This window comes from Micromonospora sp. NPDC003776 (assembly GCF_053605645.1).
In genome coordinates, this window is the sequence record NZ_JBSGJR010000009.1 from 1 (window position 1) to 41182 (window position 41182).

Annotated in this window: 28 protein-coding genes and 1 pseudogene; 14 read left to right on the plus strand and 15 right to left on the minus strand. The window is 66.9% G+C overall.

All coding sequences use genetic code 11. The annotated features are described in order from the left end of the window. The first annotated feature begins 236 nt into the window (after positions 1-236). From ACWEVO_RS01645 to ACWEVO_RS01685, 9 genes are all read left to right on the plus strand, one after another. Complete coding sequence (locus tag ACWEVO_RS01645; RefSeq protein ID WP_452305633.1) at positions 237-401, plus strand: hypothetical protein; 165 nt, start codon at positions 237-239, stop codon at positions 399-401. Between the two features lie 171 nt (positions 402-572). Further along, on the plus strand, positions 573-1754 hold the full coding sequence (locus tag ACWEVO_RS01650; RefSeq protein WP_452305634.1) for an L-histidine N(alpha)-methyltransferase: 1182 nt from the start codon (positions 573-575) through the stop codon (positions 1752-1754). A gap of 38 nt (positions 1755-1792) precedes the next feature. Next, complete coding sequence (locus ACWEVO_RS01655) at positions 1793-2413, plus strand: hypothetical protein (RefSeq protein ID WP_452305635.1); 621 nt, start codon at positions 1793-1795, stop codon at positions 2411-2413. 158 nt (positions 2414-2571) lie between these two features. After that, entirely contained in the window at positions 2572-4725 is a 2154-nt protein-coding gene (locus ACWEVO_RS01660; protein WP_452305636.1) for an MMPL family transporter, read from the plus strand. Positions 4726-4902: 177 nt separating this feature from the next. Next, positions 4903-5802, plus strand: a complete 900-nt coding sequence (locus ACWEVO_RS01665; RefSeq protein ID WP_452305637.1) for a hypothetical protein — start codon at positions 4903-4905, stop codon at positions 5800-5802. 251 nt (positions 5803-6053) lie between these two features. After that, complete coding sequence (locus ACWEVO_RS01670; RefSeq protein WP_452305638.1) at positions 6054-8495, plus strand: M14 family zinc carboxypeptidase; 2442 nt, start codon at positions 6054-6056, stop codon at positions 8493-8495. Between the two features lie 370 nt (positions 8496-8865). After that, positions 8866-14502, plus strand: coding sequence for an AAA domain-containing protein (locus ACWEVO_RS01675; protein ID WP_452305639.1), 5637 nt, complete (start codon positions 8866-8868; stop codon positions 14500-14502). Between the two features lie 365 nt (positions 14503-14867). After that, positions 14868-16973, plus strand: coding sequence for an ATP-dependent nuclease (locus ACWEVO_RS01680; protein ID WP_452305640.1), 2106 nt, complete (start codon positions 14868-14870; stop codon positions 16971-16973). A 49-nt stretch (positions 16974-17022) separates the two neighbouring features. Next, positions 17023-18942: an ATP-dependent helicase gene (locus ACWEVO_RS01685; protein ID WP_452305641.1), complete on the plus strand. Its 1920-nt coding sequence runs from the start codon at positions 17023-17025 to the stop codon at positions 18940-18942. Positions 18943-19072: 130 nt separating this feature from the next. Here ACWEVO_RS01685 and ACWEVO_RS01690 read toward each other — a convergent pair whose 3' ends face one another. From ACWEVO_RS01690 to ACWEVO_RS01705, 4 genes are read right to left on the minus strand one after another with little or no spacing between them, the layout of a single operon-like run. Beyond that, a complete protein-coding gene (locus tag ACWEVO_RS01690; protein ID WP_452305642.1) occupies positions 19073-20008 on the minus strand; it encodes a restriction endonuclease in 936 nt (311 codons plus the stop codon). A 35-nt stretch (positions 20009-20043) separates the two neighbouring features. After that, positions 20044-21789 (minus strand): hypothetical protein, encoded by a 1746-nt coding sequence (locus ACWEVO_RS01695; protein WP_452305643.1) that lies wholly within the window; start codon positions 21787-21789, stop codon positions 20044-20046. Positions 21790-21804: 15 nt separating this feature from the next. Next, a complete protein-coding gene (locus ACWEVO_RS01700) occupies positions 21805-24840 on the minus strand; it encodes a helicase-related protein (protein ID WP_452305644.1) in 3036 nt (1011 codons plus the stop codon). Between the two features lie 26 nt (positions 24841-24866). Next, positions 24867-25994: a sigma-70 family RNA polymerase sigma factor gene (locus tag ACWEVO_RS01705; protein ID WP_452305645.1), complete on the minus strand. Its 1128-nt coding sequence runs from the start codon at positions 25992-25994 to the stop codon at positions 24867-24869. A 549-nt stretch (positions 25995-26543) separates the two neighbouring features. Between ACWEVO_RS01705 and ACWEVO_RS01710 the strand changes: the two genes are divergently transcribed. Both ACWEVO_RS01710 and ACWEVO_RS01715 read left to right on the plus strand, forming a co-directional pair. Continuing rightward, on the plus strand, positions 26544-27608 hold the full coding sequence (locus ACWEVO_RS01710; RefSeq protein ID WP_452305646.1) for a GIY-YIG nuclease family protein: 1065 nt from the start codon (positions 26544-26546) through the stop codon (positions 27606-27608). A 25-nt stretch (positions 27609-27633) separates the two neighbouring features. After that, on the plus strand, positions 27634-28761 hold the full coding sequence (locus ACWEVO_RS01715; RefSeq protein WP_452305647.1) for an HNH endonuclease: 1128 nt from the start codon (positions 27634-27636) through the stop codon (positions 28759-28761). On the opposite strand, the gene ACWEVO_RS01720 is transcribed toward ACWEVO_RS01715, so the two are convergent. After that, positions 28731-29147: a very short patch repair endonuclease gene (locus ACWEVO_RS01720; protein WP_452305648.1), complete on the minus strand. Its 417-nt coding sequence runs from the start codon at positions 29145-29147 to the stop codon at positions 28731-28733. The genes ACWEVO_RS01715 and ACWEVO_RS01720 overlap by 31 nt on opposite strands. A 395-nt stretch (positions 29148-29542) precedes the next feature. Continuing rightward, the gene (locus ACWEVO_RS01725) at positions 29543-30847 is read right to left on the minus strand and encodes a DNA cytosine methyltransferase (RefSeq protein ID WP_452305649.1); all 1305 of its coding nucleotides are present in this window, start codon (positions 30845-30847) and stop codon (positions 29543-29545) included. A gap of 150 nt (positions 30848-30997) precedes the next feature. On the opposite strand from ACWEVO_RS01725, the gene ACWEVO_RS01730 reads away from it, so the two are divergent. Further along, on the plus strand, positions 30998-31420 hold the full coding sequence (locus ACWEVO_RS01730; protein ID WP_452305650.1) for a DUF4259 domain-containing protein: 423 nt from the start codon (positions 30998-31000) through the stop codon (positions 31418-31420). 388 nt (positions 31421-31808) lie between these two features. Here ACWEVO_RS01730 and ACWEVO_RS01735 read toward each other — a convergent pair whose 3' ends face one another. From ACWEVO_RS01735 to ACWEVO_RS01745, 3 genes are all read right to left on the minus strand, one after another. Then, entirely contained in the window at positions 31809-32363 is a 555-nt protein-coding gene (locus ACWEVO_RS01735; protein WP_452305651.1) for a hypothetical protein, read from the minus strand. A 405-nt stretch (positions 32364-32768) separates the two neighbouring features. Continuing rightward, the gene (locus ACWEVO_RS01740) at positions 32769-33314 is read right to left on the minus strand and encodes a hypothetical protein (RefSeq protein ID WP_452305652.1); all 546 of its coding nucleotides are present in this window, start codon (positions 33312-33314) and stop codon (positions 32769-32771) included. Continuing rightward, positions 33311-34450 carry a helix-turn-helix domain-containing protein gene (locus ACWEVO_RS01745; RefSeq protein ID WP_452305653.1) on the minus strand — a complete coding sequence of 380 codons (1140 nt, stop codon included), beginning with the start codon at positions 34448-34450 and terminating at the stop codon, positions 33311-33313. Before ACWEVO_RS01745 ends, ACWEVO_RS01740 begins: the two co-directional genes overlap by 4 nt. 756 nt (positions 34451-35206) lie before the next feature. On the opposite strand from ACWEVO_RS01745, the gene ACWEVO_RS01750 reads away from it, so the two are divergent. Continuing rightward, the gene (locus ACWEVO_RS01750) at positions 35207-35881 is read left to right on the plus strand and encodes a hypothetical protein (protein ID WP_452305654.1); all 675 of its coding nucleotides are present in this window, start codon (positions 35207-35209) and stop codon (positions 35879-35881) included. Here the strand turns inward: ACWEVO_RS01750 and ACWEVO_RS01755 are convergent. From ACWEVO_RS01755 to ACWEVO_RS01775, 5 genes are all read right to left on the minus strand, one after another. Next, a complete protein-coding gene (locus ACWEVO_RS01755) occupies positions 35847-37046 on the minus strand; it encodes a restriction endonuclease subunit S (RefSeq protein WP_452305655.1) in 1200 nt (399 codons plus the stop codon). The genes ACWEVO_RS01750 and ACWEVO_RS01755 overlap by 35 nt on opposite strands. Beyond that, complete coding sequence (locus ACWEVO_RS01760) at positions 37039-38268, minus strand: N-6 DNA methylase (protein ID WP_452305656.1); 1230 nt, start codon at positions 38266-38268, stop codon at positions 37039-37041. Before ACWEVO_RS01760 ends, ACWEVO_RS01755 begins: the two co-directional genes overlap by 8 nt. Before the next feature lie 216 nt (positions 38269-38484). Continuing rightward, on the minus strand, positions 38485-39159 hold the full coding sequence (locus tag ACWEVO_RS01765; protein ID WP_452305657.1) for a nucleotidyl transferase AbiEii/AbiGii toxin family protein: 675 nt from the start codon (positions 39157-39159) through the stop codon (positions 38485-38487). 2 nt (positions 39160-39161) lie between these two features. Next, positions 39162-39728 (minus strand): hypothetical protein, encoded by a 567-nt coding sequence (locus ACWEVO_RS01770; RefSeq protein WP_452305658.1) that lies wholly within the window; start codon positions 39726-39728, stop codon positions 39162-39164. A 94-nt stretch (positions 39729-39822) separates the two neighbouring features. Continuing rightward, positions 39823-40590, minus strand: a complete 768-nt coding sequence (locus ACWEVO_RS01775) for a DEAD/DEAH box helicase (protein WP_452305659.1) — start codon at positions 40588-40590, stop codon at positions 39823-39825. On the opposite strand from ACWEVO_RS01775, the pseudogene ACWEVO_RS01780 reads away from it, so the two are divergent. Then, a pseudogene (locus tag ACWEVO_RS01780) lies at positions 40576-40771 on the plus strand (IS5 family transposase); the annotation flags it as partial. The gene ACWEVO_RS01775 and the pseudogene ACWEVO_RS01780 overlap by 15 nt on opposite strands. A 72-nt stretch (positions 40772-40843) precedes the next feature. Here ACWEVO_RS01780 and ACWEVO_RS01785 read toward each other — a convergent pair. Then, positions 40844-41182, minus strand: a 339-nt coding sequence (locus tag ACWEVO_RS01785; RefSeq protein ID WP_452305660.1) for a hypothetical protein, incomplete at its 5' end; no start/stop codon positions are given.

Here is a 41182-nt window from a genome sequence, read left to right on the forward strand (position 1 = left end):
GCGGCCGGCGAGCAGGTAGTGCGCCCGCTGGAAGGCCGGTGAGCGCTTGTACCGGCCGAAGCCCGAGGCCAGCCAGAGCGCGAAGAGGGCGAGCACCGAAACCCACCTCGCCCGCGCCGAAGCCGACCGGCTCGCCCGTCCCGCCGCCGGCCGGCGCGCCGCGGTGCGGGGCACCGGAGAACCCGTACGGCTACACCTACTGCGGCGGCGCGCTGATCCACGAGCCGGCTCCCGACGTGTGCCGCTGGTTCGTCTGCGTACCCGGGTTCTGGGCGGGCCGCGGCTACCTCATCGTCTGCGCCGACGGCCGGATCGGCATGGTCGGCGGCCCCGCCGGCCGGTGCCCCGAACAGGCCGGCAGGAAGAACCCCGTGTACGCCGGCCAGCCGGCCGCCGGCTGACCGCTCGGGCGGCCCGAGGCGGCGGCCCGGGGATAGCCGCAATTGCCGTCAAAAAGGTCCGCCGCATCGCACGTCAATGGCCGGCAAAGCGGCTACCTGCAAAGACTTTGACGCTGTTAAGGTTGGCGAGCGGAACATCGGGGACGGTCGACCTCGCCTGGGGGATGGCACATGGATCAGCAGGCCAGGGAGCAGATAAAGCTGCTGCGCAGACTCGAGAAAGTCATCTCCGAAACCGAGTTCTCCTGGTCGCTGTGCCTGGTCGGCGAAGACCAGTCCCGAAAGCTCAACGAGCTGGCCGCCGAACTGCAGCGGCCCTTTTCCGCCACCGGCGACGAGAAGCGGATCGTGTCCGGCTACTCGTACTGGGGCATCGAACCGGCGGTGAACTGGCAGCGGGCCTGCACCGACCCCAACTACCCGGTGATGCGCGACGGCATCGAGACGTTCAGCCGGCGCTGGCGCAGTCTGCATTCCCGGCACAACGGCCGCCCCTATCACTACATCAGCCTCGGTCCCGGCACCGGGGAAAAAGACGCGGTGGTCCTCGCGGGCCTGCAGCCGCTGAATCCCGAGATGTACTACGTGCCCGTCGACATGAGCGCCGAGATGCTGCGGCTCGGGCTCAAGCCGATAAAGGCGCTGCCCTTCTTCCGGCAGTTCCGCAACCAGCTGCTCCCGGTGCAGCTCGATTTCTCCGTCGAGGAGAACGTCGCCGAGCTGAACGAATTGCGCGACCGGCTCATCGGCGACGAACCGGTGCTGTTCTCGCTGCTGGGCAACACGATGGCCAACTTCGACGAGGACGTCGACCTGGTCGAGCGGCTCAGCAAGCAACTGCTGCGCCCGCAGGACCGGCTTTTGGTAGAGGTCGCCACCGCCTCCCACCTGGATGACCGGATGGCCCAGCAGGCGGCCCGCGAGTACGAGACCAGCTGGGTGTTCCGCGAATTCGTCATCAGCGCCCTTCGCCAGAACACCGACCTGTCGGTGAACATGAACCACGTCCGCTTCGAAGGGGTGGTCGAAGAGGGCCGGTCGCTGGTCATCAAGGTCATCTACTGCAACGACTCGGCCGAGGACCTGAAGATCGTGCTACCGAACCGCAGCGAGGTCCACTTCCCGCGCGGGGACACCATCCGCCTGCTCATCACCCGCAAATACCAGCTCAAGGCCCTCGCCGCCGCGCTGGCCAAGGCCGGGCTGGTCGTGGAGAGCGAAGCGTTCACCCAGTTCCAGGCGTACGAGCGGGTCCGCCGGTTCGGCATGGACCTCATGCTCCTGTCTAGCAGCGACACCGGCAACGGCCCCGACACCGCCGCCCGGGACGTGTTCCGCCGACCTGGCAAATGACCGGCAGAGCGGGGCGGCCGGCGTCGCTGCCGTCGTGGGTGACCGCGCCGCGTACCTGGATCATGGTGGTCACCGCCGGCAGCCTGGCGGTCGCCTTCGTGGTCAGCGCCGTCTGGTGGAGCCGGTCGGCCGGCATGTCGAGCTTCGAGCCGGCGGTGCAGATCCTCGGCCTGCTCGGCGGCATCACCGGCATCGTCGCCGAACGCTGGGCGGCCAGCCGGGAGCGGCGCGCGGAGGCCCTGCAGGCCATCGGCGAGGAATTGCAGGACAACCGGAAGATTCTCACCTCGCCACCGTTCTCGGTGGGAGCCGCGCAGCCGGCCCGCCGACAGGTGTATCCGCGGATGAGCCTGTCCGCGGTGAATGCCGCGCTGTCGTCGGCGGTGCTGTCGCCGCGGCGGGACGAGGCCCTCGCTGGCATGCTGCACGACTGGCGCAACGAGGCGGAAATTTTCAACCATCAGCTCTCCCTCGCCGAGATCCTCGCCTTCACCAACGGCTCCGACGACGTGCTGCGCGACCTGCACCAGGGGCTGCACAGCGCCGACGGGCCACTGGAACGCATGCAGGAACACCTCGACGCCCTTATGGCTCTCACGGCGCTGCCATCGCCGGGCCCCGCACCGCGCCTCGACAGGAATGTGAGCGGCAATCGTTAGTCGCCAGGTTGCTGTTGTTAACCGCAGGGCGTCCGAAAAGGATTGCCATCAATGTACGCTATACAGCCGGTAGTGAAGGCTGCCGTCACGGTGACGGCCGCGTGCCGGCGAGGTTGTCGGCCCCGGGCGTCAGAAGAGCCGAATACACGGAGGAAAGCATGTTCGAGCGGTTGGGCAGATTCGTCGTCGGCAAAGCGTGGTGGGTGATCGCCGGCTGGCTGCTCGCCGCCGTCGCGATCATCGTCACCACACCGTCGCTGGGCGACATCACCTCCGCCGACCAGGAAAGCTTCCTACCCCACTCCTACGAGTCAGTGCAGGCCACCGAACTCGGCAAGAAGGCATTCCCGCAACAGGCCACCTCGACCGCGACCATCGTGGTCAAACGCGCCGACGGGCAGAAACTCACCCCGGCCGACGAGGCGAAGGTGGGCCAACTCGCCCAGTCCCTCAAGGACAAAAGCATCGCCCACACCTCCGGCTACCTGACCGGCCCGCCGGCCGTGGCGCCGGACAAGTCGGTGCAGGTGGTCAGCGTCGGCCTCGACGCGCCGACCCCGGACGACCCGGCGCTGCTGGATGCCGTACGTGACCTGCGCGCGGCGCTGGGACCGCAACTGGCCGGCAGCGGACTGACCGCCGGGGTGGCCGGCGACGTGGCCACCTTCGTCGACAACGAGGACACCTTCAACAAGGCGTTCTCCGTGGTCGGTGTCGCCACCATGATCCTGATCATCGGACTGATCCTGGTCATCTTCCGCAGCCCGATCGCCGCGCTGCTGCCGGTGGTGACCATCAGCATGGTCATGACCGTCACGACCGGACTGGTCGCCGCCGCCGGCAAGGCGTTCAACCTCAACGTCAGCCAGGACCTGCAGACGATCCTGCTGATCGTGCTGTTCGGCATCGGCACCGACTACATCCTGTTCCTGCTGTTCCGCTACCGGGAACGGCTGCGCGCCGGCGACGACAAGCGCACCGCGATGATCGTGTCCGTGCAGCGGGTCGGTGAGGTCATCACCTCCGCCGCCGGCGCCGTCATCGTCGCGTTCCTCGTCCTGCTGCTGGCGTCCCTGGGCTTCTTCGGCTCATTGGGCCCGGCGCTCGCCATCGCCGTCGGGGTCATGCTCATCACCTCGCTCACCCTGATCCCGGCCGTCGTCTCACTGCTGGGCCGGTACGTCTTCTGGCCGTCGAAGGCGTGGCAGCGTGCCCCCAAGGCCACCATGTCCCACCGGCTCGGCACCGCCATCGGCCGCCGCCCCGCGCTCGTCGCCGCCGCGTCCGGCGCCCTGCTCGTCGCGCTCGCCGCCGGCGTGCTCGGCTACAAGGCCGACTACGACTTCAGCGCCGGCTTCCCGCAGGACACCGAGTCGGCCAAGGCCGCCAAGGACCTGCAGCGCGGCTTCGCCGCCGGCGCGCTCGCCCCCACCGAGGTCTACCTGACCACCGGAAACGGGACCCCGCTGACCGAGCAGCAGATCAACGACTTCGCCGCCGCCGCAACCAAGGCGCCGGGAGTGGGGCGGGCGCAGCCGCCGGAACGCAGCAGCGACCCCAGCGTGGCCCGGGTGAACCTGCTGCTGAATGAGAACCCGGTCTCCAACGAGGCCATCACGCTCGTCCGCGAGGACCTGCGCACCGCCCTGCATCAGGCGGCCCCGTCCGGTACCCGGGCGCTGGTCGGCGGACCGACGGCGATCTTCGCCGACATCAACTCGGCCAACAACCGGGACCTGTCGGTCATCCTGCCCGTGGCGGCCGCGCTGATCGCCCTGATCCTCGCGTTGCTGCTGCGCAGCCTCGTCGCGCCGATCTACCTGGTGATCGCGGTGCTGCTCAACTTCGCCGCCACGCTGGGCGCCACCGTCTACCTGTTTCAAGGACTGCAGGGCAAGCCCGGGGTCACCTTCCAGCTGCCGATCATCCTCTACCTGTTCGTGGTGGCGATCGGCACCGACTACAACATCCTGATGATCGCCCGACTACGCGAGGAGGCACGGGAGGGCAACGAACCGCACCAGGCCGCCGCCATCGGCGTGGAACACGCCGGGCCGACCGTGGCAGCGGCCGGGCTGATCCTGGCCGGGACGTTCGGGGTGCTGATGCTCGCGCCGATCTCGTTCCTGCAGCAGATGGGCTTCGCGGTGGCGATCGGGATCGTGCTGTCCGCGTTCGTCATGTCGATGTTCTTCGTCCCGGCGCTGACCGCGCTGATCGGGCACAAGGCGTGGTGGCCGGGGCACGGCGACCAGCGGCGGGTCAGCGAGCGGGACGTCCCGCCGGAGCCGGTCAGCGTGGCGGGGGCGTAACGGGCGGCGCAGCCACCCGGGAATGACGGCTGGCCGCGAACGAGCGGTCCCTGCCGCCGGTGTAGGCGGCGGCTGCAGGACCGTTATCAGCCCTGGGCTGGCCCTGAACGGCCGTTTTTTTGGGGGGAGATGCGGTCGGAACCGCGACCGGCGTGGAGGCGTCTCAAGGATGTGGAGATGGCGAAGCTGCGTGGGCGGCGTGTGCTGCCCTTGATCACGGTCGCGGCCCTGCTCGGCGGTTGCGGGTCCGCCGCGAGCAGCCGAGCCGGCGACAGCCTCGACGGATTGCGCGAGCAGGCGGGCGGCGCCTTGGCCCGGTATGACGAGGCGTTTCGCGCTGCGGGCGGCGCGCCCTTCGTTCCGGTGGGGGAGCTGACCCGCCAGCTCGGCGGCTGGGAGCCGGCCAACGGGGTTTACAAGGAGACGCTGTCGGCCGGCCTCGTCGAGGCTGCTTCGACCCTGCCCCGGGTGCCGGAATCGGTTGGGAACATCGCCTGGGCCAACGGCACCAGACAGGACGTGCGGCTAATCCCGGCGGACGCGTCGTTGGTGCAGTTGCGCGCGGCGGGCACCGGCCACTGTTCCGGCTGCGCGCCGCTGAAGGTCACCGGCGCTCGCCTGACCACGATGACGCTCCAAACCACCCGGGGCCTGGCGACCGTTCCGGCGTGGGAATTCACGCTCGACGCAACCGCGGTGCGGCTGGCGCGGGCGGCGGTGGATCCCTCGGCCATCGTCCGGGTGACCCCGCCGCCCTGGGACGCCGACCATCCGCACGAAGGGTTGGCGATCGAGTCGGCGACCACGACGACCACGAGCCAGGAATTGACCGTCGCCTTCACTGGCGCGCCCGGCCCGAGCAGCAAGCCGTGCGGGGCCGACTACGGCACCGAAGCGGTCGAGTCGGACCTGGCGGTCGTCGTGATCGTCATCGAGTACCGGCACGCCGAGGACGAGGCATGCTCGGCCGGCGGAGTGCAGCGCAGCGCCACCGTCGAGCTGTCGCGACCGTTGGGTGACCGGGCAGTCCTGGAGGTCAAGCAGGGCCTGCCGGTGGGGTTGACGATCAGCGGCTGACCCTTCCCGCCGGTGACGACGACTCCCGGCAGGAAAGACCCGGTGTACTCGGATGGGCCGGCCCTTGATCGACCGTTCGTTCGACCGGTCCAAGAAGGACGTGCGACTGGAACCGACGTCCGTCCAGCGCCCATCGATCTTGACTGATGGTGAGGCGGCGATCACACTCTTGGAAAGCTGCGGCGGCCGAGGTCGTCTGCCGGACGCCTCGACTGCGCGGCCTTCTGGATCGCCTTGCCGGAAGGACTCTCATGAGGAGTACACCAAGATCCGACCGACCGCGCCGATTCCTCGCCCTGCTCGCCCTACCCCTGGCGCTCGCCGTCAGCACCCCCGGCCTCGCCAGCCCGACCACCGACAACGCAGCCGCCCCCGACCGCACGTCAACCGGCGAACAGAACGGCGTCGGCCTGATGCGCATCGTCGTCGCCGACAAGTCCGGCATCGACCGCCTCAACCAGCTCGGCGTCGACCTCGCCGAATACGTCAAGCCCGTCGACAACGGCATCGAGGTCCACGCAATCCTCAGCCCGCAGGAGAGCCAGGCGCTCCGCGACCAGGGCTTCGACGTGCAGGACGCCATCTCCGACCAGAGCGACTACGCGCAGAACATGGCCGAACGGTCCGCCGCCATCAAAGCCGCGTCCGCCGCCACGGCCAGCACCGACACCCTGACCGTGCTGCGCTCGGAATGGTTCACCAGCCTCAACAACCAGCTCTTCCTCAACATCGAGGTGAAATCCAGCGCCGGCACCGACTCCACGACCGTGCTCACGGCCAGCTGGGACAGCGGACCCGGCACCGCGATCGGCTCCGGCGGCACCGCCACCATGTCCCGGTTCACCGACGCCGGCCAGTACATGTACCACCGCTTCAGCAACCCGGTCCCCATCACCGCCGCCCCGGCCAAGGCCACCATCACCAGCAACAAGGGCGGCTCCGTCACCGTCGACGTCGCCAAGTGGCTGGGCAGCCCGCGCAAGGCCACCGGCACACACCCGTACGTGTCCGACTTCGTCGACCACTACATGGACCCCACCGAGGTCACCGCCCGGTTCACCGGCCTGGCCGCCGAGTTCCCGAAGCTCACCCAGCTGATCGACCTGCCGTACAAGACCAACGGCTACCGACGCAAGGCGCAGGCCCAGTTCGGCACCGCCGCCGCCAGCACCCTCTACGTCACCTCCACGGCCTACGGCTCCGACGGCGGCAACGACCTCACCATGTCCCTGGTCAACCCGGGCACGGCCAACGCCCCGCTGACGGTCAGCGTCTCCGGCAAGGCCATCACGGTCAGCCTGGCCACCAACGGCTCCGGCGCCATCACCAGCACCGCCGCGCAGGTCGTAGCCGCCGTCAACAGCAACGCCGCCGCGGCCGCACTGCTCACCGCCAGCACGTACCGGGGCAACGCCGGCACCGGCGTGGTGGCCGCGGCCCCAGTCACCCAGCTGACCGACGGCCTGAAGGCACCGGCAAGCGTCTCCCGCGAACCGTTCCAGATGAAGGTGCTGCGGATCGGTAAACACCGCGACGGCTCGAAGGTCGGCGTCTTCCTCTACTGCCAGGAACACGCCCGGGAATGGGTCACCCCGCTCGTCTGCGTCGAGTCCGCCGAGCGGCTGCTGCGCAACTACGCGCAGGACCCCAACACCCGCAAAATCGTCGACGACCTGGACATCTTCATCCTGCCCGTCGTCAACCCCGACGGCGCGCACTACAGCATGTACGACTTCAACATGCAGCGGCGGAACATGACCAACCACTGCCCGGAGAACAACGCCGACCCGGGCCGCCGCAACTCCTGGGGCGTCGACATCAACCGGAACTTCACCGTCGGCTCCGCCTTCGACGGCTACGTCGGTGCCTCGACCACCAACTGCGTCAGCGACACGTACGCCGGCCCGGCGGAGCTGTCCGAGCCGGAGGCGCGCAACGAGGTCTGGCTGGTCGACAACTTCCCGAACATCAAGCTGTCCATGAACACCCACTCCTACGGCGGGTACTTCATGTGGCCGCCGGGGGCGTACAAGGCCGACGGGCGGGAGGTGCTGCCGCGGGTGGACCAGGGCACCGAGGCGTACTTCTGGACCTCGTCGGACTACATCCTTTCGCGGGTGCAGGAATACCGGGGCACGGCGATCTGGCCGGGCCGCACCGGACCGGTGACCGACGTGCTGTATTCGGCGGCCGGCAACAGCGCCGACGAGCACTGGTACAACCGGGGCATCATCGGCTGGGACTTCGAAGTCGGCGCCGACATCTACGACCCGGCCACCAAGCGGTTCACCGCGGTCGGCTTCCAGCCGCCGTTCGCCGAAGGGCACGAGGAGGCGATGGAGTTCGCCAACGGCAACATCGGCATCCTCGAGGTCGCCCGGGCGTACGCGACCGACAAGATCCAGCCGAAGACGTCGCTGAAGATCGTCAAGCAGGAGGCGGGGGCGACGGCGTTCACGTTCAGCACCAGTGAGCCGGCGAACGTGTACTACACGCTGGATGGCAGCCGGCCGACCTACAGCTCACCGAAGCTGGCGCTGGCTGGGATGCGTGAGGGGGTGCAGAGCATCACGGTGAACAGCGACACCACCGTCAACTGGTTCTCGATCGACATCGCCGGCAACGTGGAGAGCAACTACAAGCCGGACGGTCAAGGCAGCAACTACAACAAACAGGTGGTAGGCGTCCACTAGCGAACTGGCCTCTTGAATACTGGTGGCCGCCGACCACGGTCGGCGGCCACCATCCCGTGGAAGGCTCGCACCGTACGGATCGGCTCGGGCGTACCGGACCGGGGCCCCAGTCGCTGTCGGATGCCGGGTGGCGTGGTCCCGATGACAATTGTTGCTGCGGGCACTAATGCCTGTGCAGGTTCTTGACAGGGTTAAGAGGGCCGACGGCGCCGTCCGATCGGGGGAACGCTGGGGTCCCCCTGGCCGGCGTGCCGCAGGTAGTGTTTTGGACACCGCCGGTGGGGAGGTGGGAGCGCCGCATCACATGTGCTGACATCGGACCAGCCTCGTCACCGGGGCCTGTCCCACCCGCCAGAACCAAAGGTGCCGCATGTTCTCCCGCTCCCCGTCCACCACGGAATCGCCGGCCCTGATCCTGGACCGTGCCACCTCCCTGGTCGACTATCTGATGGCCGTGCGCGCCCAGATGGAGAAGCCGGCTCGGACGGTCCCGCAGGCCGACGCGTTCTGGCAGCACCAACTACCCAGCCACGCGGGCTGCCAGGTAGGCGTGTCTGCTGACGACGGCAGCTGGCTGCGGATCGGCCTTCCGCCCGCGCCAAAGCAGCTGCGGGCACCCGCCGAGTTCAGCCCCTACCTCGCCGGGCCGGTGTCGTACGAGAGCGAACCGCGGTTGGCCGGCGATGAGGAGACGGTCGAGCACCTCCGTACCCGGTTCGAGCAGTGGCGGGAGCGAGACTGGCGCCCGTGGGCCGAGCAGGCCCGAGGTACCGAAGCGGTCCGGAAACTGCACCGCAGCCTGTTCGACCTTATGCACCGCGTCGACATGAACGCCGCCAGCCAGGAGCTGGTGTGGGGGCACGGCGTCCTACGCACGGACGTCGGCGCGAATCGGGTGCAGTACCCGCTCGTGGTGACCCCGGTCGGCATCGAGTTCGACGCCGACCGGTCGATGATCCGGGTAGTGCCGCAGGGCGCCGGCCGCCTCCAAACCGACCCGCTGACCGGTCTCGACGAGCGATACCTCAGCCAACTGCTCGCCCTCGCCGGCTCCGGCGGGCAGCTCGACCTCGATGTCTGGGACGACTTCACCCGCCTGGAGTTCCTCGAACGGGCCCTGCGCCGCCTCGGACTCGATCCGACCGTCCGGGCCGCCGACGCGCCCGCCCCGGCCGGCCCGTACGTACACGACACCGGCGTGCTCTTCGTCCGGCCCAGGCAGCGGATGCTGCGCCGGTTCCTGGAGGAACTGCGGGCCCGTTTGCTCGGCGGCGACACCGCGAGCATCGGGGCGCTGGCCGCCATCCTCGCTCACGAGCCGAGCCGCTTGAAGATGCCGCAGGACCAGCCGGCACGGTGGGCGCCGCTGGGGGAGCGGCTGCTCATGCCGCTGCCCACCAACGAGGCGCAGGAGTCCATCGCCCGGCGGCTCGCCCAGCACCGCAACGTGGCCGTCCAAGGCCCGCCCGGCACCGGCAAGACCCACACCATCCGCAACCTGATCTGCCACCTAATGGCGCACGGGAAGCGGGTCCTCGTGGTCGCGCAGAAGGAGGACCCTCTGCGCGTCCTGCGGGACGGCCTGCCGCAGGAGATCCAGTCGCTGTGCCTGGCGGTGCTCGGCCGCTCCACCGACCAGCTCGTCCAGCTCCAGCTCGCCGCCCGGGAACTCTCCGACCGCGGCGCCACCCTCGACAAGCGAAGCGAGCAGCAGCGGGTGGACCGGCTGCGTCACCAGCTTGAGGAGGCTGAGCGGGACCTCGGCCGGTCCCTCGGGGCGCTGCGTACCCTGGCGGAGAACGAGTCCGCGCAGTACGAGATCGACGGCATCCGGCTGTCGCCGAGCGACGTCGGCGGCTGGCTGCGGGATCGCGCCGAACGGTACGGCGACATCCCCGACGAGATTCCCCCGGACCTCGACGCCCCGCTCACGGTCGAGGAGTTCACCGACCTGCTCGACATTGCCCGCCGTACCGTGCGCCAGGACCGGACGCAGGCGCTGCGGCACCTGCCGACAGCGGCCGCGCTGCCGGCCGCCTCGGCCGTGCTCGCCGCGCGGCGGGAACTTGCCGCGACCCGCGCCGAGCTGGACCGGCTCGTCGCCGACGGGGTGACGGTCGCGGAGGTACGGGCGTTCGGCCGGCCCGCCCTCGAGGAGCTCGCCGGACACCTGCGGGAGGCGCTCACCCTGCTCACCGCCAGGGAGGGTGCTTGGACGGACGCGCTCGCCAAGCTGCTGCAGGCCGACCCAAACTGGCAGGCGATCTGGGAGGACCATGTCGCCGCCTGCCAGCGGGCGCTCGCCGAACTCGCCACGGCGACTCGGGCCGTCGCCGGCCACCGGGTGACCGTTCCCGACGGGTACCTGGCCGAGCCGCGTCGGCTGCTGGCGCAGCTCGGCGAACTTCGCCAGCGCTTCGCCACAGGCAAGGGCGTCAGCAAGCTCTTCCAGGGCACTCTCGCCAAGCTCGCCGCGGATTGCCGCATCGACGGCGAGATCCTGCGCACCACCGAGGACGTTGACATCGTCGTCGCGTACGTTAACCGCCTCCGCCTGCGGCAGGAACTCGCCACCCGGTGGACCGAGTGGCGGAACCTGCTCAACCTGCCGCAGGAACTCGGCGACCAGCCCGAACTCTGGACCGGCCGACTGCTCAGCGACGCGGCGACCGCGCTGGACTGGGACCGCCGGCGCTGGCCTACCCTGCACGCGACCGTCCGCCGGCTGGTGCCCCGGGCCGAGCACGCGGTCGACGTACGCCGGCTGACCGCGCTCACCGACCTGGTCGCCCGGTGCGCGGCCGTCTTCACCCACGACCGGCTCGCCGCCGAGGAGCGCGAGCTGGGTGTCGTGCTCCAGGTCGGCATGTCTACCAGCGACGCCAGCGAGCTGTGGCGGCTGCTCGACCAGAGCCGGCAGCAGGCCGACCTGCCCGGCTGGGACGGCATCCTCGACGAGGTACGCCGGCTGGCCAGCCTGCGCCCCGACGCGCAACGGTTCACCCAGCTCGTCGAACGGCTCCGCCCGGCCGCTCCCGCCTGGACCGCCCAGATCGACGAGGGCACCGCCGCCGCCATCGGCGGCACCGGCGGGGACTGCCTGCACCGGTGGCAGTGGCGCCGCACCCAGACATGGTTCGACACCGTCGTGGGCAGCGTCGACCCGCTCGCGCTCGGGCGGCGGGTCGAGCAAACCCGGGACCGCATCCGGCGGCTCACCCAGGAACTCGTCGTCGCCTCCTCCTGGCTGGAGGTCTCCAAGGCGCTCGACGACCGTCGGCGGGCCGCGCTCGCCGACTGGACCACCGCGCTACGCAAGATCGGAAAGGGTACGGGTAAGAACGCTGCCCAGTGGCAGGCGCACGCCCAGCGGGCCATGAGCGCCGCCGTCGACGCCGTACCGGTCTGGGTCATGTCGGTCGACCGGGCAATCGAGCAGTTCGCCGGCGGGGCGCACTTCGACGTTGTGATCGTCGACGAGGCATCCCAGGCCGACATGTTCTCGCTGCCCGTCCTCAGCCTGGCTGAACGAGCCGTCGTCGTCGGCGACGACCAGCAGATCGGTCCACAGCTGGTGGGCGTGGGCAGCATCAGCGGCCTGATCAACTCGCATCTGGTCGACGTGCCCTCCGCCGAGCACTTCGATCAGGAGAGCAGCCTCTACGACCACGCCGTTCGGCGCTCCCCGGAACGCATCCTGCTCACTGAGCACTTCCGCTCGGTGCCGGCGATCATCCGCTTCTCCAGCGAGACGTACTACGGCGGAGAGATCGAGCCGCTGCGCACGGACCGGCCCGCCGGCATCGGCGACCCCGTCAACGCCGTGCACGTGCCGGAGGGCATCCGCCAAGACCTGCCCGGCTACGGCAACGTCAACGTTGCCGAAGCCGAAGCCCTCGTCGCGCGGGTCGCGGCGATCGTCACCGACCCCGCATACCAGGGACGCAGCATCGGGGTCGTCAGCCTGCTCAGCACCAGCGGACAGGCCCTCTACCTACTCACCCGTCTCCGCGAGGAAATCGGCGAGGAGGAGATGGAACGGCGCCGGCTGCGCGTCGGCGACTCGTACACCTTCCAGGGCGACGAGCGGGACATCGTCCTGGTGTCGATGGTCGTCGAGCCGCATCACGGCCCAGTGTCCGCCTTCACCGGGCGGGACCACCATCGGCGCGTAAACGTCGCCGCCTCGCGTGCCCGCGACCAGCTGTGGGTGTTCCACTCGGTGCAGCCCGCCGACCTGCGCGAGGACGACGCCCGCCGGCTGCTGCTCACCTACTGCCAGAACGTCACCGCCGCCGACGAGGCGTACGACAACCTGGAGAAGCGCTGCGACAGCGACTTCGAACGCGAGGTGCTGCGTCGCATCCTGCGCCGCGGATACCGGCCGCTGCCGCAGTTCCGCATCGGCGGGTACCGGATCGACTTCGTCCTGCCCGCGCCCGACGGCCGGCGGCTGGCCATCGAGTGCGACGGCGACGCGTACCACGGGCCGGACCAGTGGGAGAGCGACATGCGCCGGCAGGCGGTGCTCGAGCGGGTCGGCAACTGCGTCTTCGTGCGCATCCGGGGAAGTGTGTTCAGCCGGGATCCGGAGGCGGCGCTGGAGCCCCTGTGGCAGCGGATCGACGAGTTGGGCATCAGCGTCCCGCCGCCGGTCGTCGAGGTGCCGACGTCTGCGCCGATCGTCGCGCCGGAGGTGCCCTCGGCGCGGCCTGCCGAGCCCGCGCCGACCGAGGCCGTGACACCGCCATGGGAACAGCCGCTGTCGCCTCCGATCACTGCGCCTGTCGCGGCCGAGCCCGTGGACGAGGTGCCCGTTGCGCCGACGGCGCCAGAAAGTCTGCCGCCGCAGCCCGTCGCCCGTGAGGACGCCCGACCATCGCCGGTCCGGTTCGACTCGGATTCGCCATCCGCTGTCGAGTCCGCCGCCGCCGAGCCGGCACCACCGCCGGCCGCCGTGTCGGCGAGTCAGGACCCTGGTACGACACCTGCGATCAGGCCCGCCGTCGAGGAGCTCACGCCAACGCCGGTCGTCGTGCCGCCTCGACAGGCCGTCCGGAAGCCGGCGGCCGTCGTACCCCCGCGCCAGCCTCGGCCGGAGGTGGCCTCGCAGTCGACCGACGGACCCGCGACGGACGACGGCATGGTGCCCGTGCCGGTCGGCTACCGCAACGTCGCATGGCTACGGCCCTACGAGGCGGTGGCCGCGGTCGACTGCTACAAGCACTGCCGGGACGTGCCGATCCGGCACGAAGGCAAGGTGCTGGGCTGGGCCAGGTACTACGACAGCGCCTCACCCGAGGCTCGCAAGTACCGGGCCAACGTCCGGGTCGAGCGAGCCCATCCGACCGGCGCGCGATTGATCTGCTGGGTACGCCCCCACGAGGCAAAGGCCATCATCAGCGCCGCCTCGATGAAGCGGGACATGCCGGTCGAAGACAGTCGGGGCCGCCACGCCGGGCTGGTGCAGTACTTCCCGCCGGCCAGCCCAGCCGCGGTGCGGTTCCGCAGCGCCACCCGGCTGCTGCGGCTCTCCGGCAGTAATGAGGGACGTGAAGTCCCGCCCACCTCGCCGCCTTCAGCCGACCCTCAGACGACCGATCACACGACTCTCGAGGACACCCTCAACCAGGCGATGCGGCGGGCTTACGGGCGCGCCGAGAACGTGCCGGACGAGCCGGACGGTGAGACGGCAGACCGGCGAGTGCTGGAAGCGGCCTTCCATGAAGCCATGGTCCGCAGCTACGAGCGGGCGCGCGACGAGGCGAACTACCATGCCGCGCTGTTCCTCCGCATGCTCACCGAGAAGGGTGGGCTGGCGGCCGCCCGGCAACTGCTTCGCAACCCCGGCGTCTCCGACGGGTTTACGGCCCTGTGGGAGCGGGGCCGGGTGGACCTGACTGTTGAGGCGGTCGTCATCCGGCCGAAGTTCCGGGCGCTGTTCACCCACGAGGAGTTGGCGACCGCCAGCAGCCGAGTAATGGAGGCGTCCGAACACCTGGCCTGAGGTGTCGGAAGGCCGCAATGCAGTCCGCAACGATGAGCAGGGGAAGACGTGCATGAAGGCGGATACCGTCCAGCTTGTCCACTTCGGCACAGATGGTCGACGTGTAGTTCCTGTTTTTCAACGGCCATACGTCTGGGACGAGGAGCGCAACTGGGCGCCGCTGTGGACGGACGTGCGGGTGGCGGCCGAGGAGGTCCAAGCGGGGCCCCGTCACCCCTGAGCTGGGCGGCAACGCAAGTATCGTCATGCCGACAGAGATGCGCCTGCTCATGGCCCTGCTTCGATAACCTGCCACCTCGGGGCCAGGCGAAGCCGGCCCTCGTGGCGGGCACTCGGCGCATAGCCGCTGGCGGGACGGAGGGCGCGTGCAGCTGCGCAAGGTCCAAATCCGGAATTTTCGCAACTTCGCGGACATGACTATCGAGCCGTTTCCCACCCCGGCGGTCGTCGTGGGCGAGAACGGCGTCGGCAAGAGCAACTTGCTGCACGCGCTACGGCTGGTGCTCGATCCTGACCTGTCAGATCGCCGCAGGCAGCTTCAGCCGGACGACATATATGACGGGTCTACGCCGCTTACTGAGGGCACAGAGGTGTCGGTGGAGGTGGAGCTAAGCGACTTCGACACGGATCCGGATGCCCAAAGTGAGCTCGACGGGGCCATCGTCGCCACCGGCCCCCTGGTAGCACGGCTGACGTATCTGTTCCGGCCAAAGAAGTCGCTGGGCGTCGTGCTCGGCACCGCACCCCCCCGCAAGCTGACGCCGGACGACTACGACTGGACGATTTTTGGTGCCAATGACCCGTCCAACGCCATGCTGTCCGCCAAGCGGTACGCGGCACTGTCGGTGCTTCCCGCGCTCCGGAACGCCGAGGATGATCTCGGCAGGGCCGATCGAAGCCCGCTGACGCGGCTGCTTCGGGAACTGCCCCCCGCCGAGGCCAACGTAGACCGGGCCCTGGCACAAATGCAGGCCGCACGCGACGAGCTCAGCCGCGACCCTAACGTACGGGCTGTACGCCGCATGCTGCGTGAACGGGTTAACACAATGGCCGGACCGCAGCTGGACCTCGTCATGTCTTTGGCGTTCGCGGGCCGCTCCGAGGACCTGCTACGCACCGTTCGGCTGTTCGTGGACCCATCCGGCACCCGCGGCGTGGAACGCACGTCGACCGGCGCCGCGAACGTGATCTACCTAGCGCTGCTGTTGGAGCGGCTACGGCTGCGCCGCCAGGCCGGTGACGGCGAGGACACCCTCCTGGCGGTGGAGGAGCCCGAAGCCCATCTGCATCCCAGCCTGCAGCGGCACGTGTTCGCCCACCTGCTCGGCGAGCCTAACCGGTTGGTGCTGACCACGCACAGCCCGCACATCGCTGCGGTTACCCCGATCTCTAGCATGGTGCTGCTAGCCGAAAGCGCCGGCAACACCCGGGCGCGGATTGTGCCGCCGGGCCTCCTGACCTCCGAGCAGACGGCCGACCTGCAGCGCTACCTCAACGTCACCCGCGCGGAAATCTTGTTCGCCCGGCACGTCATCCTGGTCGAGGGCGCCGCCGAGAGCTACCTGGTGCCAGCGTTGGCCGCCGCCGCCGGGTTCGATCTGGACGGACACGGCGTTGTGGTGGCCGGCGTGGATGGGACGGATTTCGCCCCTTACGCCCAGCTACTCGGCCCGAAGGCGCTCGACCGGCCGTTCGTCGTCCTTACCGACGGCGATATAGCCACGAGCGACACAGCGACCAAAGGCGTCACCGTTTTCGCCGTCGAGCCGGGGCTGTGGCGAGCCCAGGGACTGCTACAGATCCAAGACGCGGAAGCCTACGAGAACTTCGCAGACCGCCTGAAAGGTATGGCCGAGCTAGAACTGCCCGATAGCGGCACTCGCCTCGGCCGAGACGACCTGGTCGTCGAGGCCAGCAATGCGGGGGTTTACGTCGGCCGGCACACTCTGGAGGTAGACGTAGCGCCGCTGCTCGCCGACGAGATGGTCACCGCGTTCAACGAACTCGCCTCCGGTCCTGTCCGGCAGAGGAACTTCGCGAGCGCGGTCAAGGACTGCGCCGGCGGGAAGCCCAAGGCCGATGACCGCTACGCCCTGGTGTCGCGCATCGATCGAATCGGCAAAGGTCGGTACGCGCAGCGGCTAGCGGACCACGTGGCCACACTCGACCTGCGCGGCCGCGTCCTCGAGGTGCTTGGTGCCACCGAGGACGAGGAACTCGCCCGAGACCACTTGCTGACGCTGCCCGGCTGTGGTCCGCTGCTCGCGCTACTAGACGACCTGCGCCGGACCGTGCAGGGGCTGCCGCTGCTGCCGACCGAGGCACAGTATCGCGAATGGCTCCATGCCCGGCAGGGGCCAGACGAAGACGACGTGGCCGGAGAACCCGAGCAGGCCACAACCGACCCCGGTGATGGCTCCGCGCGGCTACCACGGGGCATCGTGTCAGCGAACGGGCACCAGCTTGCGTGAATTCATCCATAGGGCGCAAGCTCGGGTGGGCCGACGAGTCGGTCTCGTCATGCCCGGCAGCGTCCAGAAGTTGGTAGCCGCGCCGGAACCAGCGGAAGTCATGCTTCCACCGTCGCTGGCCGCCGAGCTCGCCGGCCTGCACCCCCGCCAACGCGCCGCCGCGACACACGACGGCAACCTGGTGGTCCTCGCCGGCCCCGGGGCGGGCAAGACCCGCACGCTAGTGGCGAGAGTTGGCTACCTGCTGGCAACCACCAGCGAGCACCGAGGTGTCGCGGCGATCACCTATACCGATGCCGCCGCGCGCGAGGTCACCGCGAGGCTCCGGCGCCTCGGGATGTCCGTCGGGCGGCGGCTGGCCAGCCGCACCGTGCACGCTTTCTGCCTTCAACACGTCCTGATGCCCTATGGAGGAATCGCCGGGCGTCCCCTCTCTCCGAGCTGCCAGGTGCTCGACGCTGACGACAGCGACCGGTTGTGGGAGCAGGCACTTACTCGGGCAGGGATCCCTCTCGGTCGTCGGGGGGCACGCGGGGAACTTCCCACCGTGACCCAAATCCGGCGCCGCCACGCCGCAGACGAGGACATCAGCGACTTCACCGTTCAACACCGGCGGGCGGTGGCCGACTATGAACGGCGGCTCCACGAGCAGGACCTGCTCGACTTCGACGCGATGACGTTTGACGCCCTGCGCATCCTTCGGGACAGCAGCCCAGCCCGTGAGCTGCTCGTCGCCCGATTTCCGCACCTTGTGGTCGACGAATACCAGGACCTCGGCCCGGCGCTGCACGCCCTGGTCACAGTTCTCCTCGATGCGGGCGTGACGGTCACCGCAGTCGGAGACCCTGATCAGACCATGTTCGAGTTCCAGGGCGCAGACCCGCGCTACCTTCGCGAGTTGGGCCGGCGCAGAGACGTCACCCAGATCCAGTTGACGCTGAACTACCGTAGTGGCAGCGCGTTGATAGCCGCAGGGCGGGCCGCTTTGGGAGCCGACCCGGGCTATCGCCATGACCCCGAGCGAACCGACCCCGGCGTTATCGACGTCATGCCAGTGGACGGTGACCTTGACGCCCATGCGAGCCGCACGGTCCGGGCGGTCCGCGACCTACTCGACCGAGGGGTGCCGGCCGAAGACATTGCCGTGCTGTACCCCGGCCAGACCGACCTACAACAGCAGATCGAGGCCACGCTCGTCGCGGCCGAGATTCCGTTCGACAGCGAACGCGCCCGTCGGGTACCCGACGGGCCACTTGCAGGACTGGTCGCCGCCTGCGCCGCCCGGCGCCTGTCCGGCCCGCTGCCCGGCCACGACGCTGCTTCCTCCACCAAGCAACCGGCCGAGACCAACCGACGCCCCAGCGGGGGCGGCCGCACGCCGGCCACCGTGCGTGAGCTGGCCCAGACCTGGCACAAGCTGCGCGCCGAGGCCGACATTGCCGACACCGAGGGCGAGGTTCGCGGGCTTGCCCGATCATTGCTCGGCGCACTGGACGGCCCCAGCCGCGAGGAGGCCGCCGACGACGCCAGCGGCTTCTTGCTCACCCTCAGCGATGTGCTTGACATACCGAGACTCGCCGCTGCCCGCAATGACCGGCGTGACCAACGAGCCCCAACGGCGCTGGAAGCCGCCCGCCGTAGCGGGCTAACCATGGCGGAGCTTGCCGGCGGACGCGCCCCCGGCCGGCTCGTCCTGACCACCTATCACAGCGCAAAAGGACGAGAATTCTCGGCCGTGATCCTGCCCGGCCTAGTAGAAGGACTAGTGCCGTTCTACTTCGATAATCAGGTCCTCAGCAAGCGGGAGCTGGAACGTGCCCGACGACAGTTCTACGTCGCCGTCACCCGCGCCATTGACGCGGTCATCCTTATCCCGGGCACCCATTTCACCGCATGGGGACGCACCCGCCGCAGCCGATGGTCCCGGTTCGTCGCTGACATCCAGCAAGAGACCAACATATCGGCATGACTCGGCGACAAAAGCCGCCAAGGCAATTCGCCACGTCCGGCGTGAACGGCGCTGGACTGGGCCTGGTAAAGCAGGGAGGCGCCCCGAACCTGTCGAGACGCCCGGAACGACACATACCAAGTTGTGTGAGTCAGACGAGCCCTCGTGCCGGGCACCAGCAGCTGCCGGTGTCGTTGAGGTGACGGCGTTTGGTGCGAAGTAGTTCTGGCAGAGCGATGCGGCCGTCGAGGATGTGAAAGAGATCGTCGCCGTCGACGGTTATGAAGGGCGTTCCTCCTGGGTGGGTTGCTTGGAGGAAGCCTTCGGTGAAGCCGTTCACGGCGATGAATATGCCTAGAGTGTTGCGGCCTTTTCGGCAGATCTTCGCGGCGAACACGTCCGCCTCGGCCCGGTCGACGGGTTGTTTCCACCACTTGGCTTCGACGAGGTAGTCGTCGGTGTCGAAGTGAAGTGATCCGTCGATCTGTTCGTTGGCTACCGCGTAGCCGAGCCGCGGCTCCATGTCATGGAGTTCAAATAGGCGATTTAGGACGTATTCGAACCGCCGACCCCGCCTGTGAGGGTCAGTCGCTTGATGAAGGCCGAGGAACTCAACCTTAATGGAAGACATCGCGCGGGTATGGAGTCTCTTGGACTCGGCGGCTTGGGCCTCCGCTTCGCGCGTCACTCGGAGGCGCTCTCTCTGGTGGAGGTCGCGTCGGTACTGACTCGTCAAGTCCGCGAGGACGCTTACCGCGCTGCGGGCGACCGCCATTCGCTCAGCCGCGTCGGTCTGCCGGGCGAGGTTTGGGAAGGCCGTCATCTCGGCGATCTCGGTCATGATCGTGAGGGTCGTCTCGTCGTAGGCGGTTGCGCTCTGAAGTAGGTCGACCAACGTTGCGGCGACGACGCGCTTCGTCTGGGTGAAGTCGAGGCGCGCGAGCAGCTCGGGGTGATCGTGAAGGTGGCGGCGGAGATATGTCTCGTACGGCTGCTTATTCCAATGGATCACCGCGAGCGCCTCGGCGAGCGCCTCGTACGCCTGCGGAGCGATGCGCTTGCTCTTGGTGGTTGTTGTGGTGGTCATCTCCGGCTTGCGTCCTCTCTGTCGCGGCCGAAAGGCTAGATGTGGGTGGCGAGGTAGCCGTCGTGGCCGAACAGGGCGGCTCGGTCGAGGTAGTGGTTGAATCGGTCGCAGACCGGCTCGCCGAGGTGAAGGCAGGCGTGGCAGGCGCCGCCGTGGCGGCGACACGCCGGATCGAGGGCGCATCGGGTTTCGGCGGCCATGAAGGCGTTGAGGAAGTGGTGGAGGTTGTTTTCGTAGACGGCTTGGACGCCGCCGAGGACGAAGTCTCCACGCGTTGCGGCGTAGATGAAGAAGGTGCCGTGGCTGGGTACGAGGTATTCGCCGAGGCTTTCGCGGTCGACGCCGGCGAAGACGGAGAGCTGACGGATGACGCGGTGGGCGTAGGAGTGTATGAGCTCGAGTAGGTCGCGGCCGGCGGGGGTCGCGTCGGGTTCGTCGGTGAAGCGGTCGGGCGTGACGACGTGGCCGGCGACAATGGCTCGGGCGTCACTCGCGTTGATAGCGTGGGGTAGGGCGTGGCCCCGGCGATTGAGCCAGGTGAGGACGCGCTGCGGGTCCAGGCGGAACATCAGGGCTTCGGATTCTTGGGGGTCGGCGTAAACGCGGGTGCCGCGGCGGCCTGGGAACAGGTTGAGGCGTCCCTTGCCAGGTTCGAGGCCGCCTCGTGTGAAGCCGTAGACGGCCCGAAGGACTGGAAATTTGTCGACGAGGTCGATGGCTTCGAGGCCGGCCCTGTTGATGGCGGTCGGGTAGTCATGTTGGTACATGGTGCGGGCGTTGGCTGGCGTTTCGGGTCGACTCAAGTCAGTGATTCGGACGCGTGACTCAATCGTGGCCAGGGCGATTTCCACCGCCTCGCGTTCAGTGGCCTCGATCCGGCTGGCTGGCGCGCTCGCGAGCCGACCGATCTCCTCCTCAGGAGCGAGTTCGCCGGCGTCGCTGGCGATGGCGGCCATGGCCTCCGCGCTGGAGCGTGAATAGCCTTGGCTCATGAAGTTGTCGATGGCTGATGACCTGGTTGGCTTGTCCGATCCTGGTTTGAGTGAGACGAACCCGCCGATGGCCCAGGCGAGGGCGCGACGGGGGCCGCCGGCTTCGGTGATCTCGGCCATTCTTCGTCGGTTACGTGGGTTGATCAGGGTGAACGTCTGAGGGGTGTATACGGTGGAGGCTCGGTGGATGTTGTAAACGAGCATGGTTGGGTTGCTTCGAGTGTTGTTCCACGACCGCCCGCACGGGCATTTGCGGAAACCCATCCCTTGGCGGGTCTGCCTATCACAGATGGGGCAGACGAACCGAATGCGGGCGGCTTCCATGCTTTTTTGGTAGGGCATGCGGCACAAGTTGTGGACGGGGCAGCGTGGAATGCTAGGGGCTTCGAGCATGCCGCATTCGTGGTAGCCGACGAAGTGAAGCTGATCCCAGTTCTGCTTGGCTCCGCAAACCGGGCAGTTGGGGTGGCGGCGATCTTCCACGACGCGGCAGGCCCGGCAGATGTAGACGTTGGGGAACTGTTCGACGCGTACGCCACGATCGGGATTGACTTCGACGACCTCGATTGGGTGGCCGGCGTGCAAGCCGCGAGCGATGCCCGCGTCGTCGCCGCGGAAGGACCAGCCGTTGACTTGTTCGATCAGTTTGCGGCGGATGACGGTGTCGTCGACGTCGACGCGGAGAGGGTCTTTCCACTCGACGGTGCGGTAGATGCCGCCTCGCAGATCACCGGTCTGCTGTGGTAGGAAGCCGTAGAGGACTTGTGAGCCGCTGCGGTTGTCTTTCATCACGTGGTCCTTGGGCTAGTCGTCGCTGATCGGGATGCGGGCTTCAACGTCGCGGAGCGACAGCATCGGCTTGCGGTCGCGGCCGAGTAGATCGGTGGGCCATCGCGCGCCGGTTCCGTATTCCTGCAGGCGCACGAAGTAGCCCTCGAGCAGGTCGACCTCGAGGTCTTCGCGCAGCAGGTGTTCGGTGTCCCGGATGCCCAGGGTGGCCGCGACCGCGTCAACCTCGGCCCGCGGTGACAGCCCGGTGAGGTTCACGTAGTCGCGGAGCAGGTCAACGGTGGTGAGGCGCTGCCGCGGAGACTTTGGTTCGTGCACGAACAGGCGTCGGGCCTCAACTGCTGCGGGTGTGGTGAGTTCAAGTACTCGGCGGCTGGAGCGGGTGACCGGGATGGGTTCGATGAACCTGTCGCCTTGCTCGACGAAGGCTCGGAAGTGGCTGTAGACGGTGGAGTCGCGCTCTCGTCCGACCTTGTGAATTACGTAGACGAGGCCGGGATAGGTGCGGCCCACGCGGGCGGTGGCTTGGATGAATTCCGCCGTGGTGAGAGGTACGCCGAGTACGGTCATGATGTTGAGACGGTCCACGTCGACGCCGTGGGAGAGCATCGATGAGGCGGTGACGACGTGGATGCGTTCGGCGAACTCGTCTTCGGGGCTAAGTAGGTCGTCGAGTACGTCGCGGACGTCAGCGAAGTTCGTTTGGCCGGTCAGCGATTCCACCCGGAGCGGGTCGATGGGTACCTGGGTGCCCATCGAACGTCGGGCGGCTTCGACGTCACGTACGGTGTTGCCGTAGATCACGTCGGTGCCGTAGAGGTTGAGCAGTTCGTCGGCGACGGCGGGATCGATGCCGATCTCGGCGCACGTGGCGTCTCGGGCGCTAATCAGCCTTCGGACGCTGTCCTGCAGGATCGTGGTGGTGCGGTCGGACACCCATTCCAGAGTGACGCCGCGGGGCCACACGGCGACGAATCGGCGCAGGAGTTGATCGGTCTCGCGGCTCCAGAAGCTCTGTCCCGCCTGAGGTCCGGGTTGGGGAAACACTCGGCCGGGGCGGGAGTACAACACGTCCACCTGCCGTTCGTAACCCTCTAGGGTCGCCGACGACGCGATGATCTTCGGCGACGTTCCGGTGAGCTCGCGCTGAAGGCCGTCGAGGATGGCCTCGTAGTGTGCGTCGACCGCGCCGAGCGAGTCCCGGAGTAGGTGGAGCTCGTCTTGCAGCCGGAAGCTGGGGGCGAACCGGGCTCGTTGCTCTTCGTTGATCGGGGTGGTGACGGCCTCGCAGTCGGGGACGAGGCAGCCACCCTTGCGGGAGCCGCGTCTGGCGTAGGTGAAGCCGTGCCCGTCGCGAGTACACCATGCCGTTGGTCCGTGCACGAAGCCGCGCATGCTCGCTTGCATGCCGATGACCGACGCTTTGTCGAGGGTGCCAATGACGACGGTGGGTAGGAACCGGTAGATCTCGGCGTCGACGACATAGAGGGGCAGCGGTTCGCCCTTGGTGCGACACGCGGGATTCCCACAGAAATGTTCCAGGCGCCACACGCGTCGGTTGAATCGCACCTCAACGGTCTGCTCCGCACAGAAGGAGCACCGGCTGAGCACCTTGTACCGCTTGGGCATGGTGTCGTCTTCGACGTCGATGGGGTTGTATTCGGTGGGCTGTTTCGGGATGTCGTTGGGCGTGGACGACGCGCCAATGAAATATCCCAACGAGATCGGGTGGCCCTTGATGGCATGGTCCTGCCGGACGACCTCTGCGGCGCCGAGCGCGTCGGCGAACCGCTGCGTCTGCTGCAAGGAGAGCATCCGTAGAGGGAACCGGCTCCAGGCGGTGATGCCGGACCGTTTGCCGCGAAGCCGGTCGAAGAACGCCGCGAGGATGAGCAGGCCGAGATATGTCTCGGTCTTGCCGCCTCCGGTGGCGAACCAGACGATCTCCACGGTGTCCCACTCGCTCGGGCCGTCGGTGAGGCTGGGTAGGACCGAGAGGATGAAGCCGATCTGGAACGGGCGCCAGCCTTGGTAGCGGCCGCGGGCGGCTCTGGCCATCGCCTCGTTCATGAGCTGGAACGCCCGCCTCAGGACATCGTTCTCCCCGAGAATCGCCACGCCGCGGCGCACCCGTTCGACCTCGGCGCGGTGATGGCCGGCGGCCTCGCGGGCTTCAGCGAGCATCTCCGCGCTCCAGCCGCCGGTGGTCGCGCGGCGGGTGAGCGTCTCGTCGGACCAGTGCTGTTTTCCCCACTCCTCATAGGCGAGTGTCAGCGCGGTGAGCTGCGGGATCGGGTCCGTGGCGAGGGTGTGGAAGCCAAGGTCGAGTTGGTCGGGTGCGGTGGCGCCGAACGTGTACTCGGGGCGTTTCCGTTCGACGACGATGGTGTCGGCGGTGGTGAGGATGTGGCTGTTGGGGTGGGAGTTGACGCCGCAGTTGATGCCGATCGCGGTGAGGCTCCGGTCGTAGCGGAAGCTATCAGGCAGGCTCTCCAGGGTGTAGGGCACCGTCGGCAGGTCGAAGATCGTCATCTGGGTCTGGAACAGGTACCGCTCTCCGCGAGGCCCCTTGTTCTCTTCTGTCGTGTTCACGAACTCCACGGTGAGTTCGGGGGTGGCGTCTCGCCACGACTCGTCACTGACTCGGACTTCCGCCGACGCGGCTATACCCACCTCTCGTAGGCGGGCGGTGATCTTGTCCGCGCCGAAGGTCTTCTCTCGGAGCCCGTGAGCCATGGTGATCGGAACTTCGACCTCGATGACCTCGGTCTTCGCCCACTTGTTCGAGGACTTCTTGCCTTCGCCGTTGGCGATCTGGTACCAGCCGCAGGCGGTGATCCGGACGGTAAATGCCCATGGCCCAGGTGCGGCGGGCCGCAGCCGCATTCCGATGGCGCATGGATCCATCCGTCGCTCGCGGCCGGGGCGGGCGATGGCGGCGCTCTCCGGTGCGAGCCGTCCCAGCCAGAAGACCCCCGCCGGGTCAACGTCAAGCGTCTCCGTGTGGTCGCCGCGGCCCTCCGCTGTGACTCGCTCGTCGAGCCACCGCACGAAACGAGTGTGCGCTTCGTGTCCTCTCATGCCGCTCTCCCCAAAACCAGTTCCGCCAACGCACGAACATCTCGATCCTCACGAAGGATCTCGAAGATCTTGGACTCGAGCTGGCGCACCCGTTCCCGACTGATGCCATGCTCGAACCCGATGGACTCAAGGGTCGCCTCGTCCTGATCCCCGAAGCCGAAGCGGGCCTCCACAATGCGCAGCGACCGGGGATCGAGAACCTCGGTCAATCGCTGTCGCAGCCCGACCGCGACGTCCGAGGTGACGACGGCTTCCTCGGGACCAGGCTCGGTGGCCACCAGCACAAGATCGCCGAGAGTCGCATCGCCATCGACGGCGGCCACGGACGCGTCGAGATGAACGACCGGGGAAGACCAATCCAGGAGCGCCTGCACTCGTGCCGGGTCTTCCTGCACGCCACCGGCGATCTCCGCGAGGCTAGCGGGACGGCCATTTCGCGACTCGAAGGAGCGCGCGTAGTTCTCGACCTTGCGGACCTGCTCCCAAACGTGGACAGGGAGGCGGATGAGGGTTCCGGTGTCGGCGATCGCACGCTCCACCGACTGCCGAATCCACCACGACGCGTACGTGGAGAACTTGAAGCCTTTCTCGGGGTCGAACTTCTCAGCCGCTCGATGAAGGCCTTTCACACCTTCCTGCACCAGATCGTCGAAGTCTAAGTCGCCCGACCGGTGGGTGTACCTGCGCACCAGGCTGATCACAAGGCGAATGTTCGCGAGGATGAGGGCGTCTCGGGCCCGTCGGCCGTCATCGATCAAAGCCCGTGCTGGCGGATCGGGATCGATTCCCAGGCTGGCCGCAGTCTCAGCGGCGGCGAGGCCGAGTTGGATGCGCCTGCCGAGGTTGACCTCGTCCTCCCCTCGAAGAATGGCGTGAATCCGCATCGACGCTGGCAAGGTGGCGGCCTCGCGTCCAGCCGACCGCCCGCCGTCAGGCGCGATGCCAACCGGCGCGTTGACCTCGACCTCAAGGTCGCGCAGGGCCAAAACGATCTCTGGCAAAGCCCCACCGAGGCCGCGTGCCGTGACGACGCGTACCACGTCGGACCATTCCAGCTTCCCCGCCCGCTCCGCGTCGTCGGCCAGTACGGCCACACAGCGGGCGAAGTTATCACCCTCGCTCACCCGAACGTCTCCTCCATCTCACGCTTTCCAACCTGACACCCCACGGCCTGAAGCCGATGGGGTTGATAGGCCCTCGCTGCCTCGCCCCGCTCTCGCCCACCCCTGAGAAACATGGAGGAGTTCTGCTTGCCCCGCAAGGGTCCGGGCAGGAGTCCATTTCGAGTGTGTCAATGTCACTCGTTCTGGTTCGCGGTGAAAGCGCGTTACGCCCGAAGCGTTGACGGCCGCTTTTCGCTCAGATAAGTTCCTGCCGTAGCCCACGTATAGGCATGGCCCGCTCGACGACGCGTATGCCCTGCTCCGACGGCACTCGTGCCTGCGGGGCCGCCGGCCACTCAGCGCCTTCCGTTCGCATGCGCGAGCCTTCTTAGGCCGATCTACCGAGTCTGAAAATCATCCAATCGGGTGATCTGGCGCGCCCGGGGGAACGTGAGCGCTGTTCGCATGCTGGCAGTCGGGTATCCGACCATGTCGGAAAGTAGATGTGCCGCACATGCCGGTCGGCGGGCTGTCCGCGGAACCGCCCGTAGAACGGTCGACCTTGACGGTGTGGGTGGCCCGGTCCTGACCACGACGGCGACTACAGCCATGGTGTCCTGCCACCGTTGGACCGGTTACAGCTTGCCGCGTCATCGCCACTTACTGACGGTGCTGGCGGCCGACGCGAAAGTCTCCACGACTGGTTGGCGCGGAGGGCCGGACATGTCAGACTGCGAAACCCGGATCGGCGAACTCTCGGAGGCGGCGTTGGCAGAAGAGTGGGCGGCTGAGTTTCGCCTCAGCATCACCCGCGCGCTCGCCGATCAGTTGGAAACCACCCTGCGGCCTCTCAAGCCCGCGCCCTTGACAGCGGTCGCGCTCTCCGCAGTACTAGCGCGCCCCGGCGTGTACGCGCTGTTCTTCAAGGGGGAACGCGTCTACGTCGGGAAGGCCGCCAGGTCGCTGCAGGACCGGCTGACCCAACACCTGCGCAAGTTGTCTGGCAGAACGGGGCTCGACTCCGCAGGCGTCCAGTTCGTGTGTGTCTACGTCGACGAGGATCTGGACGCGGCGGCGCCGGAGAAGCTGCTTATCAAGAAGTATCGGGAACACGACAGTATTCCCTGGAACACCAACGGGTTCGGCAACAAGGATCCGGGGCGCAATCGCGACACGAGCGTGGTCAAGGCGGCGCACTTCGACGCCAGCTATCCCATTGACCTTGAGTACCGGTGCCACCTGCGGCCGGGCGTGCAGCCGATAGCGGTCGTTCTGGAGGCCGCGAAGGCCCAGCTCCCATACCTTCTCCGTTTCGAAAGTAGTGCTTCCGCCAGAAAGGCCTACCAGAACCTCTCGATGGTCGTCCCCGCAGAGCCCCTGACCGCCAGAAACCTCGCCGAGCATTTGGTCACCGCTCTACCCACTGGATGGCAGATGACGGCCCTGCCCGGCTACCTCATCCTGTATCAAGAGCGTCGACGGTATGGCAGCGCCCTCGGCTGGTGGCGACAGGAGTCGGACGGTGACGTGCTCTTCACCCCGGGTCCCCGCCAGTTCGCCGCAGGCGCCGTGGACGCGGAGGCGGCGGACTCAGGAGCTGGTGATACCACTTCGCTCTTCGATCTCGACGCATAACTTCGATTAGTAGAGGCAATCGGGAGTGCCCAACTTCATCGACTACGTCGACATTGGTTCCGCCGCCGCACGTGGGCAGTGGCAGGCCATCCTCACGCGTACCGCAGTCACAGCGGGCCGGCAGGTCAACTTCCTTCCTGTCGAGACGCTGACGTGTCTCGCCGCGAGTTTCTTGGTAAACCACAGGAAGTACGGTGGCTCTACCGCCCACTTGGCCGAGGAACCTGTCCCCACGCTCGGGCGCCTATTCCAGCGTCCGAACAGCAGCGTCTTGGCCAAGATGGCGAACCTTGACGGCAGCAGGCGCAACGGCGCCAAACACGAGATCGAGGTTGCCGCTCATCTCCTCGCGGTCCCGGGGCGCCTCGGTGCCGTCTACCGGGTCATACTCGCCGCCGCCCGAGACGTTGGCATCGACTCGAAGAACCTCCCGGACTTTCTCGGCCTCGCGGACGACGACACTGACCTGCGACTTAGCGGTCAGGGTCAACTAGAGACAGCGGAGATTGAGAGTGCGGTACAGGCTACCTCGATTGGCTGGCTTAAGTCGCGGGCCGATCTTGATGAACAGACGACCGAACGTCTCCTTGTCGCCGCCGCACGTGTTGGTCAGCACCGATTCGCGAACGAGGTGCTCCGCAACCATGACCATCGCTGCGTCTTCTGCGGCCTGTCGGTGAGGATGGCGGGCGACAGGGCCGCTCGAATGCTGATCGCCAGCCACATCAAGCCATGGCGGGCGAGTACGCCGGCCGAGCGCTTGGACGCGCGTAACGGCCTCACCGCCTGCCCCACGCATGACGTCGCGTTCGACACCGGGCTCATGACTGTCAACGGTGGCCTGCGCATCCACCTGAAGCCCTCACTCGCGAACGCCGTGCGTACCGACACGGCAGCTCGAGCCGCATTCGGCCGACCACCACTGGCGCATTCCCTTCTCCTGCCCGCGGCCGCGCCGTCTCCGCGGGCGAGGTACCTGACGTGGCATCACCTCCATGTCTATGGAGGCACGCCATCGATGGCGCCCAGCGAGCTCGGTCGGGCGAACGCCGTGAAGTTCGCTGACTCTCCGTCGCCGGGATCGGCCCGCGACCTGCCTAACAACTCACGCCGCGCGAGAGATCAAGACGACGGATCGGACCGTTCCGAATGAGCTCGCCGATTGGACGCCGCCGCCCGAACCGCAGTCGCGACGCGCTTGACAGCCTCGACCGGATCCTCGTGCTCCCAAATCCTGATCACGGTCCAGCCGGCTTCAGCGAGTAGTCCGTTGGTCTCCGCGTCGCGGGCGCGGTTCCCAGCGATCTTGTCGCTCCAGAAGCGGTCGTTGGCGCGAGCGGGACGGTAATGCTCGGCGCAGCCGTGCCAGTAGCAGCCGTCTATGAACACCGCGAGGCGAGCCGCGGGAAAGACGACGTCAGCGGTTCGACGCAGGTCGGCCAGTGGTCTGGCATTGACCCGGTACCGCAAGCCCATCTTGTGCAGAAGCGAGCGTACTCGTCGCTCCGGGCCTGTATCCCGAGCCTTGTTCGCGCGCATGACCGTTCGTACGGCCGGGCTCTTCGCCCAGGACGATGAGGCGGTGTCCGGTGGGGTGAGAAGGCCTCGGGCCCAGGCCAACCGCCATCCCTCGGCCAGGTTGTCGGCCCGAGTGTCGTGTTCGACCTCGCCCAGGTATCGAGCGGGCGAGCGACCTCTGTCAGACCATCGCAGATAGGCTCGAATCCGGCGAGTTCGGGGCAGCAGTTTGAGGTCCACGGAGGCGCGGGCCCAACGTCCATCGCCGAGGTCAACCCATCGCCGATCGGATCCTCCGGCGGCACGGTCTTGCTCCAGGGATGCCGCTTTTCGGCTGCGGCCGCGCCGGCCCCTCCAGGCTCTTGAGTCTGGGAGCTTATCCGCCCAGCGACTCTCGGATCTGGCCGCAGTGGTGGTCACCGTTGGCTCTCGGCCTCGTCGAGGGCTGTGGCGATGGCCTTCGCGAAGAACTCGCCGAGGACGACGGGTACAGCGTTGCCGAGCTGGCGCATCTTCTCGCCCCGAGGACCAGCGAGAAGCCAATTGTCCGGGAAGGTCATGACGCGCGCTGTCTCCCGTACCGTCATATACCGATGCCGGTAGGGATACGGCTTCTCGCTGGCCGGTTCAGGCCACAGGTCGTCGGTCAACATCACCGACTCGCCGCCAGGGACGCCATGCACCCCTGCCTTGACCGTCTTGGCAGGTCGGTCGAGCTCGTTCGGTGTATGGCCGGCGTAGATGCGAGCATCTGGCCAGCCAATGTGGTCGGTGAATCCACCGAGATTGTGCTCTCGCCGATCGAGCCGATCCCAAGGTACGGGTGGAAGGGGGGGCTGTCCGTCAAGTCCTTGGAGGGCATCCCGCAGGGTCCGCCACGGCAGTCTGCCGTCATCCTCGGGAGGGGTAGTTGGTAGTCGGGACATGACGCGCTCGCGTACGTGCTCGGGCACCTGGGGATGCCTCCGCCAGTAGGTGCCGCCGAGCATCGACCGAACCAGCGCCGCCTCGGAGTACTGCGGACGCACCGACCGCTTGAAGCGCTCGATGTCGACTCCCAGATCCGATCGAAACGCCACGATGATAATCCTGTTGCGGATCTGCGGAACCCCGTAATCGGCGGCGTTGACCGTGGTGGTGACGACGTCATACCGCCGCTTGGGGTCCGGCGGTTCCTCGGCCAGACGTTCCTTGAGCACCTCGTCATGGTCGCGCCAGGTCGAGTCTTGGTCACGCTCCTGGAAGGGGAGCCGCAACTCGCGCTCAATGTACTCGAAGTATGGTCGAAAGGACGGGCGCAGCAACCCTCGGACGTTCTCGCACATGACGGCCTTGGGCTGGATCTTGCGGATGGCGCGAAACATCTCCGGGAACATGTTTCGCTTGTCCTCGTCGCCCCTCGCGACGCCGCCTAGGCTGAACGGCTGGCATGGGGGTCCCCCAGCGAGGAGATCCACCCGATCCCATAGATAGTCGAACCTGATCCGGCTGACGTCACCCCTGACCAAGGGCCACCTCTCGCCGGGGAGGGGCACCCGCTCGGTCTCGCCGCAGTCAACGGCGGCGTTGGCCTCAAGCGTGTCGCACGCGTACTTGACCAGTTCGTTGACCAGGAGGGGACGAAAGCCCGCCCGGTGAACGGCCATCGCCAAGCCGCCGCCGCCCGCGAAAAGTTCCACCGAGGTGCGGTCCCTAATCTGCTCTCCAGGGGGCTCAGACATGGGGGGAGCATACCGCGGAGTTGTCGATCTTGAAAAGGCGAATCGCGCGTTCGTCGCAGCCGCCGGGTCTTGGTGTCGGCTGAGTCCGCCCGAGCCGCAGCATCCGCGCGACTCGGGGTGTGGTTGGGTATCGCCATCGTGAGGAGGGCGATGGCAACCTGGCAGCTCGGTCCGTTCGACAACGACGACGCGGTTGAGTGGTGCGACGCCCTAGAGGCCGCCCCCCTCGACCAACGCGTCGAACTCGTACGCGACACCCTTTCGGTGGCGGTGGCCGGGCGGGCCCTCACGGCAGGGGAAGCCGCTCGAGTGGTGGCGGCGGCCGCCACGGCGCTTCAATCGCTCAGCGGCGTGCCGGTCTCGAACTCGGCGTACGCTCCACGCTTCCTGTCCGGCGCAGGGGCCATGGCAGTCGATTCATCAATTCGAGACCTGGCCGTGCGAGCGCTCGACGAAGTACTCGCGAACGGTTCAGCCTGGCGGCTGCGGTGGGCTGACGACGTCGAGGAAGAGGAGGCTCTCGCTGTCATCGAAAGCCTTCGGAGTCACCTCATCGCGGCGGTGGCGCCGTAGTCACCCATCGTTGGGCATGTTCTCGTCGGAATCTCCATCAATAGGTATGTCTTTCCCGGCGGCTGTGGTGAAGCTAGTGGGTGCCAGCAGCCCAAGGTCGCCAATGACGCCCGCCGTGATCGACTCGAGAGTCCTGTGGGCGGCACTCGTCTGAAGTGGACGTCGATTTCCTTTCGGATCAGGCTCTCCGGCTTCTGGTCCTCGGCGAGTGCGTCCGCCCACTGCCTGCCTGGCGCGGTTTTCCTTACATGGCAGGCACTTCGCCATATCTACCGACTCGCCACACATTCAACATCACGACCGCCGTGATAGGCCGAGGTTAGTGGGTCGCACGCGCGCGTTGCTGTGCTGGCTTGCCGAAGATCAACAGAACAGGCATAAGTCCTGCTCATTTCAGCCTGCCGACCGGGTGCTGCTGGCTGCGCTGCTGCACCCGCTTCTGTGGCCGACGCCGGGGGGCCTGCGGCTGCTGGTGCGCGCTGACACGACCCTCAAGTGGCACCACGACTCCGTCGCGCGTCGCCATACCGCCGTCTCGCGTCCCAGGCGGCGCGGCCGGTCGCGTCAGCCTGCGCTTGATCCGCATACTGGTGTTGCGGTTGGTCCGGGAGAACGGCAGCTGGGGATATCGGCGGATCACCGCGAACTGCTCGTGCTCGGGGTGAAGGTCGCCCGGTCCACGGTCTGGGGGATCCTGCGCGAGGCGAGGCATCGGCCTCGCACCCGACCAGTCAGCCACGACGTGGGCAGACTTTCTCCGTTCGCAGGTCAACGCTTTCCTCGCGGCCGACTTCATCGGGACCGTGACGTTGACTCGCGTACGCATATACGTCTTCGCGGTCATCGAACACGCCAGCCGTCGCATCCCGATCCTGGGCGCCACCGGCCGCCCGACCGCCGCATAGGTCACCAGGCCGCCCGCAACCTCGCCATGGATCTCCACGACGCCGGTATTAAGGTCGTAGACAGCGGCATCGAGATACCCCGCACGAACGCGATCATGGAACGATGGGTACGGACCTGCCGCGGTGAGCTGCTCGACTGCACCTCATCTGGAACCAGCGTCATTTGCTGCACGCCCTACGCGAATACGAAGCGTTCTACAACGACGCCGGCCGCACCAAGGCATCGCCAACGCCAGACCACTCCAGCCGCTGTCCGAACCGATCACTGATCCGGACCCGATCGCCCCCTCGACATCCGCCGACGTGACCATCTCGGCGGCATCCTACGCGAAAACGAACTTCCCGCCTGAACTGCCCGGATGAAATTTCGGCAGGCACAACGCCCTCCAGGAGGCGGGTCGAGGGCATGCGGGATGGGAAGGATCAGCTTCAGCTGCTAATCCTTAGCTGGGGCATACCGCCATATGGCTTGCAGGAACACGCACCATACGATCGTGCGATTGCATCTCCTGCATAAGGCGGAAGGCGTCAGGGCAGCCAATTTCTCCTAACGAGTAGCACTCCTCAAGGATCCGTCGTGTGTCTATGGTGGCGATGCCCCTGGCTGCGGCGAAATCGAGGGCTGAATAATCGTCCGATATGAAGGTGCCGGAGGGGTCCACGCTTTCGATGTGATAGATGATCTCGGCCTCGCCCAAATGTTCCAATGGGTTGTTTGCTGTGCCGCCAAGCCCTCGGCGAATATTGTCGATTTCGGTTAAGGCTGCAGTTGTTCCTTCGATTTCGAGAGGATCGCCCAGCCATGGCGTGTCTAGGACGCGTTGGAGGTATGGGCTTGAAGATACGCCCCTCTTCACTTCGAGGCGGACAGTCTCAGTCCACCGAGTCCTATAGCCGTACCGTTCTTCCAGCAGGTCGAGGCGATCGACGGCGGCGAAGTTGGAAAGGGTGCACGTATCGAAGTAGACATCCCCAACCCTGGCACTCACAGAGCAGGCTCCAGCGATTCGGTCGCCTTGCGATCACGCCGTCGGAACGGGGCAAGTTCGTCAAGCAACTGATCAGGTTCGACCGAGAGCAGCCTGGCGAGCGGCTTTACGCTAATCTTGCCCTGGACATAAGCCTCAATCGACCTGTAAAGCAGATTACCCGGTACTCGTCTATCGCCACGTGCTTGAAGGTCACTGGTTCTTCCGCTGCGTAGCGCGATGCGAGTCGAGGACATGGAACGAATCCTGTCCCGGCCGGCAGCATTGATTACTCCGATGTTGTGTAGGCGGAACGCAAGTGCGTCCAGGCTCACGCCATATCGGCTCAGAAGCTCCGTTACCAGATCTTCAGAGACATAGCCTCGGGGGACTGCAGCCTTGAGAGCATTTTCTGGCATCAAGAATGCAGCCGCAAAAGCGTTCGCGCGCTCTTCGTCTGGATTCGTGCGGCCGAAGACGTTTTCGTCGATTCGCAGAGCTTGGGAATCGCCCGTAAAAAGATGACCGATCTCGTGGGCTAGGGTGAAGCGCTGACGAGTGGCGGAGATGCCACTATTCACTAGCGCGAGGCGGAAACCGCCACTTGACACGCTAAGCCCATCAAGCCCGGCAGGAAGTGGCTCGAAACCGATGTCTATCCCGAGCCGCTTCTCCAGTAGAACGGCAAAGTCGGACAGCTCATAGGGAAAGACGTCATCCCCCACCCCAAGCTGGGACCTCAACTGGGCACTCAGCACTGCGCCCTGCTGGTGTGGGCTTCCCATGACATCCTCAGGCGCGCCTCCCAGGGCAGCCGCCCAAGCGAAGCCGAGATCACCCAGAAGGCGATCCAGCTCGACATATTCCTCTGTCCGAGCCAAGGCTGACGCCAACGCCGGTGAGGTGTCTGGCTGAGCGCGAGCCGCCAGGAGGACGGCTGGCTGCTCCTGCTCTGACAGGAGGGACTGGACTGAGACACGGAGCGTCTCAGCAATCAGTGCGACCTCCAGCGACTTGAAGTTGCGCTGACAGGACAGAGCCCGGGAGAGGGCCGATGCATCGATATTGATGGAATCCGCGAGCTGTTGCTGGGTCATCCCAGCCTCATTCATTGCCGCACGGATACGGTCGGCGAGGAGCTCACGACTGACGGCCATGGGTCCATCCTAAGCCGATCTTGAGAAAATCGCAACGATACCCTGTGAAGACCTCATCTCGCAAGGGACGAAGCGGACGAAAGGAGTATTCGAGGCTAATTGGTACGTATGTCCTAGAAGGGCATCGAGTACCGCAGGGGCCAGCCCGTGCGGCAGCACAGAGGGGCGTACCCGGATCTGGGACCGGATACTCGTGCCTGCCCAGTCGTCCTCGACACCAATCAGTAGCTGAGCGCCGGCGTGCGCCAGTCGAAGGGTTGGTGCGCGACCCGTATCTCCGGCTGATCACCGCCATCAGTCGTGCCGCATTGCTAGCTGAGGAGGAAGTCGTGCAAGCTGCGATACAGACCTCTGAGGCGGCGGCTGCGGTTATGAGTGCCTACGGTCAGGACAACCTCTACCGCCCGAACGTGGCCAGAGCAGCGCGTACGGCGGCCGAGGCAACCCTTCAGGAGGCGATCGCTCACCTCATCGCAACCATGCGGAACCACTCAACCCCGTCCCGTCAAACCCCTCGCAGGTTGGCGACGGGCGCTCCGGCTTCTCCGTCGGCCCGGCTCGAGCACCGTTGCGAAGGACTGAGGCTTGAACCCCGAACCCCTCTGGCGGTCTGTGGATCGTCTCAGATCCGACGGATTGCCGCTCTGACGTCGGCGAGTTCTTCGGTTGAGGTAGTGGCCCTTGCCGCCTACATCGGAGCCCGGCAAGCTGGCGGCGGACTGGTGCCTATCCTTCGAGGCGTAACGAGGAGACAACGTGCCGTTGCCAGACTGGACTGGATGGGCCACCTTGATTGGCATGTCGGGACTTCTGGGCGGAGCTCTAAAGGGTGCGTACGATCGCTGGAACCTTAAGCTCACTGGCAGCCAGCAGGTCCAACGCCAGCAGCTGGAGTTGGCGGGCCAAGCGGACCGGCAGAAGCTGGATTTGGACGGGCTGCGGGAGCGCCAGAGGCTGGACCTCGAAGGCCAGCGCGAACGCCAGCAGGTGGATCACCGACACCAACAGGCGATGCTGCAACAGCAGGCCCACTTCGAGGCCCGCAAAGAGGCGGCTGAGTTGGCTGGCAACGCGTTGGCCTGGATCTATTACGAGGCTATGGAAAAGTACGGGCTAGACCACGACATGTATCCAGCCCATCTGCCATCCGGCGGGCATGCGGATGTCGGTGACGTCATTCGCGACCTTCGTAAGCTGCACGCGACCCACCCAACGAAGGCAGTGCGCGAGAGGGCAGCCCGGCTGGCAGAGAACCTTGGGGTCAACTACAACACGATCAACGTCAGAGACGGCGACATGAACGAGCCAACACTCGCTGAGCTGCTGACCTGGCAGAAGGACCTCGAGGCCTTGATCGAGGTCATCAACGAGCCTCCTGGCGCCCGGGCGCTGCATGTTATGCCGGGTCGTCAGGCAGGTCGGACGGCGTGACGTCGATCTTGTGGGTCAACAGGGCGTCCAGCAGCGCCGCGCGGGCGGTCTGGGCTCGAGCAACCTCATCCGAGGTCGCTCGCACCTGCCGGTCGATGGTATCCATCGTGTCGGCGATCATCACCTGCGTGTCAGGGGGCGGCACCGGAACGGTCAACCGCTCGAGCGCGTCCTTGGAGACCCGAACGACTTTGGTATTCGAGATAACGGCCGGCAGCTGCGCACGGAACCCAGGAGACGCGAACACGTAGGACATAAACCGGGGCTCCAGCTCGTGCTCGAAGATGTACGCGTCGTCATGCACCGCCACGTCTTCGTCGCCGAGCCAGGCAACGGCTTTTAGCACCCCGTCGAAGTTCTCACTGGTGCCGGCGATCACGAGGTCACCCGGCTTGGCGAACCGCAGCTTGGGGCGCATTCCCTCCGGCAGCCAGGAGTGGACCTCGTCGGTGTGCGCGCCGAAGTCCGTGTGGATCTGCGAGTAGTGGATGCAGCCGATGCCGCTGTCGACGTAGTCCGACTTGATGAATCGCTTACCCCGAGTCACGGAGCCGAGTTTGCCTATCGGCTTGTCGGTCCACGAGTCATCCCGTCGCCGCAGCAGCTCGTCGAGCAGGGCCGTCCGGACTGCCGCCGCGGCTTCCAGCTCGGCCAGCAACGCGTCGGTGACGGTGTCGACAGCGGTGATGACCTCGAGGATGCGCCCCTGCACCTCCAGCGGCGGACACGCGACCTCCAGCCGGAGGAAGTCGGCTTCCTTCAGCCGGTTCCGGCTCACGGCAGCTGATCCGGACGACAGGCTTAGTGCCTTGGCCGCGAAGACAGGCGACGAGCAGTAGAGGGCGAGGAACTCCGGCGTCGCCTGCGCGGTATCCACCTCGAACTGGGGGAACTCATTCGAGACCACGACTCCGTCGTAATCGTCCGTGACGACCGCGAACGACTGCTTCCAGGCAAACAGCCGATTGTAGACCAGCAGGCCCGGCTTCAGCGCGTAGCACTTCCCCTTGACTGCGAAGCCCTTGCGCTCCTCGCGCACGAATAGACCGTCGCCGTACCAGCGCACACCCGCGAATCGAACGGTGTCGTCATCGTTAGGCGTGACCAGTTCCGGAAGGTGCTGGGTTACCAGCCGCTCAAGAGGAACAGAGCGCCACTCAGTCATCGAAGCCGCCGATGCCTGCGGCTGACAGCACCGCCGCCATCGCCGCCTGGGCTTCCTCGCGGACAGCACGCGCTTCCTGCCAGTCGGCGATCGCCGTGTCCAGGTCGTGCGACTGCGTCTGCGGCCAAGGGTTCTGACGGACGCCGCGCGGCATGAACCGTCCGGCATCGTCGAAGACCGGCGTGCGCCAGGACCGGGCCGCCCGGTCTTCCAGACCGTCACGGATGGCGCGCTGGACGTTCGCGGCGATGCCTCCCCAGCGGCCGGTATCGCGGCGTCCGTGCGCGAGCTGCACCTCGTGCCCGTCGTTCTCCATATCGACAAAGGTCACGAGAGTGTCGTGGTCGTGACCGTTGCTCGTCTTGGTGAAGCCGAAGATGGACGTCTTCACGCCGCGCTTCTGCTCGAAGAAGAGCTGCTGGGGCATGTCGATGACGAAGTCGAGGCGAGCACGCTCGAGGATCGCGAAAGAGGCCTTCTGGTTCGAGTTCTTCGACAGCGTGTTGTTCGGAATGATGATGACCAGCCGACCGCCCTCTTCGAGGTACTCGATCGCCGACATCGTAAAATTGATCGGGTTGTCATTCTCGTACGGCGGGTTGATCACGCACTTGGTCGGCTTCAGACCCTTGACGTAATCGCGAAACTTCTCATCTCGCCTGGCCACGGTGAACGACTTGCCGCGCGTGATGAGCGAATCGCGGTAGAGCAGGTTCGACCGGCCATCGCCATGGAGAAACATGTTCGAGCAGGTGAGAGCGAACAGGATCGGGTCCAGCTCCAGCCCGATCAGCTGGTGCTCGTGTATGTGCTCGATCTTCTTCCCGTCGCCGTGGGCCTTGTCGACGAGTTGCTCCATAGCGTCCATGAGGAAGCCGCCGGAGCCCATGCAGGTGTCGAGGACGACGTCGGCGCGCTCCAGCCGGGCCAGATCGACCATGAAAGTCTTGATGTGATCGGGCGGGGGGAGCCGTTGCGAGGTCCGTGAGCGCTGCCGGCTGGCGACTCCCCGGGCCGGTAGAGCGGGCGGCACACCATGATCTTGCGTGATGTGCGCTCTGTGTGCTCTCCAGCGGATGCCAACCCGGGTCAACCGGTGCCAGCGCGGGTCACCGTGGCCGACCGCCGGTCGCAAACCGGCGTTCGTGTGCTCGGGTGCGGTCCTGGACTGGGAGAACAGGGGTGCGGGGGACGTGGGCGAACGGGGGCCACTCCCTGCCACCCCAGGTGAACGCCCAGGTCGCTGGACTAGGCCCTCGCGTCCTCGTAGCTCAGGGGATAGAGCAACGGTTTCCTAACCCGACGCTGTGCTGGTGTCCCCAGGCGGACGACCTGCGGTTCTCCTGCCGTCCCTCGTGGCGTGCCGGTCGCTTCGCGGGCTCGCTGCGATCGCTTGCTGAAGATCAGCTGGAACGTTGTGGGTCCTGCGGGTGCGGGCTCAACGTTGCCGTGAGTCGGGGCCGAGTCGTCCTTCCTCGTCGTCGAGCAGTTCGCGGCGCCATTCGGCGAATCGGCTTCGGAGTTCGTCGAGCGCTGGGCCGGTGACGCGGTACTGGGCGAAGTCGTCGGGGTCGAGCTGGGTGGCTTGTCCGAGGGCGTCGGCGAAGATGCGCGGGTCGAAGCCACGGTCGGCGCGCTGCGCGAGGGCGAGGAGGGCTTTGCGGGTGTAGCGGCCTGATCGGAGGGTGGCGTCGATGTCGATGAAATCCCGGGCGAACGCTCGCCCGTAGAGGGCGCTCATCTTGTTCGCGACCGCGTCGTCGGGGTGCAGTACCGGTCCGATCGCCATGAGGATTGGTTCGTTGGCACGCCAGTCGACGCCGAGTTCGACCTTGGAGGTCCGCACGCCGTCGGTGACGGCCAGGCGGGCGAAGGTGTCGTACTGGCGCTCGGTCTCGACGGTCAAGCCGTCGTCTCGGTAGGCGTGCACGACGGCGGTGACCGCGGCGGTGAACTCGTCGCGGCGGTCCCAGGCGGTGAACAGGTCGACGTCCTCGCTGGGTCGCTCGACGAGCCCGGCGGCCTGAACCGCGTAGCCGCCGGCCAGCGCGAAGCCGTATCGATCGGCCGCGCCGAGTCCGGTACGGGCGAGGCGTTCGTGGAAGGGGTCCACCGCTACGCCGCCTCGCTACGGGCCGCGGCGAGTTCGGGGAAGGCTTCCTCCCAGCGCTGGCGGAGCTGGGGTGGCAGCCAGAGGGTGGGCCAGAGTCGCCGGAGGAGGTCGGTGTCGAGCCAGGTGTGCAGATCCTCGACTGTACTGGCTTCGGTGAGCACTACCTTGTACATGCTGGCCAGGCGTGCGGGCCGGTTCAGGTCGTACTCGGCGTGCCCGGACCAGTCGAGGTGATGCGGAAGCGTCACCGTCCCTTCGGTGGGACCGTGCAGTTCGGTGAGGGTTTCGGCTACCACGTAGGGCTTCCGGTCGCCGTAGGGTTGGTAGTCCGCTGGCGGCTGGGGTGATGTTCTGCGCCGGTTGATGTTGGTCGCCCGCCGGACTTCCGGTCGTAGTGCCTGACGGATCGTTTCCCGGCTGTATCCGGTGACCCGCTGCAGATCCACCGGCCGCCACCCGGCCGCGTGGAACGCCCGCAGCTGCTCGTCCCGCTCGGTCAACGCGGCTGCGCGCGTCGCCTCATACCGGGAGACAACTGCCTGCAGCTCATCCTCGGAGAACCGGCCCATGACCGCTAGCCTACCAGGCTAGGCCCAGCACGCTTGGCTTACGTCATGTCTCTGTAGCCGGCGGACCAGTCATGATGATCGCGATGGCATGCGCTCATGTCCTGGTGAAGCCGAGGGCCCGGTATCCGGGCATGCGGCGTGGGAGTGAGGCGGCGAGGATTGGTGTGGCCGGGTCGTGGTAGTCGTGGACCTCGGCGAGGTCCTTGCCGGGCGCGGCGCGGATGACGCGGCCGGCGCACTGGACGAGAAGCCCGTCGTAGGAGATCGGGCCGGCGAGGAAGAGTGTGTCGAGGGCGGGGGCGTCGAAGCCTTCACCGATGAACGGTGTGGTGCCGATGACAAGGAGGCCGTCGCCGGCCTTGGCGCCGTCGAGCCGGTCAACGATGGCCCGCCGTTCGCGGGTGCTCATCGCGCCTTGAAGCACCAGCGGCTGATGTCCGCGTGCGGCGAGCAGGGCGGTGAGTGCCTCGACCTGCGCGACCCGGCGGGTCAGCACGAGACAGTTGCGACCGCGGGTCAGGGCCGCGGCGACATCGTCGGCGATCTGGGTGTTGCGGGGCTCGTCGAGGGCCAGCCTTCGGTGCACCTCGGCGAGTGCGCCGGGCGCGTCCAGGTCGACGTCGCCGGGCTGGAAGGTGGTCTCGTGGATGAACAGCGCTCGTCGGGGTCCGGCGTCGGTGTGCATCGCGGCTGCGAGGGTGCCTTGTTCCTCGTCGGACAGGGTGTGGCGGACGGGTCCGAGTTGCCAGGTGACGAGTTGGCCGAGGCCGTCGCGTCGGGTGGGTGTGGCGGTGAGGCCGAGCCAGAACTGCGCGGCGATCCGTTTGACCGTGTGCTCGTCGGCGCTCGGGCCCATCAGCATGCAGCCGGAGCGCGGAGAGGGGGATCTGCAGGTCGAACCGCTCGGCGGGGTCAGCGTCGAGCCGGCAGACCACGCGCTCGGCCGGTCGCGGGGTGGGTTGACCACGAAGCTGCACCTGAGCTGCGAGCAAGAACAGGAACCCTTGGCGATGGTGCTGACCGCCGGGCAGCGGGGCGACAGCCGCTTCAGGCAATACCGCCTTTTCCGGACTAACTGAGGGTGGCCAATTCGCGAACCCCGTAACGGTCTGCGATCATCGTTCCCATTCCAAGGTGATCTTGGCCTTGCGGGGCAGCGCCAAGTAGAGCAGGCCGGTCACGCCGACCAAGGCGAGACCGCCATGGAACTTGGTCTCGAGGCCGGGCGGGACCAAGCCGAGCACCTGGGTGAGCGACGAGGCCAACAACGTCCCGAAACCGCCGCCGGCGGCAACCTTGACCCTGCGGTTGATGCTCGGGTTGGCCTGGTCTTTCGGGGTCGTGTTGCGGTTTTTGGGCATGCGGGAGCCATCCGCATTCGCGGGCATGGAGAACCTCCGGAGAGAACGAGCGAGAAGAGTCTGGGCGCCGCTCGCGACCGTTCGCGGGTCGCG

Excerpts from the sequence above, each read along its gene's own strand:
- ACWEVO_RS01720 (WP_452305648.1), bottom strand. The coding sequence starts at position 29,147 with ATGCGCGCGAACAAGGCTCGGGATACAGGCCCGGAGCGACGAGTACGC.
- ACWEVO_RS01670 (WP_452305638.1), top strand. The coding sequence starts at position 6,054 with ATGAGGAGTACACCAAGATCCGACCGACCGCGCCGATTCCTCGCCCTG.
- ACWEVO_RS01770 (WP_452305658.1), bottom strand. The coding sequence starts at position 39,728 with ATGGGCCGGTTCTCCGAGGATGAGCTGCAGGCAGTTGTCTCCCGGTAT.
- ACWEVO_RS01745 (WP_452305653.1), bottom strand. The coding sequence starts at position 34,450 with ATGGCCGTCAGTCGTGAGCTCCTCGCCGACCGTATCCGTGCGGCAATG.
- ACWEVO_RS01755 (WP_452305655.1), bottom strand. The coding sequence starts at position 37,046 with ATGACTGAGTGGCGCTCTGTTCCTCTTGAGCGGCTGGTAACCCAGCAC.
- ACWEVO_RS01650 (WP_452305634.1), top strand. The coding sequence starts at position 573 with ATGGATCAGCAGGCCAGGGAGCAGATAAAGCTGCTGCGCAGACTCGAG.
- ACWEVO_RS01725 (WP_452305649.1), bottom strand. The coding sequence starts at position 30,847 with ATGTCTGAGCCCCCTGGAGAGCAGATTAGGGACCGCACCTCGGTGGAA.
- ACWEVO_RS01660 (WP_452305636.1), top strand. The coding sequence starts at position 2,572 with ATGTTCGAGCGGTTGGGCAGATTCGTCGTCGGCAAAGCGTGGTGGGTG.
- ACWEVO_RS01775 (WP_452305659.1), bottom strand. The coding sequence starts at position 40,590 with ATGCTGATGGGCCCGAGCGCCGACGAGCACACGGTCAAACGGATCGCC.
- ACWEVO_RS01690 (WP_452305642.1), bottom strand. The coding sequence starts at position 20,008 with ATGACCACCACAACAACCACCAAGAGCAAGCGCATCGCTCCGCAGGCG.
- ACWEVO_RS01685 (WP_452305641.1), top strand. The coding sequence starts at position 17,023 with ATGCCCGGCAGCGTCCAGAAGTTGGTAGCCGCGCCGGAACCAGCGGAA.
- ACWEVO_RS01695 (WP_452305643.1), bottom strand. The coding sequence starts at position 21,789 with ATGAAAGACAACCGCAGCGGCTCACAAGTCCTCTACGGCTTCCTACCA.
- ACWEVO_RS01730 (WP_452305650.1), top strand. The coding sequence starts at position 30,998 with ATGGCAACCTGGCAGCTCGGTCCGTTCGACAACGACGACGCGGTTGAG.
- ACWEVO_RS01665 (WP_452305637.1), top strand. The coding sequence starts at position 4,903 with ATGGCGAAGCTGCGTGGGCGGCGTGTGCTGCCCTTGATCACGGTCGCG.
- ACWEVO_RS01675 (WP_452305639.1), top strand. The coding sequence starts at position 8,866 with ATGTTCTCCCGCTCCCCGTCCACCACGGAATCGCCGGCCCTGATCCTG.